This window comes from Nitrospirillum guaranorum (genome assembly GCF_034653275.1).
Classification (GTDB): Bacteria; Pseudomonadota; Alphaproteobacteria; order Azospirillales; family Azospirillaceae; genus Nitrospirillum.
This window is the reverse complement of the sequence record NZ_JAYEES010000001.1, coordinates 890,001-947,671: the sequence shown is the minus strand read 5'-3', so window position 1 is coordinate 947,671 and position 57,671 is coordinate 890,001. Positions and strand designations below refer to the sequence as shown.

44 protein-coding genes, 1 tRNA gene and 1 pseudogene (1 of these 46 only partly in view) are annotated in these 57,671 nt (G+C 69.8%); 18 read left to right on the top strand and 28 right to left on the bottom strand.

The annotated features are described in order from the left end of the window. Positions 1–404 carry the final stretch of a glycosyltransferase gene (locus UAJ10_RS03815; RefSeq protein ID WP_322914032.1) on the top strand. Its footprint begins 871 nt before the window's first position, so the window shows 404 of its 1,275 coding nt (coding positions 872–1,275); the start codon falls outside the window, past its left edge; it ends in the stop codon at positions 402–404. On the opposite strand, the gene UAJ10_RS03810 is transcribed toward UAJ10_RS03815, so the two are convergent. Further along, positions 396–1,814: a B12-binding domain-containing radical SAM protein gene (locus UAJ10_RS03810; RefSeq protein ID WP_322914031.1), complete on the bottom strand. Its 1,419-nt coding sequence runs from the start codon at positions 1,812–1,814 to the stop codon at positions 396–398. The genes UAJ10_RS03815 and UAJ10_RS03810 overlap by 9 nt on opposite strands. Before the next feature lie 125 nt (positions 1,815–1,939). Between UAJ10_RS03810 and UAJ10_RS03805 the strand changes: the two genes are divergently transcribed. Both UAJ10_RS03805 and UAJ10_RS03800 read left to right on the top strand, forming a co-directional pair. Next, entirely contained in the window at positions 1,940–2,839 is a 900-nt protein-coding gene (locus tag UAJ10_RS03805; RefSeq protein WP_322914030.1) for a nucleotidyltransferase family protein, read from the top strand. Between the two features lie 6 nt (positions 2,840–2,845). Beyond that, the gene (locus UAJ10_RS03800) at positions 2,846–4,327 is read left to right on the top strand and encodes a hypothetical protein (RefSeq protein WP_322914029.1); all 1,482 of its coding nucleotides are present in this window, start codon (positions 2,846–2,848) and stop codon (positions 4,325–4,327) included. Here UAJ10_RS03800 and UAJ10_RS03795 read toward each other — a convergent pair. Further along, positions 4,300–6,105, bottom strand: coding sequence for an ABC transporter ATP-binding protein (locus UAJ10_RS03795; protein WP_322914028.1), 1,806 nt, complete (start codon positions 6,103–6,105; stop codon positions 4,300–4,302). The genes UAJ10_RS03800 and UAJ10_RS03795 overlap by 28 nt on opposite strands. A 118-nt stretch (positions 6,106–6,223) precedes the next feature. Here UAJ10_RS03795 and UAJ10_RS03790 point away from each other — a divergent pair, with 118 nt between their 5' ends. Continuing rightward, positions 6,224–6,715 carry a Gfo/Idh/MocA family protein gene (locus UAJ10_RS03790; protein ID WP_322914027.1) on the top strand — a complete coding sequence of 164 codons (492 nt, stop codon included), beginning with the start codon at positions 6,224–6,226 and terminating at the stop codon, positions 6,713–6,715. After that, on the top strand, positions 6,697–8,262 hold the full coding sequence (locus UAJ10_RS03785; RefSeq protein ID WP_322914026.1) for an NAD(P)-dependent oxidoreductase: 1,566 nt from the start codon (positions 6,697–6,699) through the stop codon (positions 8,260–8,262). Before UAJ10_RS03790 ends, UAJ10_RS03785 begins: the two co-directional genes overlap by 19 nt. On the opposite strand, the gene UAJ10_RS03780 is transcribed toward UAJ10_RS03785, so the two are convergent. Further along, positions 8,263–9,810 (bottom strand): DUF1302 domain-containing protein, encoded by a 1,548-nt coding sequence (locus UAJ10_RS03780; RefSeq protein ID WP_322914025.1) that lies wholly within the window; start codon positions 9,808–9,810, stop codon positions 8,263–8,265. A gap of 206 nt (positions 9,811–10,016) precedes the next feature. Between UAJ10_RS03780 and UAJ10_RS03775 the strand changes: the two genes are divergently transcribed. Next, positions 10,017–11,411, top strand: coding sequence for a DUF1329 domain-containing protein (locus UAJ10_RS03775; RefSeq protein ID WP_322914024.1), 1,395 nt, complete (start codon positions 10,017–10,019; stop codon positions 11,409–11,411). 3 nt (positions 11,412–11,414) lie between these two features. Here UAJ10_RS03775 and UAJ10_RS03770 read toward each other — a convergent pair whose 3' ends face one another. The 6 genes from UAJ10_RS03770 to UAJ10_RS03745 form a co-directional block, all read right to left on the bottom strand. Beyond that, positions 11,415–12,182 carry an anti-sigma factor family protein gene (locus tag UAJ10_RS03770; protein WP_322914023.1) on the bottom strand — a complete coding sequence of 256 codons (768 nt, stop codon included), beginning with the start codon at positions 12,180–12,182 and terminating at the stop codon, positions 11,415–11,417. Next, positions 12,179–12,724, bottom strand: coding sequence for an RNA polymerase sigma factor (locus tag UAJ10_RS03765; protein ID WP_246138313.1), 546 nt, complete (start codon positions 12,722–12,724; stop codon positions 12,179–12,181). The genes UAJ10_RS03770 and UAJ10_RS03765 overlap by 4 nt, the downstream gene beginning before the upstream one ends. Before the next feature lie 233 nt (positions 12,725–12,957). Then, positions 12,958–13,629 carry an exopolysaccharide biosynthesis polyprenyl glycosylphosphotransferase gene (locus UAJ10_RS03760; protein WP_322914496.1) on the bottom strand — a complete coding sequence of 224 codons (672 nt, stop codon included), beginning with the start codon at positions 13,627–13,629 and terminating at the stop codon, positions 12,958–12,960. A 2-nt stretch (positions 13,630–13,631) separates the two neighbouring features. Beyond that, positions 13,632–14,255: a TetR/AcrR family transcriptional regulator gene (locus UAJ10_RS03755; protein ID WP_322914022.1), complete on the bottom strand. Its 624-nt coding sequence runs from the start codon at positions 14,253–14,255 to the stop codon at positions 13,632–13,634. Positions 14,256–14,369: 114 nt separating this feature from the next. After that, positions 14,370–15,833 carry a capsule assembly Wzi family protein gene (locus tag UAJ10_RS03750; RefSeq protein ID WP_322914021.1) on the bottom strand — a complete coding sequence of 488 codons (1,464 nt, stop codon included), beginning with the start codon at positions 15,831–15,833 and terminating at the stop codon, positions 14,370–14,372. A 103-nt stretch (positions 15,834–15,936) separates the two neighbouring features. Next, a complete protein-coding gene (locus tag UAJ10_RS03745) occupies positions 15,937–16,599 on the bottom strand; it encodes a TetR/AcrR family transcriptional regulator (RefSeq protein ID WP_416235338.1) in 663 nt (220 codons plus the stop codon). A 63-nt stretch (positions 16,600–16,662) separates the two neighbouring features. Between UAJ10_RS03745 and UAJ10_RS03740 the strand changes: the two genes are divergently transcribed. Then, complete coding sequence (locus UAJ10_RS03740; protein WP_322914020.1) at positions 16,663–17,331, top strand: O-methyltransferase; 669 nt, start codon at positions 16,663–16,665, stop codon at positions 17,329–17,331. 7 nt (positions 17,332–17,338) lie between these two features. On the opposite strand, the gene UAJ10_RS03735 is transcribed toward UAJ10_RS03740, so the two are convergent. From UAJ10_RS03735 to UAJ10_RS03660, 16 genes are all read right to left on the bottom strand, one after another. After that, positions 17,339–18,160: an isocitrate lyase/PEP mutase family protein gene (locus UAJ10_RS03735; RefSeq protein WP_322914019.1), complete on the bottom strand. Its 822-nt coding sequence runs from the start codon at positions 18,158–18,160 to the stop codon at positions 17,339–17,341. 65 nt (positions 18,161–18,225) lie between these two features. Continuing rightward, a complete protein-coding gene (locus UAJ10_RS03730; RefSeq protein ID WP_322914018.1) occupies positions 18,226–20,355 on the bottom strand; it encodes an NHLP bacteriocin export ABC transporter permease/ATPase subunit in 2,130 nt (709 codons plus the stop codon). A 53-nt stretch (positions 20,356–20,408) separates the two neighbouring features. Then, positions 20,409–22,577: an NHLP family bacteriocin export ABC transporter peptidase/permease/ATPase subunit gene (locus UAJ10_RS03725; protein ID WP_322914017.1), complete on the bottom strand. Its 2,169-nt coding sequence runs from the start codon at positions 22,575–22,577 to the stop codon at positions 20,409–20,411. Beyond that, positions 22,577–23,551, bottom strand: a complete 975-nt coding sequence (locus tag UAJ10_RS03720; protein WP_322914016.1) for an NHLP bacteriocin system secretion protein — start codon at positions 23,549–23,551, stop codon at positions 22,577–22,579. Before UAJ10_RS03720 ends, UAJ10_RS03725 begins: the two co-directional genes overlap by 1 nt. Positions 23,552–23,596: 45 nt before the next feature. Beyond that, positions 23,597–24,448, bottom strand: coding sequence for a hypothetical protein (locus tag UAJ10_RS03715; RefSeq protein WP_322914015.1), 852 nt, complete (start codon positions 24,446–24,448; stop codon positions 23,597–23,599). 11 nt (positions 24,449–24,459) lie between these two features. Beyond that, positions 24,460–26,700, bottom strand: a complete 2,241-nt coding sequence (locus UAJ10_RS03710; protein ID WP_322914014.1) for a TOMM precursor leader peptide-binding protein — start codon at positions 26,698–26,700, stop codon at positions 24,460–24,462. A 27-nt stretch (positions 26,701–26,727) separates the two neighbouring features. Then, the gene (locus UAJ10_RS03705) at positions 26,728–27,009 is read right to left on the bottom strand and encodes an NHLP leader peptide family RiPP precursor (RefSeq protein ID WP_322914013.1); all 282 of its coding nucleotides are present in this window, start codon (positions 27,007–27,009) and stop codon (positions 26,728–26,730) included. Between the two features lie 46 nt (positions 27,010–27,055). Beyond that, positions 27,056–27,349 (bottom strand): NHLP leader peptide family RiPP precursor, encoded by a 294-nt coding sequence (locus UAJ10_RS03700; protein ID WP_322914012.1) that lies wholly within the window; start codon positions 27,347–27,349, stop codon positions 27,056–27,058. Between the two features lie 20 nt (positions 27,350–27,369). Next, entirely contained in the window at positions 27,370–27,651 is a 282-nt protein-coding gene (locus tag UAJ10_RS03695; RefSeq protein ID WP_322914011.1) for an NHLP leader peptide family RiPP precursor, read from the bottom strand. A gap of 7 nt (positions 27,652–27,658) precedes the next feature. Continuing rightward, complete coding sequence (locus UAJ10_RS03690; protein WP_322914010.1) at positions 27,659–27,937, bottom strand: NHLP leader peptide family RiPP precursor; 279 nt, start codon at positions 27,935–27,937, stop codon at positions 27,659–27,661. 65 nt (positions 27,938–28,002) lie between these two features. After that, entirely contained in the window at positions 28,003–28,290 is a 288-nt protein-coding gene (locus tag UAJ10_RS03685) for an NHLP leader peptide family RiPP precursor (protein ID WP_322914009.1), read from the bottom strand. 39 nt (positions 28,291–28,329) lie between these two features. Next, positions 28,330–28,584, bottom strand: a complete 255-nt coding sequence (locus UAJ10_RS03680) for an NHLP leader peptide family RiPP precursor (protein WP_322914008.1) — start codon at positions 28,582–28,584, stop codon at positions 28,330–28,332. 45 nt (positions 28,585–28,629) lie between these two features. Continuing rightward, positions 28,630–28,917: an NHLP leader peptide family RiPP precursor gene (locus tag UAJ10_RS03675; protein ID WP_322914007.1), complete on the bottom strand. Its 288-nt coding sequence runs from the start codon at positions 28,915–28,917 to the stop codon at positions 28,630–28,632. 77 nt (positions 28,918–28,994) lie between these two features. Next, entirely contained in the window at positions 28,995–29,276 is a 282-nt protein-coding gene (locus UAJ10_RS03670; protein ID WP_322914006.1) for an NHLP leader peptide family RiPP precursor, read from the bottom strand. 76 nt (positions 29,277–29,352) lie between these two features. Beyond that, positions 29,353–29,631 (bottom strand): NHLP leader peptide family RiPP precursor, encoded by a 279-nt coding sequence (locus tag UAJ10_RS03665; protein ID WP_322914005.1) that lies wholly within the window; start codon positions 29,629–29,631, stop codon positions 29,353–29,355. A 58-nt stretch (positions 29,632–29,689) separates the two neighbouring features. After that, positions 29,690–29,968: an NHLP leader peptide family RiPP precursor gene (locus UAJ10_RS03660; RefSeq protein WP_322914004.1), complete on the bottom strand. Its 279-nt coding sequence runs from the start codon at positions 29,966–29,968 to the stop codon at positions 29,690–29,692. A 172-nt stretch (positions 29,969–30,140) separates the two neighbouring features. Between UAJ10_RS03660 and UAJ10_RS29830 the strand changes: the two are divergent. From UAJ10_RS29830 to UAJ10_RS03625, 8 genes and pseudogenes are all read left to right on the top strand, one after another. Further along, positions 30,141–30,521, top strand: a pseudogene (locus UAJ10_RS29830) (response regulator); the annotation flags it as partial. A 131-nt stretch (positions 30,522–30,652) separates the two neighbouring features. After that, positions 30,653–30,901, top strand: coding sequence for a response regulator transcription factor (locus UAJ10_RS03655; protein WP_322914494.1), 249 nt, complete (start codon positions 30,653–30,655; stop codon positions 30,899–30,901). Positions 30,902–30,926: 25 nt separating this feature from the next. Beyond that, entirely contained in the window at positions 30,927–32,879 is a 1,953-nt protein-coding gene (locus UAJ10_RS03650; RefSeq protein ID WP_322914003.1) for a sensor histidine kinase, read from the top strand. A gap of 256 nt (positions 32,880–33,135) precedes the next feature. Continuing rightward, complete coding sequence (locus UAJ10_RS03645) at positions 33,136–33,591, top strand: (2Fe-2S)-binding protein (RefSeq protein WP_322914002.1); 456 nt, start codon at positions 33,136–33,138, stop codon at positions 33,589–33,591. An 8-nt stretch (positions 33,592–33,599) separates the two neighbouring features. Beyond that, positions 33,600–35,774: a xanthine dehydrogenase family protein molybdopterin-binding subunit gene (locus UAJ10_RS03640; protein ID WP_322914001.1), complete on the top strand. Its 2,175-nt coding sequence runs from the start codon at positions 33,600–33,602 to the stop codon at positions 35,772–35,774. Further along, the gene (locus tag UAJ10_RS03635; RefSeq protein ID WP_322914000.1) at positions 35,774–37,105 is read left to right on the top strand and encodes a cytochrome c; all 1,332 of its coding nucleotides are present in this window, start codon (positions 35,774–35,776) and stop codon (positions 37,103–37,105) included. The genes UAJ10_RS03640 and UAJ10_RS03635 overlap by 1 nt, the downstream gene beginning before the upstream one ends. Positions 37,106–37,553: 448 nt before the next feature. Next, positions 37,554–49,541 (top strand): MBG domain-containing protein, encoded by an 11,988-nt coding sequence (locus UAJ10_RS03630; RefSeq protein WP_322913999.1) that lies wholly within the window; start codon positions 37,554–37,556, stop codon positions 49,539–49,541. Positions 49,542–49,619: 78 nt separating this feature from the next. Further along, positions 49,620–51,389 carry a ShlB/FhaC/HecB family hemolysin secretion/activation protein gene (locus tag UAJ10_RS03625; protein ID WP_322913998.1) on the top strand — a complete coding sequence of 590 codons (1,770 nt, stop codon included), beginning with the start codon at positions 49,620–49,622 and terminating at the stop codon, positions 51,387–51,389. A gap of 78 nt (positions 51,390–51,467) precedes the next feature. On the opposite strand, the gene UAJ10_RS03620 is transcribed toward UAJ10_RS03625, so the two are convergent. Beyond that, positions 51,468–52,418 (bottom strand): amidohydrolase family protein, encoded by a 951-nt coding sequence (locus UAJ10_RS03620; RefSeq protein ID WP_322913997.1) that lies wholly within the window; start codon positions 52,416–52,418, stop codon positions 51,468–51,470. A 96-nt stretch (positions 52,419–52,514) separates the two neighbouring features. Further along, positions 52,515–53,495, bottom strand: coding sequence for an alpha/beta hydrolase family protein (locus tag UAJ10_RS03615; protein WP_322913996.1), 981 nt, complete (start codon positions 53,493–53,495; stop codon positions 52,515–52,517). Positions 53,496–53,899: 404 nt separating this feature from the next. Between UAJ10_RS03615 and UAJ10_RS03610 the strand changes: the two genes are divergently transcribed. The 3 genes from UAJ10_RS03610 to UAJ10_RS03600 all read left to right on the top strand — a co-directional run bounded on the left by UAJ10_RS03610 (position 53,900) and on the right by UAJ10_RS03600 (position 57,434). Then, positions 53,900–54,601, top strand: a complete 702-nt coding sequence (locus UAJ10_RS03610; RefSeq protein ID WP_322913995.1) for a TetR/AcrR family transcriptional regulator — start codon at positions 53,900–53,902, stop codon at positions 54,599–54,601. Between the two features lie 142 nt (positions 54,602–54,743). Continuing rightward, positions 54,744–56,246, top strand: a complete 1,503-nt coding sequence (locus tag UAJ10_RS03605) for an FAD-dependent monooxygenase (protein WP_322913994.1) — start codon at positions 54,744–54,746, stop codon at positions 56,244–56,246. Positions 56,247–56,318: 72 nt separating this feature from the next. Beyond that, entirely contained in the window at positions 56,319–57,434 is a 1,116-nt protein-coding gene (locus UAJ10_RS03600; RefSeq protein WP_322913993.1) for a THUMP domain-containing class I SAM-dependent RNA methyltransferase, read from the top strand. Positions 57,435–57,544: 110 nt separating this feature from the next. Here the strand turns inward: UAJ10_RS03600 and UAJ10_RS03595 are convergent. After that, positions 57,545–57,621 (bottom strand) — tRNA-Met (locus tag UAJ10_RS03595). Positions 57,622–57,671: the final 50 nt, after the last annotated feature.

The following is a 57,671-nucleotide window of genomic DNA, read 5'->3' as shown; positions in this document are numbered from 1 at the left end:
GCGTGCACTGGCACGGCTATGCCGACGACCTGGCCCAGGTCTACCGGCCGGGCAGCATCGCGCTGGTGCCGGCGCTGGTGGCCGGCGGCATCAAGACCAAGGTGGCGGAGGCCTGGGCCTGGGGCTGCCCGGTGCTGGGCAACCGCACGGCCATGGAGGGCCTACGCGCGCCGGGCTATCCCCTGACGCTGCCCGAGGACCAATGGGCCCCCTACCTGACGCAGCCTGAGGCCTATGCCGAGCTTTGGGCCGACGCCGCCCGCAAGGGGGCCGCCTTCGTGCGCCGCGCCCTGTCGCCGGCGGGGTTCGAGCGCGCCTGGGAAATGGCCCTGCGGCCCAAGCCCGCGACGCGGGAGGCGCCGGCCGGCGCCCCCCTGGTCGACGTGGAACAGGCCTCAGGATAGGGAGGGTTCGGGGCGCAGATGCTGGACCAGGAATTTTTCCACCGGTGCCGCGTAGACGTCATGGTCGATGCGCCAGCGCGCCACCCGGCGCAGCAGCCGGCCGGGTCCTTGGCCGATCGCGACCGGTCCGGCGGCGTACTTGTTGTAGAACTTGAAGCGCTCGATACGGCGGTAGAGGTGCGGCGGCACCCAGGTGCCGGCCGGGCCCGCCACATAGTCGAACCGCGCCCAGTCATCCAGGGTGCGTGGCGTATGGTCCGCCACGGCGGCGGCCAGGGCGGAGCCGGGATAGGGCTTGTAGTAGAACAGCGGGGTTTCGAACTTGGGGCTCATGGCCCGCAAGCTCTTGATCAGGCCCAGCGTCGCCTCGACCTGATCCTCCGTCTCTTCCGGGAAGCCGACGATGAAGGAGAAGATGACGGCGATGTCGTGCTGCCGGCATTTGGCCGCCGTCTCCAGGATGGCGTCGATGGTGGTGTCCTTCTTGATGCGCTTCATCATGTCGTGCGACCCGGTCTCCACCCCCACCAGCACGCGGCGCAGGCCGGAACGGACGCACAGGCGCCAGATCTCGTCCGGCAGGCGCACGCCCTGGTCGGCGCGCATGGTGCCGGCCCAGGTGAAATCAAGCCCCCGCCCCAGGAACTCCTCACAGATGTCGGCCACGCGGTGGCGGTGGGTGAAGTAGGTCTCGTCCTGGAAATTCAGGTCGGTGAAGCGATAGCGGCGCCACAGCGCCTCGATCTCCGTCCCCATGCGGCTGGCCGAGGTCGCCTTCCAGTCACGGCCGTAGACGAAAGGGTCGGCACAGAAGGCACAGCGGAAGTTGCAGCCGATGGAGCCGATGTAGTCCAGTTGCCGGCGGCCCTTCAGCTCGAAGTACCGCTCCACCGGGATCAGGTCGAAATTGGGGGCCGCGAAGGCGTCCAGGCTTTCCAGGGCGCGCGCCTTGGTGCGCACCACATGATCACCGTCGCGAAAGGCGACGCCGGGAATGCCCTCGACGCCGGCCCCCGCCACCAGCCGATCCATGATCTCGGCGAAGGTGCGCTCACCCTGCCCCGCCACGGTGATGTCGATGCTGGGTTCGTCCAGCGTCTCCACCGGGAACAGGGAGGGGTGCCAGCCGCCGGCCACGGTGGTGAGGTCGGGCCGCGCCCGCTTCACCGCCCGCAGCATGGCCAGCGCGTCGCCCAGGGGCCGGCCGGTCAGCATGCTGACGCCAAAGCACAGCGCGCCGTCGATGGCCCGCAGCACCGCGCCCAAGGGATCCGGCTCGATCCGCGCGTCGATGATGCGCACGTCGAAGCGCGCGGGATCAAGGTTGGAGCCGATGGCCAACAGGCCCAGCGGCATGGTGTGGAAGACAGCCGTGGGGTTGTAAAGGACGACCTTATGCCGGATGGCCATGATCCACCAAAAATCAAACATCGATGGCGCAGCATATCCAGCACGCTTAAAATAAACAATGCGCCTTTTAAAATAATTTATCTGAACATGTCAACGCCGTTATTTTTCAGGCGACAGGGGAATTCATGACCATCGTCCTTACGATGAATAAACTGGAGACGGCGATTTACTCGACCATCGCCTATCGGGATATTTTCCATTTCCCGGTATCCGTCCCTGAAATCCATCGCTACCTGCATGGCATCCGCTGCACGCCGGGCGACGTGCAGCACGCGCTGGAGGGCCCGGCCCTGGCCCGCCACCTGGAAAGCGACGGCACCTATCACGCCCTGCGCGGCCGGACCGACCTGTTCGCCATCCGCCGGGCCCGGCGGGACCTGTCACGCCGCCAATGGCCAACCGCGCGGCGCTACGCCCGCTTCCTGGCCAGCCTGCCCAATGTGCGCATGGTAGCGATGACGGGCTCGCTGGCCGCCGGCAACTTCCCACCCGACGGCGACGTCGACTTCCTGCTGGTGACGGATGCTGGCACCATGTGGCGCACGCGCGCCTTCTGCCGTTTGCTGGCCCTGGCGGACGCCAAGCTGGCGAAGGGCCTGTTCTGCCCCAACACCTTCCTGTCGCTGGCGGCCTTGCCCCTGGCGCGCCGCAGCCTTTATGACGCGCAGGAGCTGTGCCAGATGATCCCGCTCTATGGCCTGGACGTGTACGAGGCGGTGCGGGAGGCCAACGCCTGGACGGCCGACTGGCTGCCCAACGCCGTGGGGGCGCCATTGGGCAGCCTGGACTGCCCCCCCTACACCATGGCCCTGAAGCGGGCCGGCGAATGGCTGCTGGCCAGCCCCGTGGGCCGCGCGCTGGAGGGGCTGGAGGCGCGCCGCAAGATCCATCGCTTCAACGAGACCGACCGCCTGAAGGGCGCCTGGACCCGCTCCACCCGGGAATCCCACAGCATGTGGGATGAAATGCGCCTGAAGATCGAGGCGGCGTGGCAGGCGCGCATGGATGAGCTGGCGGCCCGGTAGGCGGCCATGGCGACACTCTTCCACGCCCAATACCTGGCCCTGGTGGCGGAGATCGAGACGCGCTTCGCCGTCAGCCGCTGGACCAGCGGCGACGCCCATCTGTGGCCGCTGGCGCGCATGGACTTGTACCTGGACCTCTACCGCCAGCATGTGGGCGACCCCGAGGCCAGGCGGCCATCCCGGATCGCGCGCGGCATGCGCACCCTGGCCCAGCCCCTGGCGATGCTGGCGCGCCGGGACAACGTGATCCTGCGCCCCCACCGGGCCGATGTCCTGTTCCTGGGCGACGGCGTGTCGGTGGAGCGCATCGACGGCGCCTGGGAGGACCGCTATGGCGAACCTCTCCTGGCGGTGCTGGAGGGCGACGGGGCGCGCTGCCTGCACATGCAGCCCGGCCGGCGCGCGCCCTGGGCCCGCCCCACCCTGGCCGTGGACTTCATTGCCAGCGCCGCCCGGGTGCTTGCGCCGCTGGTTCGCGCGCCGCTGGACCTGCCGCACCATGCGGAGGTCGCGGACTTCCTGGCCCGCCAGGGGGTGGCGGCGCCGTCATTGCGGCCGGAACGCCTGGCGCGGCGGGCCCTGGGGCTGCGCGCCCGGGCCCAGGCCTTGGGCCTGGTGCTGGACATCGCCCAGCCGCGCCTGGCCTTCACCACCACCTGGTACGCCGGCCTGGGCTCCGCCCTGGCGCTCGCCTGCCGGCGGCGGGGCATCTTGTCGGTGGACGTGCAGCATTGCCCCCAGGGCGGACGGCACAAGGCCTATGGCTGGGCGGGCGTCGGCGCCCAGGGCTACACCACCCTGCCCGCGTTGTTCTGGACCTGGGATGCGGCCGATGCCGCCGCCATCAACGCTTGGGCGGATGGGTATTGGCATCAGGCCCTGGCCGGCGGCCATCCCCGCCTGGGCCCCTTTCTCGATGATGCCGATCCGCGCACCCAGGCCTGGGATGAGCGGTTCCGCCAGGCCGCCGGCGGCGACGCCCAGCGCGACATCTTGGTGGCCCTGCAAACCACCGGTCCGTCCGCCATCTGGGATGCCTTGGCGGACCGCATCGCCGCCGCGCCACCCGGGTGGCGCTGGTGGATCCGCCGGCACCCCGCCGCTGGCCCGGGGGACGACCGGCGCCACGCCCGGTTGCTGGCCCTACGTGGCCCAACCATCCGCTTGGAGCCCGCCTCCGCCCTGCCGCTGCCGGCCCTGTTGCGCCATATGGACGCCGTGGTGTCATGGGCCTCGGGCGTGGCGGCGGAGGCGGTGCCCTTCGGCGTGCCGGCCCTGTTCCTCAGCGCCGACGCCACCGGCCCCTTCGGCCACTTGGCGCAGGCGGGGCATGCCCGGGTGGTGACGGACCTGGACGCCCTGATCCCCACGCTGGCCGCCCTGCCCCCAGCGTCCCGCCCCCCCTGCCCCACGCCGGATCTGAGGCTGGGCCTGCGGCGGCTTGAGGGGATCGCGGCCCGCTATCGCGCCCTGTGTGCCGACGCCTGAACGGACGGCGTACCCATGCGCCGGTCGGCGATGACGCGGCCCTCGGCGAATTCCAGGACGCGGTCGCACAGCATCAGGCTTTCCCGGCGGTGGGCGATCAGCACGATGGTGGGCCGCCACGGCAGGGTCGCCAGGCCGGCCAGCAGCGCCCGCTCCCCCGCGATGTCGATGCCGCTGGTGCTTTCGTCCAGCACCAGCAAGGGCGGCTCACGCATCAACGCCCGGGCCAGGGCCAGGCGCTGGCGCTCCCCGCCCGAGAGCAGGCCGCCCTGGGCGCCCACGATTGTGTCCAGCCCCTGTTCCAGGCGGTCGACCAGGGCGCTGGCGCCCACCAGGCCGACGGCGGCGCGCATGTCGGCCTCGCTGGCGGAAGGGTTGGCCCAGGCCAGGTTGGCGCGGATGCTGTCGTGGAACAGGAAGGTGTCCTGCGGGGCATAGGCGATGGCCGCCGCCCATTGCCGCCGCGCGGCACCGGCCAGGGCGCGGTCCCCCACGGTGATGGTGCCGGTATCGGGCGCCGTCAGGCCGACCAGCAGGTCGGCGAAGGTGGTCTTGCCGGCCCCGGACGCCCCGGTCACGCCTATGAAGCTGCCGGCCTCAAGGGTCAGGTCCAGGCCGGACACGCCCCGGTCGCCGCCGGGATGGCGGTAGCTGACCTGGTGGAAGCGGACGGGTTGCGGGCCGGTGAAAGCGCCGCCGTCCGCGATCTCGGCCCCCGACGCGGCTCCCGCCGGCGGCGCGCTGCCAGCCAGTTCCGCCTCCAGCGCCCGGATCTTCTCGTACGACGGCAGGAAGTTGGCGAACTGCTGCGCGCCCTGCTGCAACTGGGCGGCCGGCGCGCTCATCCGCGCCAGCAGCAGCACGAAGACGATCAGCACCGCCGGCGGCACGTCCAGCGCCCAAACCCCCACCACAATGGCGGCGGCCCCCGCCAGGGACGCGAGCGTGGTGAAGGCCAGCTGCGCCTTGGTCTGTTCCCGCGTCAGGGCGACCTGGCGGCCCATCAGCCGGCCCAGGGTGCCGTTGAACTCATCGGCGAAGCGCTGCTGCATGTTCTGGCTGAGCGCCAGCTTCAGGCCCCCCAGGAATTGGGCGCCGCTGGTGGCCAGGTGCAGGTTGGCGTCGGCCACCTCGCGCCCCAGGCGGCGCGAACGCGCCAGCTGCGGCAGCAGGGCCAGGGTGGCGACCACCAACAGCACGCCGGTGACGGCCGCCAAGGGGGCGGAGAACAGGCAGGCCAGTCCCCACTGCACCAGCAGCAGGAAGAGGGAGGTGGCGCCCTGAAGCATGAAATGGGCGCAGGCGCCGGTCAGGATGATGTCGCTGCTCAGCAGATGGTTGACCCGGGCGTGCGGCAGCGCCGACAGCCGCGTCCAGGGCGCGGCGATCAGCCGGGCCACCAGCCGGGTGCGCTGTTCCTCGACAAAGCCGATGCGCAGGCGGGCCAGCAACACGTCCCGGTGCCACAGCACAACGGCCCTCAGGCCCACCAGCAGGGCGAAGCAGGCCAGCAGCGGCAGCAGCCGGGCCAGGGGATCGTCGCCGGCGAACCGCCACGGCAGGCGCCCCATCAGCGCCGAGGCCCAGCCCCCACGGTCGCCCCCCATCACCAAATCCAGCAGGGGGACCAGCAGCACCAGGCCCACGCCCTCCAGCCCCGCGCCCAGGATGATCAGGACGGCGGCCGTCAGCCCATCACCGCCGGCGTGGGCCCGGAAATCCCGGAAGAAATCCCAGGCCGACCGGGCCAGTTCCCGCCCTGCGCCACGCTTGTCCATGATGGTGAGGAATCCCTGGTTACACGCTGATTTCTTGGCATAAATCCGGGTTGGACACCGCAACTATATATTTCACCGGCTGGGGAATAAGCGGGCCCCGCCATCCGTCTTCAGGGTGATGTCTTCCGCGATCCCCATTCCGCCCCTGAGGGTCCTGATCATCGGCGCCGGCCCGATGGCGACCCATGTGCACCTGCCCGTGCTGGCGGCCCTGCGCGACCGGGGGCTGGTGGACCTCACCCTGGTCTGCGACCTGGACAGGGGGCGGGCGGACGTGGCGGCGGCGGCCTTCGGCTTCGGCGCCAGCACCGGGGACGCCGGTGCGGCCCTGGCCCGCGACGACATCGACGCCGTCCACATCTACGCCAGCGCCCAACTTCATTACGAATACGGAATGAGGGCGCTGCGCCAAGGCAAGCACCTGTTCGTGGAAAAGCCGGTGGCGCCCGCCGCTGCCCAAGCCCGGGCCATGGCCGACCTGGCCCGCGCCCGGGGCCTGGTGGCGGTGGGGGGCACAACCGCCGCTTCTACCCCTCGCTGCGCGCGGCCCGCGCCCGCGCCGGGCTGGCCGGGTGGCGCCAGGCGGAGGCGGTGTTCCACAAGCCCATGACGGGCCAGCCGCCCGGCTTCGGGGCCGCCAGTTGGCTGGGCGCCAACGGCATCCACGCCCTGGATGCCCTGCTGTGGATGATGGGCGGCCCGCCGGACCACCTTGCGGCCCACGCCTCGGGTGAGACCTTCAGCGCCCTGATGCGCTGGCCGGGCGGCGCCCAGGCCGCCTTCCTCTGCGACAACGCCGCGGGGTGCCGGCGCGAGGACTACGCCTTCCATGCCGCCGGCGAAAGCTGCGCCGTCACCGAGACGGCGCTGACCGTGCAGACGGATGGCCAGTCCCTCACCACCGCCTTCCCCGGCGGGATGGCCAGCTTCGCCCTGGAGCATGACGCCTTCCTGGATGCCATCCGCACGGGTCGGGAGCCGCCGCACAGTCTGGCCACCCTGGTCCCATCCCTGCACCTGTGCGAACTGATCGAACGCGGGCACATCGGCGCCGTCCCTGCATCGCCGGCGGTGGGACCCACGCCGCCCGCGCAAACGGAACGCGCCATCCTGGTGGACGGTCATTGGGGGGCCGCCCTGGCGCCCCTGCTGCCCGGTTTTCGCCTGGCAGCACCAGCCGACGTCACGGGCGCCCGGCCGGACGTGGTGGGCGCCTTGCTGGGCCGGGGGGCGCCGCCATTGGGCGCGGCCCTGCTGGACCGGCTGCCCAACCTGAGGGTGGTGGGTGTGGCCGGCCTGTCGGTGGCGCGTTTCGGCGCCGACGATCTGCTGGCCCGGAGCGTGGCCCTGGTCAACGCCAGCGACGCCCATGCCGACAGCGTGGCGGAGTTCGCGCTGGGCCTGGCCATCCTGGGCCGCCGCCGCGCCTTCCAGGGTGACGCCGTGATGCGCACCGGCGGCTGGGGCGTGGTGCCGCCGCCCCGGGGACTGCGCGGCCTGGCGAAACGATTGAAACCCGCCGTGCGGCGCCTGGGCCTGCTGCCCCTGGCGCGGCGGGTGAAGGCGCGCCTGGACGGCGGTGGGGACGGCCGTCCGCCACAGACACGGGACTTGGCCGGCGCCACGGTGGGCCTGGTCGGCTGGGGCGCCAACGCCCGAGCCTTCGCGCTGCGGCTGGCCGCGTGCGGCGCGCACGTTCTTGTGTGGTCCCGGAACGCGGGGGAAAGCGATATCCGCCAGGCCGGCGCCAGCCCGGCCGCCCTGGACCAGGTGCTGGCGGCCGATATCGTCAGCCTGCACCGAGGCCTGACGCCCGCCACCCGGCATACCCTGGGGGCGGCCGAGTTGGCCCGCCTGCGGCCCGGCTCGGTGCTGATCAATGTGGCCCGCGGCGGGCTGATCGAGCCTGCGGCCCTGCTGGACCGCTTGCGCCGGGGCGACGTCTTCGCCTGCCTGGACACCTATGAGGAAGAGCCGCTGCCACCCCGCCACCCCTTGCGGCGGTTGCCCAACGTCTTCCTGACGCCGCACATCGCCGGCGGCAGCGCCGACATGCAGGCGCGGGCGGCGGATGAGGTGGTGGCCAAGGTGTCCCGCCTGCTGGATGGCGGCACGGCCGAGATCCTGACGCCCGTGCGCCTGCGCTCCATGACCTAGCTAAAACGTCCGTTCCAGCCCCAGGGCCACGAAATCCCGGTCGGCCAGCAACTGCTGGCTGGGGGCGCCGATGTAGTGGGTCAGGGTCAGGTTGGCCTTCCACACGCTGCGGTAGGTCGCCGACACCCCCACCGTCAGGTCGCCGGCGCCGGCGTTCTGGGCGTAATAGCTGAGGCTGTGGCCGGTGATGTTGTAGCCCAGGCCCAGCGGCAGCGTCAGGTCCAGGTTGGGCAGGACCTGGAAGTAGTGCGGCTCGAACAGCACGCGGGCCTTTGTGGCGACCTGGTGCCATTGGTTGCCGTCATCGTCGCGCACGACGCCGACCACGTCGTCCACCACCGCCTCGGCATTCACGTCGGCGCTGTCCCACAGGCTGGACCTCCCCAGGGCCGTGGTCAGCGACACCTGGCCGTGCACCATGTCACCCCGGACGTACGCGGCATAGCGTTGCGTCACCGACCCGTTCACGAAGGGCGGCGGCAGCACCAGCGGCATGTTGTGGCGGGCGGAGACCTCGCCCGTCACCGTGCTGTCGCCCAGGGATGCGCTGAAACTGGCGCCGTAGAGGCGAACGCCACCAGGATAGACCAGGCGGTAATAGCCGGCCGCGCCGGGGGCCGAGGCGTCGCCGTCCGGGCCCACCACGTACTGGGGGTCCGTGGCGTTGTAGCGCAGGGCGTAGAGGCCGTAGTCCACCCCGTCCACGGTGGCGTGCAGCGAGACGCCGAACTGGCCGTCGGCGTCGGGCGTGCGGTCGGCTTGGCGGGCCAGGTAGCGGCCGGGCCCGACGTAGAGGCGGTCGGCGCCGGCGCCCAGATAGTCCAGGTAACTGAAATAACTACCGCTGCCGGCCTGCCGCGTGGGGCGCCATTCGACCTGGTCGTAGAACGACAGAGCCACGTCGGGCCAGGGTTGGAGCGTCAGGGCGGCCTGCCCCACCGGCCGGTAGATGTCGCTGGTATAGGCGCTGGGCCCGCCCACGGCGCGGCTGTAGTCCGCCGGCGCCATGGCGGCGGCGATGGAGTTGGTGTCGTAGAACAGGCTTTCACCCCACACCAGGGCCTGCCGGCCCACGCGCACCGACACCGGCATGCCGGCCAGCGTGAAGGCGCCATGGGCGAAGGCCTCGCGCATTTCGGCGTGCTGGCCCTGCAGGTCGCGCACCGCCGCGGCGAAGTGGCCGGGCGTGGCGCTGGAGGCGTTGATGGCCTGGGGATTCGCGTCGTCCGTCCGGCCCTGGTAGGCGGTGTCGTACCAGGCGGCGGCACTGGCGTGCACGCCCCACTCGCCCCAGCCCAGGTCCAGGGCCGACAGCAGATCCAGCCGGTCGGAGACGACGCCGGGACCGAAATTGCGGTCGCCGTCATCCCAGTTGGTGTTGGTCAGCAAGGCCCCCATGCGGGGCCCAAGGCGATCCGCCACCGTATAGCGCACCGTGTTGTCCCAGCGCAGATCCAGCCCGTCGCCGGAATAGAGGTCCGCCGCCCGGACAGGGGCGGCCAGGCACAGGACGGGGAGGACCATCAGGCCGAGAACGCGGGACGCCATTGCGCTTTGGCTCAATCCATCAAAGGCTTGCCGCACCGACACTATCATACCCCGCGACAGGATGCGCCAGCGCCACATCCCGCTTGTGTCGCCAAGGCCCGCACGCCATGATCCCCGGCACCCATCGCCGGTGCCGGCCGAAACGCGGGAAATCCGGGCCCGCCGGCGCGCCGCCCCATAGACAACCAGGCGCCGTACGCGAGCCCATGCGATCCACTGCCGTCCCGTCCTCCATATCGCTGGCCCCCACCTCGCTGGGCACCGCGCTGCTGGCCCTGGCGCTGGCCTGCCAGCCCACCAGCGCCCGCGCGCAGGTGACCGAGCAGGAGGCCGCACAGCTGAAGTCCCGCCTGACCCCGGTGGGGGCGGAGCGGGCGGGCACCGCCGACGGCGGCATTCCGGCCTGGACGGGCGGATTGAGCACGCCGGGGCCCATACCCGCCGGCCCGCGTCCCGACCCGTTCGCGGCGGAAAAGCCGCTGTTCTCCATCACCGCCAAGAACTTCCGCGACTATGCCGACCGGTTGCCGGAAGGGGCCAAGCGCCTGTTCGAGCGCGACGCCGACTATCGCATGGACATCTACCCCAGCCACCGCACCGCCGCCGCCCCCGACTGGGTCTATGAGAACATCCGGCTGAACGCCACCCGCGCCCGGCCGGCGCCGGACGGCATCGCGTATGGGGTGGAGGGGGCCGTGGGCGGCATCCCCTTCCCCATCCCGAAGGACGGGTTCCAGGCCATGTGGAACCACCTGCTGGCCTATTGGGGCCCGGCGCGCGAGGTGACGGTCAGCACTTATGTCGTGCCGGCGGACGGGGTGGTGGAAAAGGCCAGCGGCTATAGGGAGATCGCCGACTTCCCCTATTACTATCGCGACGCCACGCCCGACAGTTATGGCGGCTATTACTTCAAGACGCTGCACCTGGCCGTGGCCCCGGCCTCGCGCGTGGGGGAAGGCTACCTCAACTGGCAGCCCATCAATATCAAGCGCCACGACTTCGCGGCCTGGCGCCTGCTGCCGGGGGAACACCGGGTGCGCAAGGCGCCGGCCATCTCCTACGACGTACCGGACACCGACGCCGCCGGCTATATGAGCGAGGACGAATACTACATCTTCTTCGGCGGCCTGGACCATTATGACTTCAAGCTGGTGGGCAAGGCCGAAATGTTCGTGCCGTACAACAACAACCGCCTGTACGCCAAGCCGGTGGGCGAGGTGCTGGGCCGCACCCATCCCAATCCCGACGCGCTGCGCTATGAGCTGCACCGCGTCTGGGTGGTGGACGGCACCTTGGCCGCTGGCGCGCATGACGTTGTCCCGCATCGGCGGCTCTACCTCGACGAAGACACCTGGATGGCGGTTTACGGGGATTCCTGGGATGAGCAAGGCACGCTGTGGAAGTTCGGGCAGGCCACCATGTACCTCATGCCGGACGTGCCGGCGGTGGTGATCGGCAGCCAGTTCATCCACGACTTCGAACTGGGCGGCTACGCCTACACCTTCGCCTTCAATGGCGAGGCGGCACCCTACGCCGTCACCGCCCCGCACCCCGCGACACTGTTCAGCCCGGACAGCCTGTCGGCCAGATCCGTTCGCTAGCCCTTACGCCGTCAGCCCGACGTAGGCCATGCTGGCCAGCTTCTGCATCACGGCGGCCGACATCTCCCCGGCCATGACCATGCTCAGCTGGTCGTCCTGCCAGATGCAGACGCGCAGGTTGTCGCGCTTGAACTGGTCGAAGCGCACCGTGCCGTCGGAATGGCGCAGGTAGATGGTGAACAGCCGGTCGTCGGCATCGCGGTAGGCCACGGTGGCGGCCTGCCCCTCCACCTTAACGCCGGCCAGGCGGTAGCCGGCGCGGGTCAGGTCCGGCACCTTGATGTTCAGGGCGACGACGCGGCTGAGGGCCGCGTTGTAGGGGGCCAGGTCGCTGGGCACGGCCGCCGGCACGTCGCGCGCCGCCAGCGCCATCTGCACGACGTCGCCGGCGGGGCCTCCCGCGGGGTCGTTCACCAGGTAGGTGCCGCCGCCCACCAGCAACAGCACGACGGCGGCCGCGGCGCCCAGGCGGCGCCAGTCAGCCCAGGACCGGGCGGCGGCCGGGTGGGCCGCCGATTGGGCCGCCGATTGGGCCGCCGATTGGGCCAAGTCGATCAGGTGTTGCGGCACCGGCCGGTCGATCAGCGGGCTGTACAGCCGCTTCATCATGGCCTTGTCGGCCTCGTACCCGGCCAGGCGCTCCGCCAGGGCGGGGTCCGCCAGCAGGGCGGCCTCGACAACGCGGGCGCGGTCTTCCGGCAGTTCGCCATCCAGGAAGGCGTGCAGGTCGACCTCCGCGATGGAGGGATGGTTGGGGATATGGTCGCTCACTTTCGGTCTTTCGATACTGGGTGCTGTTGGCCCAGGGGCAGCGGGATGATTTCCGCGCCCTCGCCTTGCATCACGCTACGCAACCGCTCACGGGCCCGCGCCAGGCGCGACATCACGGTACCCACCGGAATGTCCAACTCCTCCGCGATCTCGCGATAGTTCAACTCCTCGACGCTGGACAGCAGCAGGATTTCTCGGTGTTCCGGCGTCAGCCGGCTGACGGCCTTCACGAAGTCCCGCGCGGCCCCCACGTCGGTCGGCGGCGCGCTCAGTTCCACATGGTCGGCCAGCTCGGTGATGTCCTGCTCCTCCCCCCGGCTGTTGCCGCGGCGAATCTCGTCGGTGTAAAGGTTCCGCAAGATACGCCGCAGCCAGCCGGAGATGCGGGGCAACTCCCGCAATTGCGCTGATTGGCGTAGCGCGCGTTCCACACAATCCTGGACCAGATCATCCGCCAGCGCGGCATTGCCCACCAGCGCCAAGGCGTACCGCCTCAGCGCCGGCAGCTGCATGACCAGGGCGTTCGCGAATTGCTGGGTCACGGCCTAGGGCTCTCCGACACGGGACCAGACACGGGACATGTCGAACCAACGGAAAACCTCGCGCCCGTGCCTACGCCGCATCAGCTTACGTCCATCTTCGCCGCCATCCCAGGGGCCAATTCCCCGGTGGATCACGGTCCTCTCATGCTTAAGACGGATGGCCTTCCGCGTTTATTCCCCGGGGCAACCGCTATGCGTTCGAAATAGTGTCGGCGACGTGGCGCCAGGCTTCGTCAGCACGCCTTGCGCCGGCTCAGGACCACCAGGGGCGTGCGCGCCAGGATCTTGAGGTCCAGGGCCAAGCTTGCGTTATCGACGTACCAGGCGTCCAGGTCCACCCGCGCCTGCATGTCCGCCACCTGGGGCGTCGCCCCGCGCGCGCCGTTCACCTGGGCCCAGCCGGTGATCCCGGGCCGCACGTTCTGGCGGTACAGGTAATTGGGGATGCGGGCGCGGTAAAAGTCGTCATGGGCGGCGGCATGGGGACGCGGCCCCACCAGCGACATCTCGCCCGACAGCACGTTCAGCAGCTGTGGCAGCTCATCCAGGCTGGTCACCCGCAGGAGGCCACCCACCCGGGTGACGCGGGGGTCGCCCTCGATGGCCTGCACCACGTCGGCGCCGTCCTCCAGCACGTGCATGGTACGAAACTTCACGATGTGGAAGGGCTGGCCAGCCAGACCGATGCGCTGCTGGCGGAACAGGATGGGCCCCCGGCTGTCCAGGCGGATCAGCAGGGCGATCAGGCCCAGCAACGGCAGGCAGGCCAGCAGCAGTGCCAGGCTGAGCGTCATGTCCAGCGCGCGCTTGGGCGTCAGGCGCGGCCGGACGCGGGGCGGCGGCACCTCGACCGCCTCCGACCGTGGCGCCGGCTCCGGCATCCGCAACGGCTGGGGCGCCGTCATGGTCACGCGGCGGTCCCGGTGGTGACGGCGGGGGCGGTCCCGGCGCAGGCGACGGTCAAGGACCGGGCGGCCTGGCATAGCGCGGCGGCCAGGTCCGCCTGAGGCAGCTGGCCGCCCAGATGCAGGACGGCGACGCCGTGCAGGGTGGACCATAGCAGGCGGCCCAGGGTGACCGGATCGGCGCAGGGCAGTCCCGCCGCCGCGAAGCCGGCGGCGTGGGCGGCGAAGGCGTCCTCCACCCGGCGTTCCTGGCGCCGCACCTCCGCCACCCCGGGCACTTGGGCGGGCGCCAGGGCGAACATCAGGCGATAGCGCGCGGGCTCGGCGGTCGCGAAGACGCCATAGGCCGTGGCCAGGCGTGCCACCCGTTCCTCCAGCGAACCATCGTCCAACCCCTGGTCCAGCGCGTCGGCCAGGCAGGCGAAGCCGTGGGCGCGGACGCAGGCCAGGATGGCCTCCTTGTTCTCGAAATAGCGGTAGGGCGTCATGACGCTGACGCCCAGGCGCTGCGCCAAGTCCCGCATCTTGAACCCGTCCAGCCCCCGGTCGGCGAACAGGCCGGCGGCGACGTCGCGGACGCGATCGCGCGGGGTGGTGGTCTTGGCGCAGGCGACGATGGACGGCATGGATCCTCCGGCAGGCAACGTGGGGATGTCTCCCTTCATTCCCATGACGGATATGGACGGCGGGTTTATTCCCATGAGCCGGCGCTATTTTGCGCCACGCCCTTGCGCGCCCCCTTACAGGGCGATACGCAGCGCCGCCTCCACCGCCGGCAGGAAGCCATGGTCCGGCCGGGCCTGGTCGTCCTGGACGCTGCCGCGCAAATCCAGGGTGAAATGGCGGAACGGCAGGCTGAGGCGCCCTTCCAGGATGTTCACCTTGATGGGCACGGGGCTGACGATGTTGGCGCCGGCCGATTGCGCCGTGCCGATGACAGCGTGGTGCAGCGTCATCTCATAGGTCCAGCCGTCGGCATCGGTCCAACTGCCCTGCAAGGACAGAAGGCGGGAGTCGTCGTCCAGGCTGAAGCCGATGGTGCGGCCGCGATAGCGCATGCCATCGGGATAGCCGCCGTTGGTGTAGGAGAAGCCGTAGATGCGGCTGGCGAAGCTGAAGATGTCGGTGGTGGAGATGCTGTCGGCGTATTCCGCCGTCAGCCGCAGGGGCCGCCCCGCCACGGGCACGAAGGCGGTGGCGCCGAACAGGTGGCTGGTGCCGGAATGGGTGATGGGCGACGAGTCCTCGTTCATCAGCTGCATGTAGGCCTGGACCGGCACGCCCCACAGGTCATGGCTGTACTTGATGTCCACCACGCCTTCGTCATTGGTCTTGTTGACGTCGGTGGGAGAGTTGTTCAGCTGGAAATACTCCGCCGGGTCGCAGGGGTGCCCCTGGCCGCAGATCTCGCCCGTGCGCGCCAGGCCGATCTCCAGGCCCGGGGCGGGATTGACGGTGACGCGCAGGGCGTCGAACACCGTGTTCCTCTGCAGGCGCGGTCCGTCCAAAAGGCCCAGGAAGAATTCAGCCTGCCAGGGCCCCAGCCATTCCAGTACCGGCCAGGTGGAGGGGGAGGTGTCCAGGCGCTGGATGCCAACCTGCGGCATGGGCCGGGCGTTGTTGGACAGGGTCAGGGCCGAGATCCAGCCCGGTCCCCACCAGTGGGTCAGCCAACCGCCGTAGACCAGGGCGTCGCCCGCCTTCACCGCCAGATAGCTGTCATCCAGTGCCAGCTTGGTGGCTCCGGTCTTGAAATCCTGGGTGTAGCTGCCCACGGCCAGCCGGGCGGCTACGGTGCCGGAACTGTAGGACAGCGCCACCTGGGTCTGCCCCTCCCCCCGGCCCAGACTGTCGAAGCCGTGGACCACGGCCGGCGCGTTGGTCAGGTCCAGGCTGGCGCTGGTGCTGAAGCCCGGCCGGTTCTCGCGCGTGGCGCGGCCCAGCACGCGCAGCGCCGCCGCTTGCACCGCGTCCGGCTGGGCATCCAGATCGGCCGCCTTCAGGGCCGGCACGATGGCCGTCCAGGGCAAGGGCCATTGGGTGGTGACGCCGTCGATCAGGCCGGCCGCGGCTAGCATCTCGATATCGCCCCGCAACTGGTTGTCGCCCACCTCGCCCCAGGGCGAGGCGCCGGCCAAACCCGTCGTGCCCATCAGGAAAATCAGCGCGCCGGCCAACCGCCGGCCCATCGCCCCGGTCCGCATCCTCAGGGTCCCCTATGGCCGAACCCGACCCCGCCACCGGGGCCGCGCGCCACCATAAAACCAAGCGAAAACGGCGGGATAGGACGTAACTTCGTATACGGTCTCAGGCGTGATCCAGGCTGCGCAGATAGGCGCAGAACATGTCGGCCATGGCATCAGCGTAGGCCGATATCTCCGCATCCGTGCGCTGGGTTTCGGAATAGTGCTTGCCCACCTGGCTCATGGTCGTCTTGAGCAAGTCCCCGGCCATGGCGCGCACGGCATCGGTGGCGTTCGGTACCGCCTCGCGCATGAAGGCCGCGACGACGCCATCGGCGGAGGCCCGCGCCGTCTTGGCCTCCGGCGCGTCGCGATAGAGCGGGGCGGCATCGTCCAGCGCCACCCGCATCGCCGCCTCATCGCATTCCGACTTCAAGAAGGCGTGGACCAGGGTACGCACGCGGTCCAGCGGCGGCCGGGCACGATCCTCCAGGATGGCGCGCAGCATGTCGGCGGTCTGCCGCCATTCATCGCTTTGCAGGCGGAACAGGATGGCCGCCTTGTTGGGAAAATACTGGTAGAGGGAGCCGACGCTGACGCCCGCCTTCTCCGCCACCCGGGCGGTGGTGAAGCGGGCCGCCCCCTCCTTCGCCAAAACCTGAACAGCCGCCTCCAGGATGGTGGCGACCAACCCAGCGGAGCGGGCCTGCTGCGGCTGCTTTCGTGAGGAAATGCTGGGGCTGGCGCGGTCGGGCATGGGCGGGCCGGCAATGCGAATAGGGAACATGACGAATTAGTCGTATTTTGAGGCCGGCGCAAGACCGCGCCGCTTCAAACCGGATTTTCCCCAATGAACACCCTGACCACCGCCCCCGTGGCCCCCTTGCTGGACCGCCTGTTCGCGGAGGCCGCCCAGATCACCCCGTCCTCCATCCCCGCCCTGGCCGACCTCATGGCGCGTGGCGACCATACCCACCTGATGCGCAGCAAGACCGAATATCGGATGTTCTACAGCGCCCTGAAGGACCTGCCCCTGGCGGTCTCGCGTGAGGCGGGCACCCTGCTGTACATGCTGGCGCGCGGCTCGAACGCGCGCACGATCGTGGAGTTCGGCACCTCCTTCGGCCTGTCCACCCTGCATCTGGCAGCGGCGCTGCGCGACAATGGCGGCGGCCGGCTGATCACCACGGAATTCGAGCCGTCCAAGGTCGCCCGCGCGCGGGAAAACCTGGCGGCCGGCGGCCTGATCGACCTGGTGGAGATCCGCGAGGGCGACGCCCTGCAGACCCTGGCCACCGACCTGCCGCAGACGATAGACCTGCTGCTGCTGGACGGGGCCAAGGCGCTCTACCCCGAGATCCTGGACCTGGTGGAAACCCGGCTGCGGCCGGGCGCCTACATCGTCGCCGACAACGCCGACCACAGCCCCGACTATCTGGCCCGGGTGCGCGACCCCGCCTACGGCTATCTCTCCCTGCCCTTCGGTGAGGATGTGGAACTGTCGCTCAAGCTCCGCTGAAGCCCCTTCACGTGAAATTGGCGAAGATCTCGTTGAGCTGCTTGCCGGAGGCGGTGGCGGCCAAGCCGTCGAAGGAGCCGGCGCGCAAGCCCTCCGCCGCGCGCAGGAAACCGCCCCAGGCGGCGCGCGCCAGCCCGCCGCCGACACTGACCCGGCGCACGCCCCAGTCGGCGATCTCCGCCAGGCTGGGGCCAGGGCGCATGACCAGCAGGTTCACCGGCTTGGGCGCCACGGCGCGGACCAGGGCCACGACATCGGCCCGGTCCACCAGGCCGGGGGCGTAGAGGCAATCGGCGCCGGCGTCGGCCAGGGCCACCATCTTGTCGATGGCCTCGCTGACGCGAGACGGGTCGCTCAACAGGATCTCGGTGCGGGCGACCAGCACGGCCTGCGCGTCGACCTGGTCGATGGCCGCCCGCGCCGCGCGGATACGCTCCACCGCCGTGGCGGTGTCGTAATGGCCAGGCTGGCCGTCGGCCCGGATGTCCTCGACCGACAGGCCGGCGACACCAGCCTCAACCGCCATGCGAACGTTGGCTGCCAGATCACTGATCTCATGGGCGAAACCGGACTCATAGTCCGCGTTCACCGGCAGGTCCGTGGCCGGCACCAGGGCGCGCAGGTGCTCCAGCACATCATCCCGCGTCACGCCATAGTCCGGCCGCCCCCGCGTCCAGGCGTAGCCGGAGCTGGTGGTTGCCACGGCCTTGAAGCCCATGTGCTGCAGCAGGCGGGCGCTGCCCACGTCCCAGGGGTTGGGCAGCAGGAAGCAGCCGTCCTGATGCAGGGCGCGGAAAGCCGCGCGCTTTTCCGTGATGGTGCGTGTCATGGTCCGTTTCCCTCCCGTTGGTGTCGGACGGTCCGTCCGTTCCGCCTTTCCGGCAAGGATAACGATCACACCATCTGCCGCCGCGCCAAATCGGCAAAAACGCCACCCTGGGCAATAAGGTCAGCATAGCTGCCATTTTCCGCCAGCCGCCCCTGGTCCATAACGAAGATGCGATCGGCCTCCATGATGGTGGACAGGCGGTGGGCGATGACCACGCGCGTGGCCCGCAGGCCGCGCACGCTGTCCGTCACGATGGCCTGGGTGGCGTTGTCCAGGGCGCTGGTGGCCTCGTCGAACAGCAGGATGCGCGGCCGGCCGGCGATGGCGCGGGCGATCATCAGCCGCTGCTTCTGCCCGCCGGAGATGACCCCCGCCCCTTCCGCGATCACGGTGTGCATGCCCATGGGCATGGCGCGGATGTCCTGGTCCAGGCCGGCCAGGCGCGCCGCCTCCCACGCGTCGTCCACCGTCAGGCGGGCGGAGGCACCGATGATGTTGGACGAGAGCGGCCCGGGGATCAGCTTGCCGTTCTGCAGCACCACGCCCAGCTGCCGGCGCACGGCCCCCAGATCCAGGCCCGCCAGGTCCTGGCCGTCGTAGTAGATGGCCCCACCCAGCGGCCGCTCGAACCCCAGCAGCAGGCGGAACAGGGTGGACTTGCCGGACCCGGACGCGCCGACGATGGCCACGAACTCCCCCGCGCGGATGCTGATGGACACGTCGTCCAGGATCAGCGGGCCGTCGGCGCTATAGCGGAAGCTGACATGGCTGATGTCGATGGCGCCCGTGAAGGGCCGCGGGGCGGCCTGCACCCGGTTGGGTTCGGGCATGGCCTGTAGCAGGGGGCGCAGGCGCTCATAGAGGGGGGCGGCGCTCAACGCGTTGGTCAGCGCCATGGTCATGGCCAGGGTGGCGGCGAAGAACTGGCTGAAGGCGGCGTTGAAGGCGGCGAAGGCGCCGGTGCTGAGTGGCGTGGCGCCCTCCACCGCCGCGAACAGGCAGAGGGAGGCCAGCACGACATAGCCGGCGTTGAACACCTCCAACCGGTTGGCCAGGCGCTGCACGCCGAAGCTCAGGGTCTTCTGCTGGGCGAAGCGGGTGGCCCACAGGGCGAAGGCGCGCGTCTCCGCGCCGTTGGCGCGCAGCTTGGCCATGCCGGTCAGCAGCTGGAAGACACGGGATGCCAGGTCGCCCTGCACGGCGATCATGCGCCGCTCCAGCCGCAGGCGCAGCAGGTTGATGCCCACGGCCGCCGCCATGGCGATGCCGGCCAGGACGGCCACCAGCAGGCCCAGGCGCCAGTCTATGGTGAACAGGAAGGCGAAACTGGCCAGGCTGAAGATCCAGCTGATCAGGGCCGACTGGGCGCTTTCGCTGATGCTGTGCAGGATCTGCGTGGCGCCGAAGATGCGCTGGGTCAGGTCGCCCGCGGCATAGGCGCGGAAGAAGGGTGCCGGCAGGCGCAGCACGCGCTGCATCACCGCCGCCTGGACGCCGATGGCGGCCCGCGCGTCCACCCGCAGCAGGGCGATGGCGCGCGTCAGCTCAAAGGCGCTGACACCCAGGGTGGCGGTCAGCAGCAACAGGATGAACTGACCCAGTCGCCCCGGCTCCCCCGCCGGGATGACGGTGTTGATCAGGGCGCCGGTGGCCATGGGCACGCCCAGGCCCAGCACACCGCCCACGGCGCCCAGCAGCAGCAGGCGGGCGATGTCGCGACCGCTGCCCCGCAGGGCGAAACGCGCCAGACCCAGCAGGGTGACGCGCTCATCCGGCAGGGGGCGGTAGAAGACGAAGGCCTGCGTGTCGAGGCCGGCGGCCAGTTCGGCATCCAGCCGCACCCGCGTGCCGGCGGCAGGGTCCCAAAGCCACAGCCCGTCGCGTGCGGCCGGCAGCAGGGCCACGGGCGCCCCGTCCTTGCGGAAGGCCAGCAGGGGCATGGCCCCGTCCGTCCACCAGTCGCGGCCGGTCAGGGCCACGACGCGCCAGGCGGCCCCGGCTTGGCGGGCCAGGCTTTCCAGGCGCTGGATGGGGTCGGCGGCGGCGGGTGCCGCCACGCCGGGCGTGATGCCGGCGGCGCGGAAGACCTGGCGGCAGGCGTCGACCAGGGCGTCGCCCGTGCCGAGCAGGACGGCCGCCTCCGCCTCCCGCCCCGCCAGGACCTGGGCCAGGTCGCCGATGGACGAGGCGAACATGCGGCGGTCTGCGCGTGCCTTGTCTTCTAAACGCTGATGGGGAAGAACGTCGGTCATTGGTCGGTCGCGATCAGGGTGCTGTATCGGCCGCCCAGGGCCATGAGCGTGTCATGGCTGCCCCGTTCGGCGATGCGCCCGCGGTCCATAACGATGATCTCGTCACAGTCGCGGATGGTGGACAGGCGGTGGGCCACGATCAGGCAGGCGCAGCCGCGCCGGCGCAAGTTGCCGTCGATGGCCTTCTCGGTCAGTGGATCCAGGGCGGATGTCGCCTCATCCAGCACCAGCACGCGCGGCCGGCCAGCCAGGGCGCGGGCGATCTCCAGCCGCTGGCGCTCGCCGCCGCTGAAGTTGGCCCCCGCCTCCTCCACCGGCGCGTCATAGCCGCCGGGCCGGGCCGCGATGACATCATGGATGGCGGCGTCGCGGGCGGCGCTGACCATCTCCTCCGGCGGCAGGGTGCCATCCCACAGGCTCAAATTGTCGCGGATGGTGCCGGCGAACAGGTAGACATCCTGATCGACGCTACCCAAGGTGGCGTGCAGCCGGTCGCGGGCGATCCCGTCGCGCGGGACGCCGTCCAGCAGCACCTGCCCCTCCCATGGCGTCAGCACGCCGGTGACCAGGCGCGCGACGGTGGACTTGCCGCTGCCCGAGCCGCCCACCAGCGCGACGCGGCGGCCGGGTTCCAGCGTCAGGTTGAAATCCTCGATCAAGGGCGCCTCCAGCCGGCTGTAGCCGAAACGCAGGTTGCGCAGCTCCAGCCGACCGGCCAGCTCCTCCGTCCGTGCCGTCCCTTCCGGCGCTACGCCCCCGGACGGGTCAACGGCGGCGGGGAAGTTGAGGACGTCGTCCAGGCGGGCCATGTCGCCCTGCGCCTCCTGCAGCTTGCCGGTCAAACCCATCAGGTTGGTCACCGGCTGGGTGAAGCTGGCCATCAGGCCCTGGAAGGCCACCAGCATGCCGATGGACATGCGCCCGTCGATCACCCGCAGGCCGCCCAGGCCCAGGATGGCGACGGATACCAGCGCGTTCAGCAGGTTGGGCAGCACGGCCAGCAGGCGGCTGTTCAGTTCCAGCCGCTGCTCGCCGTTGATGACCTTGGCCAGGTGGCCGGACCAGCGGGCGAAGAAATCCCCCTCGCCGCCCGTGGCCTTCAGGGTCTCGATGGTCTCGACACCCCCCATGGTGACGGCCATCAGCTTGCCCCGGTCCTGCAGCAGCCGCAGATTGTCATCCCGACGCTTGCGCGCGATGGCCCTGAGCACCAGCAGGTTCAGCGCCGTGATGGCGATGCCGGCCAGGGTCAGGCCCACGTCGTAGGTGGCCATGATGGCGGCATAGAACAGGACGGACAGGACGTTGACGGCGTTGGTGGCGAGGTCGCCCGCCAGCAGATGGGCCACGCGGTCGTTGGCGGCCACGCGCACGCTGATGTCGCCGACATAGCGCTGGTTGAAGAATTCGATGGGCAGGCGCAGCACATGCCAGAAGAAGCTGGCGGAGGATTGCAGCGACAGCCGCATCTCCAGGCGCAGCAGCTGCGACTGCTGCAGGGCGGTCAGCCCCATGCGCAGCAGCGCCGTGACCAGCATGCCCAGCAACAGCGGCTGCAACCAGCCGTCCAGGCGCTTGATCAGGATCTCGTCGATGAACACCTGGGTGAACACCGGCAGCGCCAGGCCCGGCAGCACCAAGGCCAGCGTGGCGATGACGACGAAGGCGAAGGCGGCGCGCACGCCGCGCAGGCGGCTGGCCAGCGCCCGGGCCAGGCTGGGCTCGTTGCCACCCTTCTGGAAATCGGGCCCCGGCGCCATGGCCAGGGTGACGCCGGTGTAGCCGTCGCTGAACTCCGCGTCCGTCACCGTGCGGGGGCCGGTGGCCGGGTCGTTGATGTGGACCACGCCCTTGCCGAAGCCCTCCACCACCAGGAAGTGGTTGAAGTTCCAGAAGACGATGGCGGGCATGGGCGCCTGGCGCAACTGCCCGATGTCATAGCGCTTGCCGCCGGCGGTCAGGCCGTAGGCACGGGCGGCCTTGACCACGTTGCTGGCCTTGCTGCCGTCGCGGGAGACGCCGCAGGCGGCCCGCAGTTCCTCCAGCGAGACATGGCGGCCGTGGTGGGCGAGCAGGATCGCCAGGCTGGCGGCGCCGCACTCCACCGCCTCCATCTGCAGGATGGTGGGCGTGCGCAGCCGGCGCTTGAAGGGATGCCCGGCCATCAGTCGCGCGCCCGGCTGGAGGGGGACTTGTCCAGGAAGGGGAACAGCAGGGCGATGGGCCGGCGGCTTTCCAGCACGAAGCTGCCGCTGCACAGGGTGCCGCTGCTGATCTCCAGCGCGTCGCCGGCGGGGGATGACCAGCGGTAGCCGCTCTGCGACCGCGGATCCGGCACCAGCTCCACCTCCACGGCGATGGGCGGCCCCTCCGGCGCCAGTTCGTCCACCAAGGCGGGGTTGGGCAGCAGGGCCAGCATGCCGGCCTGCGTCGCCGGGTATTTCGACACCGACCGCACCCGGCCGATGAGATAGCCGTCACGCTCCCGCAGGCTGGTGACGGGCGAGATTTCCGTGGTCATGCCCGGCCGCAGCAGCTTGGCGTTGCTGGAGGGTGGCAGGTACAACACGGCGCGCAGCGGGGACTCCCCGTATTCCATGCTGACGATGGGGTCGCCGGGCTTCACGGCGTGGCCGTTGGTGGCCATGACCTCCACCACCTCGCCGTCGTGGTCGCTGATCACCCGGTGGTCCAGCGCCGCCTCGAAGCGCAGGCGGTCCAGTTCCTGCTGCGCCTGGGCGCGGGTTTCCGGGGCACCCGGCCCCGTGGCGGCGGCCAGGGTGCGCACATAGGCCTCGGCGGAGGCGATCTGCTGCCCCAGCGCGGGGTCGATGATGCGGCCCAGCACCTGGCCCTTGGCGATGTGCTGGCCGGGGCTGAGGTGTTCCATGTCGGCCACGACGCCGTCGACCACCGCCACCACGTTGAAGGTGCCGCCGTCATGGATCAGCACCCCGCGCCCCGCCATGCGCGACGGCAGGGTGCCGAAAACGGCCCAGGCCACCACGGCCGCCAGCAGGACGGCCGTGGCCCACAGGGCGATCCAGGCGCGGGCCGGGGTCACCTGGACCAACTGGTTCAGTTGTTCCGGCGAGGACAGGCCGTCCAAGGCCGCCTTGCGGAATATCGGATTAGTCATTCCCCCGGATGCCCCTTCATACCCGCCCCTTTACCTCCACATCCGTCAGGCACAGGCCAACGCCGGTGTCGGCTGCATAAGCTCGGCCAGCAGCGCGCGCATGGCGTCATCGCCGGGGTAGTCGTCGCCCCCGCCCATGATGCGGGCGGTGTTGAACGCCTCCCGCGCGATGACGGCGCGGTCCGGCGCCGGCAACCCGGCGATGAACTCCAGGCTTTCATCGACGTGGCCGATGTCGCTGCCCACGGCGCTGTGCACCCGCAGGCAGCGGGTGGCGAAGACGCCGGCCGGCAAGGCGGCCTCCACCTCGGCGATGACCTCGGCGGTCACGTTCAGGCTGGTGCGTTCCAGGACATAGGCGTAGCCCAGCACGGCGATGGGCTCCTCCGCCTCCGCCAGCGCCCGGTGCCGTTCCGCCAGAGCCACCGCCGTGCGGGGGCGAAGACGTTCCACGAAGGTCGCGGCCGGCAGGCCCAGGGCCTCCATGTCCAGCCAGGCCAGGGTGTCGTGTCCCGTCTCCTCCTCCGCCACATGGCGGCAGTGCGCGGCGACGGCGTGCTGGCCTCGCTCCTCCAGTCGGTCGGCGGCGCGGCGCATGGCGCCCGGCGTGACACCGGTGGTGCGCCAGCCGGCGGCCAGGCCGTGGACGTAGCGCAGGAACACGTCGCGCTGGGCGGAGGACGGCCGAGGCCCGGTTGCGGCCGCCACGGCGGCGGAGAAGCCGGCATACATGGCGCCGGACATCAGTTGCCGTGTCGCCCGCGCCGAGCCCCGCGCCGACAGGCTGTCGGCCGGGCCCGGTTGCCAGGGCGGCAGGCGATGCAGGCGGAACCGCCCTTCGGAGGCTTCAAGATACAGGCCGCCCGGCAGGGAAAGGCTTTCGGAAAACTCACTCATGGCGGGTCCCCTCACACGAAGATGGGAATGGGGTTGAGTTCGGCCTCGGCCAGCGGCCGGTCCAGCCAGCCCAGGCGCACCGGCACGTCGTACAGCCGGCCCGGAGCGAAACGCGCCCAGAAGTGGCGTAGGCCGGGGACGACCACCTTGACCACCGGCAGGCCCAGTTCCGCCCGCGTCTGGTCCAGAACCAGCATCTCCAGCCCGGCGCGGTCCAGGATGGACAGGCAGTGGTCGATGTCGGCCAGGAAGTCGCCGCTGTGCTGCACGGGGAAGTCCCCGTGCCGCGCCGGCGCCTGGGCCGGATCCGGCGCCAGGTAGGGTTGGTTCGCCAGCGTGGCCGTCTGCAGCCAGTGCAGCGTCTCCGGATCCTCGATCTTGCCTTCCACCTCGGCGGTGGCCAGGCCCAGCATCTGGTTCATCTCGGCATAGGCGCGCTGCAGGGCGATGCGGGCGTCCAGGTGGCAGCCCAGGCCGAACAGGATGCGTTCCTGCGGGGCGCCGACCTCACGGGACAGGGCCACGAACACGGGGATCCCCAAGTCCGAGGTCAGGTCCAGCGCCCAGGTCTCCCGGCCATGCTTTTCCCGGTAGTGTCGGGCGATGCGCGGCAGATAGGGATCGTTGAAGGTGTCGGTCGCGACACCCCGGCGACGCAGGCGGTTGTACCACCACAGCGCCGTGGCATCGCGCTCCACCAGTTCGAAGAAGCCCTGCAGGATGGCCTCTTCCCGGGTGTTGCCGGCGGCGTTGCCGTTGGAGCACCCCATGGCGTAGAAGTCCGGACCCGTGCGCCCGCCATCGACGCCGTAATAGACCAGCTGCGTCGGCAGGTGCTTGAACCGCTTCTCGGTCAGCGACCACAGCGGCGTCCAATCCACGGCGTGGTCATCGGGCAGCGGGCGCGGCGTGATGTTGAAGACCGACTGCTTGGCGTTCTGCGCTTCGCGGTCGGCGAATTGGGCTTCGCTATAGCCCATGACCGCGTTGGGATGGATGGCTTCCCCCGCCGGCCAGTCGCGCCAGGCCCGGCGCACCCGCACCTCGTCGCCCACGATTTCGCCGCTGCTGCGCTCCAGCGCCTCGCACAGGGCGCTGACCTTGGCCTGCGTCTCCGATACGCCCTTGCCGGCGCTGCTGCTGCGCAGGCTGCGCTTCAGGTCGCGCAGGCTGCCGATGGGCCGGGCGGCATTGGACCCCGCGACATAGACATGGGCCAGCGTCTCGTCCGGCGCCGTCGCCGGTTGCAGCAGGGTGACGACGCCGGTGATGGGGCTGACCAGGTGCCGGTAGGCCGCCAGCGTCGCTTCCGGCGACACGCTGCGGTGGCCGCCATCGGACTGGAAGGCGGCCCGACCGGCGCCCAGCGCCACGGGCCGGGCCGCCGGCTCCGCCGGTACGCCGCAGGCGGGACAGTGCGGGTTGCGCGACAGGACATGGGTCTGCTGGGCATGGGTCAACCAGTCGCGGCTGATCACCTGGCCTTTCAGCGCGCTGGGCAGGCCCGCCAGGATCAACGCCGCCTCCAGCGCCACGGCATGGCAGGTCGCGGCCAGGGTGACGGCCAGCCCGACCGGCGGCACCAGCGGGCCCTGGACATCCATCTTGGCCGCCGCGAAGCGGTGGGTGGCGCGGTTGCGCGCCAGGCGCCGCCGCAGGCACTCCCAACATCCGGTGGCGCCGGGTTCGAAATGGGGGCCCAGCCACCGCTCCCGCCCGCCGGCGCGCGCCAGCAGCCAGGGGCGGCCCGCCGCCAGCGCCCGGGCATTGATGTCCTCAAGGTCCGGCCGCAGGTAGTCGTCGGCAAGGACAAGCCACAGGTCGGCCGTCTCCGGCCGTTCTTCGGTCAAACCCGCTGTCGCCAGCGCCGCCCGCAGGGGGGCCGCGTCCACCTCGCCAACGGTCATCAGCGCCACGCGCCGGGTGGCATGCGCGTCCTGGACCGCCCGGGCATCCGCGCCCGCCGCCTGCCAGAAGCCGGCCACGGACGGGGCGAGGCCTGGCACCGGTGCCGCCAGATGCCCCTGTTCCTCCATCCGGCCCAGGGCGAAGTAGACGCGGGCGGCGTCCACCTGCCCCGCCAGCGCGTCGGCGATGTCGTCGGCCGTGCGCCGGCCGTCGATTAGCGGCACGACCTTCTCATACGCGGCGCCGTGCAGCACCTTGGCGCCGTCCTCGGTCAGCAGCAGGACGCCTTCCCCGGGGATGACGGCGGCGCGCAGGTGCGCCTTGAGGGCGGGAATTCTCAACATGGGATGGATCGCGTCTGATTGGCTGGATCAGAACATCGGCGCGCAGGCCGAATGGGCGGCCAGGTCGAAGCCGCCGGAGACCACGTCCAGTTCCTCATCGCTGAGGTCGGCGGGCCGCGCCGGCAGGACCAGCGTGCAGGCGGTAGCGGTGTTTTCGGCCACCGTCACGGCCATGCCCGCCGGGATCTCCACCCCCTCGCCCCTGAGGACGGTCACGGGGTCGGCCATCAGGCGGCTCTTGAAGGCGTCGTCCGCCCAGGCCTTGGCCACGACGCGGCCATAGGCTTTGGCTTTTTCCTCATGGGTCATGGCGCAATTCCTCTCTTGATCGACAATGGAAAGGCCGCAAGGCCGGTCAGATGGCGCAGTTGGCGCAACACAGGCACCAGTTGGCGCAGTAGGACGGATCGGCACCGCCCACGACACGGCCCAATTCCTCTTCGGTCAGGTCCGCGGGCTTGGCCGGCAGCACCAGGGTCCGCGCCGTGCCCGTGTCCTCCACCACCCGGATGGCGACGCCGGCGGGCAGATCCATGCCCTCACGCCGCAGGACGGTCGCCGGGTCGGCCAGCAGACGGGCCTTGAAGGCCTCATCGGTCCAGGCCTTGGCGACGATCCGGCCGGCAAGGGCGGCGTTCCCCTGGCTCATCCATCCCCCCTCCGGCCATCTCATGGCCATTGCATGAAGCTGTCGTAGCAGACGGTCGACAGGACCCCGGCCACGCCCTCAAGCGCGTCCTCCGCCAGATCGAGGGGCCGCATCGGCAGCACCAGGGTCTGACTGGTGGCGGTGTCCTCCAGCACCTGGACCAGGGCGCCGACGGGCAGGTCGATGCCCTCATCCCTCAGGATCGCCGCCGGGTCCGCGAGCAGACGGGCCCGGAAGGCCTCGTCCCCCCACGCCTTGGCGATGATGTCATCGATCACCGCGTCGCTTTCCGCCTCCGTCATGGCGGTGTCAAAAAGTCGAGCCGCAGGGGATGACGCACAGGATGGCGCCGGCGGCGGTGGTGTCCAAATCCTCGTCCGACAGGTCGGTGGGCCGGGCCGGCAGCACCAGGGTGTAGGCGGCGGCGGTGTTCTCCACCACGTTGAGCGCGATGCCGGCCGGCACCTCCACCCCCTCGGCTTTCAACACCGCCGCCGGGTCGGCCAGCAAGCGGGCCTTGAAGCCCGCATCGGTCCAGGCCTTGGCGATGATGCGGCCGCTGACCTTGGCGTTTTCTTCGTTCAGCATTTGCATATCCTTTCCATGTCGATACCGGCCGGCGGCGGCATGTGCCGCCGCCTGGCACCTTGGGTTTAGAAGCAGAAGCCACCGCTGCGGGGATCGCAGAGAACGCTAGTAAATCCCCCCGCGGCACGATCCAGGTCGTCATCGGACAGGTCCGCCGGCCGGGCCGGCAGCACCAGGGTCTGGACCGTGGCGGTATCCTCCACCACCCGGAAGGTGGTTCCCGCCGGAAGATCAAGGCCCTCGGCCGTCAGCACGGCGGCGGGATCGGCCAGCAGCCGGGCCTTGTAGCCCTCGTCAGCCCAGGCCTTGGCGATGATACGGCCGGTGATCTTCAGGTTTTCTTCGTTCGTCATCTCAATCGTTCCTTTGAATGGTCCGGCATCGCGCCGGCTCTAGAGGGTGAAACACCACCCGAAGCCGCCGCCGATGCCGTCCAGTTGATCGTCGGACAGGTCCGTGGGCGGCACCGGCAGGATCAGGTTGAGGTGCGTGGCGGTGTTCTCCACCACGCTCACGGTCACGCCCGCCGGGAAGTCGATGCCTTCCGCCGCCAGGACGGTGGCGGGATCGGCCAGCAGCCGGCCCCTGAAGCGATCGTCGGCCCACGCCTTGGCGATGACCTGATTGAGAATGTTCGCGCTCAGCATCGCGCCTTTTCCCCAAGGTTCCTGGGCCGCCATTCCTTCGAGAAATCAGAACGTGTAGCCCTTGGGCGGAGGCGGTGGGCCGGGGACTGGGCGCCCGCCGGCCACACCGCCCAGATCCGCGTCGGACAGTTCCGTGGGCTTGGCCGGCAGCACCAGGGTCTGAACCCCAGCCACATCCTCCACCACTTTGAAGGTGACGCCCGCCGGAAGGGCGATGCCCTCCGCCGTCAACACGGCGGCCGGGTCGGCCAGCAGGCGCGCTTTGAAAGCGTCGTCCACCCAAGCCTTGGCGATGATCTTGCCGGCGATTTTCGCCGTCTCTTCGTTCGTCATTTTTCCGACTTTCGAAGTTGATGGGCGGATTCCTCGCCGATCCCGGCGTTCCTCACCGCCTATCGTCTGCGATTTGATCAGAGGCTCAGGCAAACGCCGCAGAGCCAGCATCCGCCACCGCCACCGGAAACGGCCCCCAGATCCTCATCGGACAGGTCCGCCGGCCGGGGCGGCAGCACCAGGGTCTGAACAGCGGCACTGTCCTCGATCACCTTGAAGGTCACGCCGGCGGGCAGTTCCAGCCCCTCGGCCTTGAGCACGGTGGCCGGGTCGGCCAGCAACTTGGCCTTGAAGCCCTCGTCAGCCCAGGCCTTGGCAATCACCTTGCCGGTGATCTTCGCGGTCTCTTCGTTCGTCATGTCGTCAGTCCTTATGATTGTTGTGAACCTCGCGTGCCGTCACAACGGCACGAGTCAACATCTCGTGTCGCTGGTATTAGAGGCAGAAGTCGCTTGACATGACGCAGCTGCACCAGCCGCCCGCGACCTCATCCAGATCCTCGTCCGCCAGGTCCGTCGGCCGGGCCGGCAGCACCAGCGTGTATCGGGTCGGCGTGTTCTCCAGCACCGTCACCGTCAGGCCCGGCGGGATGGCCAGACCCTCGGCCTGCAGGACCGCCACCGGGTCGGCCACCAGCCGCGCCTTAAACCCATCGTCTGACCAAGCCTTGGCCACCACCCGGCCATAGGCCCGGGCGCTGTCTTCACCCACCATCTCGTCTCTCCTTGATCTTAAAGGATGTGCCGGCTCCCGTCGGACGGGACCGCAAAACTCACAGGCTGAGTTCGCAGAAAACGCACCAGCTGCAGGCACCACCCGCGGCCCGGTCCAGGTCTTCGTCGGACAGGTCCGTCGGCCGGGCGGGCAGGACCAGGGTCTGCACGGCGGCGCTGTCCTCAACCACCTTGAAGGTGACGCCGGCCGGCAGTTCCAGGCCCTCGGCCGTCAGCACAGCGGCGGGGTCGGCCAGCAACTTGGCCTTGAAGCCATCATCGGCCCAGGCTTTCGCGATGACGCGGCTGGTGATCTTCAGGTTTTCCTGCGCGCTCATGCTCATACTCCCCGATCTTGAGTGGCGCAGCCGAGTGCTTGCAAATACCGGCCGTCTCCGTACCGTTATTGGCATCCCCATGTACTGGCTGCCGATCTCGTGTGAGAGTATTTACGGGGCCGGATCTTGTCTGTAGAACAAACGCGCGACACTGGCTGTCGCACACCCCTGTATGGCAGTGCCCCCTATGCAGCCCACGCCCACCGATCCGGCGCCGTCCCGTGTCGCCGTCGCCATCGTCGAGGACGACGCCGGCTTCCTGGACGCCTTGCGCCAGGCGGTCCGGACCGCGGCCGACCTGCGGCTGACGGGCGTCGCCGTCACGCGCGCCGACGGGCTGGCCCTGCTGGACGGGCCGCCGGCCAATGTGCTGCTGGTCGACTTGGGCCTGCCGGACGGCAGCGGCATCGACATCATCCGCGCCGCCGCCCAGCGCTGGCCGGAATGCAGCATCATGGTCAGCTCCAGCTTTGGGGATGAGGCGCACGTCATGCGATCGATCGAGGCCGGGGCGGCGGGCTACCTGCTGAAGGACAGCGCGCCGGTCCGCATCGTCGATGAAATCCGCAGCCTGGCCGCCGGCGGCAGCCCCATCAGCCCCATCATCGCCCGGCAGATCCTGCTGCGCTTCCGCGACCGCGGGAGCGATGTGGCGGCCCCCCCCCTGGGCCGGCCCAGGGCCCAATCCAGGGCGACACCGGCCCCGCCGAGACCGGCGCCCATGAGGAAGCCCCCTCGCTGCTGTCCCCGCGCGAGAAGGAGGTGCTGGCCCTCATCACCAAGGGCTTCACCACGGTGGAGGTGGCGCGGATGCTGGACCTGTCGCACTTCACCGTGCGCACCTTCGTGCGACGCATCTACAGCAAGCTGGAAGTCACGTCCAAGGCCGAGGCGATTTACGAGGCCAGGACCCTGGGCCTGTTGAACAGTTGACCCCCAGGGCCCGTGACGACCGCTGATGACTTTCCGTCCCGCCTCCCTGTTGGCCGCCGCCGTCCTGCTGTTCTCCGTGATGTCGCTGTTGATCGCCGGCATCCACGAGGTGGCGGGGGGACCGGGGAAGGCCGTTCGCCTGATCCAGGCGGAGGTTCTGACCGGCGGCGGCGACACGCCGGCCCGACCGCCGGCGACGCTGGATGGCCGGGCGCCGGCCGGCGCCTGGCGGCCGATCACCCTGCCCTATGCCGAACCCATGGTGCCGGTGGATAAGACGGTGCCGGCCATGGCGCCCGGCCATCCGGCCACCACCTGGATCCGGGTGTCCGCGCGTGATCTGCCGGCGGGTACCGGGCCCCTGGCACTGTACGGCGCCCGCGTCGACACCGACGGGCCCTATGCCATCTACGTGAACGGCAAGCTGGTCGATTGGCGGCAACGCCAGGGACGGCCATGGAACGGCCTGTTCACGCCCCTGTGGCTGGTGTTGGACCCGGATGCCGGCGCCGCGCGGCCGGACGACATTCTGATCCGCCTGGACCATGCCCCGACCACGCCGGTGGCCCTGTCCTCGCTCTGGCTGGGGCCGGAGGCCGCCTTGAGCGTCCGGCACCGCACGCGCCAGCTGCTGCAGCGTGAACTGCCCATGGCGCTGAACTCGGCCTTCCTGGCGGTGGGCGTGTTTTCCCTGTTCGTCTGGCTTCGCCGCCGTCACGACACCGGCTACCTGCTGTTCTTCGGCCTGGCCGCCATCTCGTTCGCGGCCCATCTGCACTTCTACCTGGATGTGCCGATCACCAGCGACTGGTTCGCCTGGCTGACCATCAACGCGCTGTTCTGGCTGATCGTCATCCTCCACCTGTTCCTGCGCTCGATTTACGGCCGGCCGCTGGTCCTGCTGACGGCCGTCGTGGTAGGGGTGACCGGCGTCCTCACCATCCTGACCCTGCCCGTGGTCGGCATGCTGCCCGTCCTGCCCAGCACACCGGTCGTCGTGCCCCGCATCTACGCGGTCGCCGTGGTGATGGCGGCCACGGTCAGCGTGGTGGGCGTCGCCTGCGCCTGGCGGCGCTTTCCCGAGGCGCGGCTGCTGGCCGGGGGCCTGGCCCTCTGCACCGTGCTGGGCCAGACCGACTGGATGATGCACAACCACGTGCTGGGCCCCGAGGGCTGGTTCCTGGGCGCGTACACCAACGCCGTCACCTTCGCCATGTGCGGCACGGTAATGTACCGGCGCTACGTCGCCGCCATCGCGGAGGTGGAGCGGGTGAACGCCAGCCTGGCGGAGCGGCTGCGCGCCCGCGAGGCGGAACTGGAGATCAGCCACCAGCGCCTGCGTGAGGCGGAGCGGCGCCAGACCATCAGTGAGGAGCGTCAGCGCCTGATGCAGGACATGCACGACGGCGTGGGCGCCTCGCTGATCAGCGCCATCCGCTCGGTCGAGCAGGGCGCCGTGGACGATGCCAAGGTCTCGCAAATCCTGAAGGGTTGCCTGGACGATTTGAAACTGGCCATCGATTCCATGGAACCGGTGGACGCCGACCTGCTGCTGCTGCTGGCCTCACTGCGTTATCGGCTGGAGCCGCGGCTGGAAGGATCGGGCATCACCCTGGTGTGGGACGTGCGGGACCTGCCGACCCTGGCTTGGCTGGACCCGTCCAGCGCCCTGCACATCCTGCGCATCCTGCAGGAAGGCATCGCCAACATCCTGCACCACGCCCAGGCCAGCCATATCCGCCTGGGCACCGCCCCCGATGCCCGGCACGGGCGGGCCGGCGTGCGCGTCACCATCGAGGACGACGGCCGGGGCTTCGACACCGAAGCGGCCCTGACGGCCGCCGGTGGCCGGGGCCTGCGCAACCAACAGCGCCGCGCCCAGGCGGTAGGCGGCTCGGTCGCCTGGGCGTCCGGCCCCATGGGGACGCGCTTCACGCTGTGGCTGCCCCTGAGCCAGAACGCCGCCGCGGCCGACTGAGCCGGCAAATGTCGTTGCGCAGTCGGCAACGCCCCGCAGGCAAAAATGGCGCGGAAATACAAATTTATTTTATAATACAACAGCTTGTGAAATACCGCCTGCACGGCAGGCGCCCCGTCGATGCCCCCGCCCCCACCCGCGGTATAATTCCGCAACCACACCGTTCTGCGCGAAACTCCGGAACGTACGCCTTCAGGGCGCCGCTTTCGCTGGCGGCGTCCCGGATGGGCAAGGGCCGCCAGAACGGGGAAAATCCATGGTCAAGCTTTCGATCAACGGCACCATCCATGATGTGGATGTGGAGCAGGACACGCCATTGCTCTGGGTGCTGCGGGACGTCCTGGGGATGACCGGCACCAAGTTCGGGTGCGGCGTCGCCCAATGCGGCGCCTGCACAGTCCACCTGGACGGGACCCCCGTGCGCTCCTGCCAGCTCGCCATCGGGGACGTGGGCGACATGCCCGTCGTCACCATCGAAGGCATCGGCGCCACCCCCGCCGGCGCCAAGGTGCAAAAGGCGTGGATGGACCTGCAGGTGGCGCAGTGCGGCTATTGCCAGTCCGGCCAGATCATGTCGGCCGCGGCGCTGCTGGCGCAGACGCCGGCGCCCAATGACGTCGATATCGAGGCCGCCATGGCGGGCAACATCTGCCGCTGCGGCACCTACGTCCGCATCCGCGAGGGCGTGAAGCACGCCGCCGCCCTGACGTGAGGCGCATGATGGACAAGCATCCTTCCATATCCGGCACCTCCCGCCGCGACGTGCTGCGCGGCCTGGCCTACGGCGGCCTGTTGTTGGCCGTCGACCTGCCGCTGGGCCGCCTGGCGGTGGCGGGCGAGAACACCCCGGCCGTGTTCGCGCCCGACGCCTTCATCCGCATCGCCGGTGATGGGACCGTCACCCTGATCATGCCGCAGGTGGAAATGGGCCAGGGCATCTACACGGCCCTGACCATGCTGATCGCGGAGGAGCTGGATTTGCCGCTGGCCGCCGTCCGGCTGGAGGCGGCACCCGCCAGCGACGCGCTTTACGGCAACCCCATCTTCAAGATCCAGGCGACCGGCGGGTCCACCTCCGTCCGCGCCTACTGGACGCCCATGCGCAAGGCCGGAGCCGCCGCGCGCGCCATGCTGGTGGAGGCGGCGGCCAAGCGCTGGCAGGTGGCGCCGGCCAGTTGCGAGACCCGCGATGGCAGCGTCCTCCACGCCGCCAGCGGCCGGTCCCTGTCCTATGGCGACCTGGCGGCGGCAGCCTCGCGCCTAACCCCGCCGGCCGATCCACCGCTGAAGGATCCCAAGACCTTCCGCCTGTTGGGCAAGGCCCAGACCCGTCTGGACATCGAGGCCAAGGGCAACGGTTCCGCCCAGTATGGCATCGACGCCATGCCGCCGGGGGTGAAATTCGCCACGCTGACCAGCTGCCCGGTGCCGGGCGGCAAGGTCAAAAGCGTCGACGACACCCAGGCCCGCGCCGTGCCGGGCGTGCGGCAGGTGGTCGTGCTGGACGATCTGGTGGCCGTGGTCGGCGACCACATGTGGGCGGCCAAGAAGGGCCTGGACAAGGTGGCCATCACCTGGGACGAGGGGGCCAACGCCACGCTGTCCACCGACAGCCTGCGCGCGGCCCTGCATGAGGCCGCCAAGCAGCCGGGCGTGGCCGTGAAGAACGAAGGGGCGGATGCGCAGCCGGGTGCCCCCGGCGTGATCAGCGCCAGCTACGAGCTGCCCTTTCTGGCGCACGCGCCCATGGAACCGATGAACTGCACGGTGCACCTGCGGCCGGGCGCCTGCGCCGTCTGGACAGGCACCCAGGTGATGACGAAGGCCCAGGCCATGGCGGCGCAAGCCGCCGGCCTGAAGCCCGAGCAGGTGACCGTCCACAACCATTTGCTGGGCGGCGGCTTCGGCCGGCGGCTGGAGGTGGACATGATCGACAAGGCGGTGCGTATCGCCGCCCATGTCGACGGCCCGGTGAAGGTGGTGTGGACGCGGGAGGAGGACATCCAGAAGGCGATGTACCGCTCCACCTACGGCAGCTGGCTGTCCGCCAAGCTGGAGAACGGCAAGCCGGTGGCCTGGCGCCACAAGGTCGTGGGGCCTGCCGTCATCGCCCGCTGGCTGCCCCCGGCGTTCAGCGACGGCATCGACATCGACGCCATCGATGGCGCCGCCGACCAGCCCTATGCCGTCGGCGGCTTCCACGTCGACTACGTCCGCCATGAGCCGCAAGGGGTTCCCACCTGCTTCTGGCGGGGCGTGGGGCCCAACAACAATATCTTCAGCATCGAAAGCTTCATCGACCGGCTGGCACGCGAGGCCAAGAGCGACCCGCTGGACTTCCGCCGCGCCTTGCTGACCGCCAACCCCCGCGCCCTGCAGGTGCTGAACACGGCGGCGGAGCGTGCCGGCTGGGGCACTCCCCTGGCCACCAAGGCGGGCGAGCGGGTGGGGCGGGGCATTTGCCTGCAGACGGTCTTCGGCAGCTTCCTCTCCACCATTGCCGAGGTGGCGGTGGGTGACGATGGCGCGGTGCGGGTGCGCCGCCTGGTGACGGCCGTGGATTGCGGCATGGTGGTCAACCCGGACGGCGTGATCTCGCAAATCCAGGGCGGGCTGGTCTTCGGCCTGTCCGCCGCCCTGCATGGCCAGATCACCTTTGAGAAGGGGCGCGTGCAGCAGAGCAATTTCCACGATTACCGCGTCGTCCGCATCGATGAGATGCCGGCGGTGGAGGTGCACCTCGTGCCCTCGACCGAGGCGCCCGGCGGCATTGGCGAGCCCGGCACCACCACGGTGCAGCCCGCCGTGGCCAACGCCATCTATGCCGCCACCGGCGTGCAGCTGACGCGCATGCCCATAGACCGGACACTGCTGGCCAAGGGAGGGCGGACCTGATGCGCGGTAGCTCGAAGAAGGCGGCCTTGCTGGTCGCCGGGGTCATTGTCGTGGCGGGCGCCGCCGTGCTGGCCCGGATGGTGTTTCTGCCCGGCGCATTGGATTTCGCCGGCGGCCATCAGGTTGGCCTGGCGGATTTCAAGGGCCCCTCGCCCACCGGCGTGCCCAAGGAACTGGCCAACGCCGCCCTGCTGGAACGGGGCGCCTATCTGACCGCGGCCGCCGACTGCCAAGCCTGCCACACGGCGGAGGGCGGCACGCCCTACGCCGGCGGCCGGCCGTTCAAGCTGCCCTTCGGCACCCTGTACACCCCCAACATCACCCCCGACGCGGAAACGGGCATCGGCCGCTGGAGCGACGCGGACTTCCTGAAGGCGGTGCACAAGGGTGTGGCGCCGGGCGGGCGGCGCCTCTACCCCGCCTTCCCCTATGCGTCGTACACCCTGATGACGGATGAGGACGTGCTGGCCATCAAGGCCTATCTGTTCTCCCTGGCCCCGGTGCGGCAAGCGAACCTGCCCGACACCTTCGCCTTCCCGTACAACCAGCGCTGGCTGATGTTCTTCTGGGGCATGCTGTTCAACCCCGACCACCGCTTCATGCCGGTGGCCGAGCGCGGTCCGGAATGGAACCGGGGCGCCTATCTGGTCGAGGGCGCGGCGCATTGCGGCGAATGCCATACGCCGCGCACGCCGCTCCAGGCCATGGACACCCGGCACAAGTTCGCCGGCGGCCAGGCGGAGGGGTGGAACGCCTACAACATCACTCCCGACGTCCCATCGGGCATCGGCGGCTGGTCCGCGGAGCAGATCGAGGCCTACCTGGCCCATGGCCACGCCAAGGGCAAGAGCGTCGCCTCCGGCCCGATGCGCGAGGCGGTGGAGTTGAGCTTCTCCAAACTTAGCCCGTCGGACATCGCGGCGATGCGCAGCTATCTGCAAAGCGTGCCGGCGGTGCGCACCAGCCTGCCCGCCCCGGCCGGCTCCGCCCCGCGTGAGCATGGCGCCACCGTGGCCGACAACCTGGACGGCAAGCGCATGTTCGAAGGCGCCTGCGCCAGTTGCCATGCCTGGAGCGGCGCCGGCGTCAATTCGGCGGAGGCCCAGCTGACGGCGAAGCGGGCGGTGAACGACCCCAGCGCGGCCAACGTCGCCCTGATGATCCTGAAGGGTTCGGGTCCCCAGGTCGCCGGCCGGCCTTATATGCCAGGCTTCTCCGGCGCCTATTCGGATGAGGAGATCGCGGCGGTGGCCAACTATGTGACCGCCCGCTTCGGCGCGGCCCCGTCGAGAATCACGCCCGGCGATGTCGCCAAGCTGCGCCTGGAATAGCGCCGCCCCGGATCCTCGCCGGCCTGCGCGGCGGGGACCGGGAATACCACTGCCCCGGGCGTCCATATGGGATGCCCCTTTGGAAGTCGCCATCCAGCGACCAGCGGGGCGTGGTCGCGTCAAGCAATGTATGCCTTACGGGTGTATGCCACTAATCGCGTCAATGACTTGAGGATCATTGGCAGCATAACTGCCGTACACTTCTGACAATTTCTATGAGATGCGCGCCATGGTTGCGTTATGGTCCCCGTGCTAGCCGCCTGCCGACGGGGTAGGCGACTACGGGCGTATTCGCGAACCGGGGCGGGCCGGTGACGCAGTGTCGACGGCAGAGGCAGAACCGTCACCAGCGTCATCCCCGAATGGTCTCCCTTGTTACCGGAACGCCAGAGGTTTCAGGCCACAGGTTCCAGGGGCGGGCAGCATGGGTTCTCGGGTTGGGATGGGGATGCGGGGGAATGCCCCGCAAGGCGGTACGGCGCGCGCTGAAGGCCATGTCATCTTCTCACCAAGGACTTCGCGACAGGGAAGGCGCAAGGCCCTGCTGGCCGGCACCGCCATGGCCCTGCTGGCGGCCGCCGGAACGGCGCGGGCCGGCAGCGGCCCCACCCTGCCCACGGGCGGCGCCTTCCAGGCGGGCTCGGGCAGCATCACCAGCGGCCCGGGCAGCCTGACCGTCAACCAGGGCAGCCAGCGCGCCGTCATCGACTGGAAAAGCTTTTCCATCGGCCAGGGCGGCACCGTCAGCTTCAACAATGGCAGCGGCGCCACGCTGAACCGCGTGACCGGCGGCAACCTGTCCACCATCCTGGGCACGCTGAAAGCCACGGGCACGCTGTACGTCATCAACCCGGCGGGCGTGGTGGTGGGGGCCAGCGGCGTGGTGGTCACGGGCGGCAGCTTCACCGCCAGCACGCTGGACATCGCCAACGACGCCTTCATGGCCGGCGGCACCCTGCTGTTCAAGGGCGACACCGACGCCGAGGTCAAGAACCTGGGCAAGATCTCCGCCACCGGCGGCGACGTCTTCCTGATCGCGCGCAGCGTCACCAACGACGGCACCATTACCGCCCCCAACGGCACCGTGGGACTGGCCGCCGGCCAGCAGGTGCTGCTGAAGGACGGGGACGCCGGCGAACGGGTCTATGTTCAAGTCGGGGGTCCGGGGGGAAGCGGTGACGTCACCAACACCGGCGCCATCGCGGCGGCCCAGGCGGAGCTGAAGGCCGCTGGCGGCAACATCTACGCCCTGGCCGGCAACGGCGGCGGCGTCATCCGCGCCACCGGCACCATGGTGAAGGACGGGCACATCTGGCTGTCGGCCAGCGGATCGACCGGGGCGGCCACGGACCAGGGCGGCACCGTCACCCTTGCCGGCACGGTGGCAACGACCAACGCCGACGGCACGGGCGGCACCGTCATCGCCACGGCCAAGTCGGTGGCCGTGCAGGCCGGCGCCGTCGTGGACGCCAGCGGCACCTCCGGGGCCGGTGGCACCATCCTGCTGGGCGGCGACCGCCAGGGCGGCGCCGATGCCGCCACCAAGCTGGTCAAGCAGACCGTGGCCACGGCGGCGAAGACGACCGTCGCGGCTGGCGCCACCCTGAAGGCCGATGCCGGCGCCGGGGGCGACGGCGGCAGCGTCATCGTCTGGTCGGATCAGGAAACGCGTTTCGCCGGCGCGCTCAGCGCCAAGGGCGGGCCCCGCACCGGCAAGGGCGGCTTCGCCGAAGTGTCCAGCCACAAGCTGCTGGACTTCACCGGCACGGTGGACCTGACCGCGCCGCTGGGCCGGGTCGGCCAGCTGCTGCTGGACCCGGAAAACGTCACCATCAGCACCGGCAGCAACCTCAACAGCAGCCAGTCCGGCGGCACCTTCACCCCCACGGGCGCCAGCTCCGTCATCAACACCACGACGCTGCAGAACGCCCTGTCCACGGCCGATGTCACCATCACCACCGGCACCATCGGCAGCCAGGCGGGTGACATCACCATCGCCAACAACGTCACCTGGTCCGCCAGCCACAGCCTGACGCTGTCGGCCTATCGCAACATCGTCTTCAACGGCGGCACGCTGAGCCACACCGCCGGATCCGGCGACGTCACCCTGCGGGCCGACAATACCGGCACGGGCAGTGGCACCGTCACCTTCACCAGCGGCGCCGTCGCCATGAGCGGCAGCAGCGGGTCGGTGAAGCTGTACTACAACCCCAGCGGCTACGCCTCGCCCACCAGCTATACCGGCAACGTCACGCTGGGCTCCGGCAGCCTGACCGCCTACATGCTGGTGAACAGCGCCAGCAATCTGCAGAATCTGTCGTCGAACCTTTCGGGCACCTATGCCCTGGGCCGGGACATCGACGCCAGTATCACCAGGACGTGGAACAGCGGCGCCGGATTCATCCCCATCAACAGCTTCGCCGGCACGCTCGACGGCCTGGGCCATACCGTCACCGGGCTCACCATCAATCGCCCCACCACTGTCGCGGTCGGGCTGTTCGGCGACACACCCACGGGCAACGGCCCCAGGGTCAGCAACCTGGGGCTGGTGAATGTGAACATCACCGGTTCCAACCGTGTGGGCGGCATCGTTGGGCGCGCCAACGGCGGCGGTTCCCTCGACAACGTCTATGTCACCGGCACCATCACCGGCTATGGCGACTTCATCGGCGGCCTGATCGGCCAGGACGACCAGCAGTCGATCAGCAACAGCTGGACCGACGTCGCCATCACTGTTCCCAAAGGCTACAGCGGCACCGGTGTCGGCGGCCTGGTCGGTTGGCAGCGCCTGGGCGCCCTGACCAACGTCTATGCCCTGGGCGACGTCTACGCCCCGGATTCCAGCCGGGTTGGCGGCCTGGTGGGAACCAACGGCTTCATTGGCGCCGGCCAGGGCGCCGGTATCAGCAACGCCTACGCCACCGGCAAGGTTACGGGCAACGATTCCGTCGGCGGCCTGATCGGCATCTCCGAGGGCGGCAGCATCGCCACCAGCTACGCCACGGGCGCCGTCAGCGGTGTGACTAACGTGGGCGGCCTGGTGGGCGTCAACGCCAACCCCATCACCACCAGTTGGGCCAGCGGCGCCGTCAGCCTCAGCAGCGGCAGCGCCACCAGCGTGGGCGGCTTGGTGGGCACCAACGGCGACAGCGTCAGCGCCGGCAGCATCGCCACCAGCTACTGGGACAGCTTCAGCACGGGACAGTCGACGGCCGTGGGCGCCGTGGTGGGCGGCAGCACGGCCAGCGCCACGGCCGTGACCAGCGACCCCGCGCAAGCGGCCGCCGCCAATTACGCCTTCAAGGCCGGCGCCTATGGCTCCCTGAACTTCTCCACCGGCTGGACCACCGTCGGCGACGTCACCCGCCCCATGGGCCAGTGGGAATATTCCACCAGCATCAGCAGCCCGCACCAGCTGCAACTGATGGCCATGGACACCACGGCGGCTTATACGCTGGCGCGGGACATCACGATGCCCACCAACAGCGTGTCCAGCGTCTGGGGCACCGCCGGCTTCGCCCCCATCGCCAGTGGCGGCAGCGGGTTCACGGGCAGCCTGGACGGCCAGCAGCACACCGTCGCCAACCTGACGATCAGCCGGCCGAACGACGGCCGTGTGGGCCTGTTTGGCTATCTTGGAACGGGCGGCAGCGTCAGCAACCTGGGCTTGGTGAACGCCAGCATCACCGGTCAAAACGACGTCGGCATTCTGGCCGGCGTCAGCGATGGCACCATCAGCGGCAGCTACACCACCGGCAGCGTCACCAGCGTCGGGTTGGCAGGCGGCCTGGTGGGCGTCCTGGGCAGCAGCAGCACGCCCAGTATCACCACCTCCTACAGCGCCGCCACCGTATCCACCGGCGCAGGCCTCGCCGCCGGCGGCCTGGTCGGGTCGCTGCTGCACGGTTCCATCAGCGACAGTTACGCCACCGGCGCCGTCAGCGGCAACGGTGAGGTCGGCGGCCTGGTCGGCGTGACGGCGGGCAGCGTCACCATCTCCCGCGCCTATGCCTCCGGCGCTGTGAGCAGCGCGGACACAACCATGGTCGGCGGCCTGATCGGGCTGAATGCCGGCGGTACCTTCACCGACCTGTATTGGGACGTCGGTACGACGGGCCAAGCCGCCTCCGTCGGCAGCGCAGGTAGCGCGGCCACCGGCGTCACCGGGCTGGCCACCTCCGCCGCCCGCACCCAGGGCAGCTACACCGGCTTCGACTTCACCAACACCTGGTACATCGTGGCGGGCAGCACCCGCCCCTTCCTGCGCAGCGAATATTCCACCACCATCCACACCGCGCACCAGCTGCAGCTGATCGGCACGGCGCTGACCGCCAACTATACGCTGGCCAACGACATCGACCTGGCATCGCTGACCACCACCCCCAGCGATATATGGGCCGGCGGCACCTTCAGCCCCATCGGAAGCTTCAGCGGCAGCTTCAGCGGTGGAAACCACACCATCAGCGGCCTGACCCTGACGGGCTCGGCAAACAACCGGGGCCTGTTCAGCCAGACCAGCGGTGGCAGCCTGTCCGACCTGACGCTCACCAACGTCTCCGTCTCTGGCGGCAACAATGTGGGCGCCCTGGTGGGGGCCGCCAGCGGCACCGCCATCAGCAACATCACGGTTTCCGGCACGGTCAGCGGTGCCAGCCAGGTGGGCGGTGTCGTGGGCAGCGCCACCGCGGGGTCCATCCGCTTCGCCGGCATGTCGGGCACGATCAGCGCCACCGCCGACAGCATCGGCGGTGTGGTCGGTTTCACCAACGGCGCCATATCGGACAGTTGGTCCACCGCCACGGTCAGCAGTTCGGGCACCAGCAGCCACGGCTTGTACGTGGGGGGCCTGGTGGGGCAAAGCGCCGGCACCATCGACCGGTCCTGGGCATCGGGCGCCGTCAGCGGCTGGACCGACGTCGGCGGCCTGGCGGGCCTTGCCGCCGGCAACATCACCACCTCCGGCGCCAGCGGCAGCGTCACCGGCGGGGGCAGCGTCATCGGCGGGCTGGTGGGAAACCTGTTCGGCGCCAGCCTGACCAACACCTACGCCACCGGCGCCGTCACCGGCTTTCAGGAAGAAGGCGGGCTGGTCGGCATCATCCAGGCGGTGGGCACCACCATCACCAACAGCTACGCCAGCGGCCGGGTCAGCAGCAGCAGCGGCAGCGTCTACAACGGCGGCCTGGTGGGCCTGAGCGCCGTGACGTTCACCGCCAGCAATTCGTTCTGGGACGTCACCACCACGGGGCAGAGCTTCGGCTCGGTCTCCGGCGGCGCTGGCCAGACGGTGGCTGGTTTCACTGGCATGACCGGCACCCAAGGGTTCACCAGCACCACGTTCAGCAACGCCGGCTGGGACCTGACCAACACGTGGTACATGGTGGACGGCGCCACACGGCCGATGCTGCAGGCGGAGGCGTCGGCCACCCTGCGGTCGGCCCATCAGCTGCAGTTGGTGAACCTCAATCCAAGTATCGGCTACACCCTGGCCAACGACATCGACCTGGGCGGCGCCCTGTCCGCCACCGGCGGGGCGTGGGGCAGCGGCGGCTTCTCCCCCATCGACAGCTTCGCCGGCACCTTCAATGGCGGCGGCCATACCATCAGCGGCCTGACCATCAACACACCCGGTAGCACCGAGGTCGGGCTGTTCGGCGCCCTGAGCGGCACGTCCCATGTGCATGACCTGACGCTCAGCACCGTCTCCATCACCGGCGGCAGCGATGTCGGCGCCCTGGCGGGCAACGTCGGTGGCGGCGCCATCAGCCATGTCACGGTGACCGGCAGCATCACGGGCGGCAGCACCGTGGGCGGCCTGATCGGCAGCGTCACCAGCGGCGCCCTGCTGCAGGACACCAAGGCGGACATCCTGATCACCGCCAGCGGCACCGATGTCGGCGGGCTGGTCGGCAACAGCAACGGCACCATCCAGGACAGCTACACCCTGGGCGGCATCCGCATGACCGCCGCCGGCAGCGCCCAGTCCGTGGGCGGCCTGGTGGGCACGAGTAGCGGCACCATTGCCGACGACTATGCGCAGGTGGCCCTGCTGGGCGCGGTGAGGAGCGGATCCGCCGCCGGCGGCCTGGTGGGCACCAACAGCGGCACAGTGGCCCGGACCTACAGCATCGGCGCCTTGGCCCTGACCGGCACCACCGCCCGGGGCGGCCTGATCGGCAACAATATCGGCACCGCCAGCAACAGCTTCTATGACACCGAAACCTCCGGCCTGTCGGTCGGCGTGGGGGGCGGCACCACCTCCGGCGTCACGGGGAAGACGACCGCCCAGATGCAGACGCGCGGCACCTTCACCGGTGCCGGCTGGGACTACACCACGCCCGTCTGGGGCATGATCGACGGCACCACCCTGCCCTACTTCACCTGGGAACACGCGGGCGGCGTCCAGATCGTCACCGGCACGGCCTACAGCGACGCCGCCGGCAGCACCTTCGCCACCGCCAACCGTGTCAGCGCGTTGACCAACGGCACCAGCCTGGGCAGCGGCTTCGCCGGGGCCAACGGCTATTACTACATCCTGGCCGACGGCAGCCCCATCACCGGCGGCAACCTGGTGGCCTATCTGAACCCGGCGCTGGGCAACACGACGCTGGGCAACGCCGTCCACCTGACCACCAGCGGCGGCACCACCACCGGCCTGTCGGTGCTGGGCAATACCGTGCAGATGACCAGCGACGGCCCGGCCGCCAGCACCAGCGCGCTGGCCAGCGCCCGGCCGTCCGGCATCGATTCCAGCCTGCTCTACACCGTGTCGGGCGGCACCATCACGCTGGCCGCCAATGCCAATCTGGATATCGAGGCCGGCAGCGCCGCGATCACCATCGACAATGCCGTGACGCTGAGCGGCACGGGCACCCTGACGCTGGCCAGCACCGGCACCAGCACGCAGTCGGCCGCCATCACCACGCCCAGCCTGCTGCTGACGGGCAGCGGTGGCGTCTGGCAATTGGGCAGCCTGTCCGGCGGCAACAGCATCAACAACATCGGCACGCTGGCGGCCAACACCGGTTCGATCCTGGTCGGATCCGGCGGCGCCCTGGCGGTGGGCACCGTGGGCTCCACCAACGGCATCACCCTGACCGGCGGCCTGGGCTTCACCGGCGCCAACACCAGCGTCACCCAGACCCAGGCGATCAGCGCCGGCGGCCTGGCGCTGGAGGGTGGCAGCTACACCCTGACCAACGCGGGCAACGCCGTCACGCATTTCACCGCCAACGGCGCCACGTTCAGCGTGGTCACCTCCGGCGCCGTCACCGTGGACAGCGTGACCGCCGGTGGCACCAGCTACGACGGCCTGACCCTAAGCGGCACGGGCAGCAACAGCCTGACCGCCGGCGGCAACCTGACGGTGGCGACCCCGACCAATACCGCCACCCTGGCGGCGGGCGGCGCCCTGACCCTGACGGCTGGTGGCGACCTGACCATCACCGACACCAGCCTGGCCGTCGGCAGCGGCAGCGGCGCCAGCACCCTGACGCTGGTGGCCGGCAACAACGTCACCCTGCAGGGCACGTCCAGTGCCATCACCGTCAACGGTATCGTCGGCGCCGGGCTGGACCTGTCCCTGTACGCCGACAGCGACAGCAGCGGCGCCGGTGGCATCACCCTCAGCCGCGTCAATATCCTGACCAAGGGTGGCACCTTGGCCCTGGTGGGGGGCGCCGTCGTCAGCGACCCCACGACCGCCGGCAACGCCCACAGTACAGGGAACAGCGCCACCGACGACGCCGCCATCAGCATCACCAACAGCGCCATCAGCCTGGAGGGGGGCAACGCCGTCCTGAAGGGCGATGGACAGGCCAGCGTCACCGGCACCTCGTCCGGCATCGTGCTGACCAACAGCAGCCTCACCACGACCGGCACCGGCACCCTGGCGCTGACCGGCAGCGCCACGACCAGCACCGCCGCCGGTGCGCATGTCGGCATCCAACTGGTGGACGGCACGCTGCAAACGGCGGCGGGGGACATCACCCTGACCGGCACGGCGGCGGCCGGCCCTGGCGGCAATACCGGCCTGCTGGTCAACGGCGGCGGCGTGACCGCCACCACCGGCGGCATCACCCTGACCGGGACGGGCACGGGCGGCACCGGCCTGCGGCTCTACGGCGAAACGCTCAGCACCACCAGCGGCGCCATCGCCCTGGCGGGCAGCGGCACCACCGGTGCTGGCCTGGTGCTGGGCGACGGCACCAGCACGGCCGCCAGCATCGGCAGTGGCACGCAGACCGGCGCCATCACGCTGACCAGCGACGATTTCGCCCTGTCCAGCGGGGCGGCGCCCACCATCACCACCACCGGCACCGTGATCCTGCGCCAGCAGTCCGCCGACCGCGCCCTGGCCCTGAGCGGCAGCGTGACGGGCGCGGACGTGCTGAGCGCCGCCGGCATCAACGGCGTCACCGCGGGCACCTTGGTTATCGGCCGCACGGACATCAGCGAGACGGCCGGCTACACCATTGCCGGGGCCATCGCGCCCACTAACGTCACCACACTCTCCCTCGCGACGGGGGGCGCCATCACCCAATCCAGCGGCGCCACCATCACCGCCACCAGCCTGGCCGTGCGCGCCGCCGGCGACATCGGCCTGGCCACCGCCACCAACAGCGTCGGCACCTTGGCGGCCAGCACCAGCGCCGGCAGCGTCAGCTTCAAGGACAGTGGCGCCCTGACTGTGGGCACGGTCGACGGCCTGAACGGCGTCACCGCCACCACCGCGGTGCAACTGACGGCTGGGGCCGGTAGCCTGCTGACGGTAAGCCAGGCCGTCAGCGGCGGCACCGGTGTCACGCTGACGGCCGACCGCATGGCCCTGGCCAGCACGGTCAGCGCCACCAGCGGCGGCACCGTCCAGTTGGGCACCGCCACCACCAGTGGCTGGAACGTCGACCTGGGCAGCACCGGCGATGCCACGGCCAGCACCCTGGAACTGTCCTCCGCCGAACTGAACCGCATCACCGCCAGCAGCCTGACGATTTCCGGCGCCGGCATCACCATAAGCGGGGCCATCGCGCCCAGCACGGTCAGCACGCTGAACCTGACGGCCACCGGCGCCATCGCGCAGACCAGCGGCAGCACCCTGACCGTCGGCACCCTGGGGCTCACCGCCGGCGGCGCCATAACCCTGGACCAGGCCAACAGCGTCGGCACCCTGGCCGCCAGCGCCACCGGCGCCGTGACCGTCGTCACCACCGGCGCCCTGACCATCGGCACGGTGGGCGGCACCAGCGGCGTCAGCGGCACCACCATCGCCCTGACGTCAGGCGCCGGCAGCCTGATGACCATCTCCAGCGGGATTACCGGCACCGGCGTCACCCTGACCGCCGATCGCGTAAACCTGACCGGCAGCGTGACCGCGACCGGCACCGTCACCCTGGCCCCCGTCACCAGCGGCTGGACCGTCGACCTGGGTAGCACCAGCGATGCCACCAGCGGCACGCTGGAGCTGTCGGCGGCGGAGTTGGACCGCGTCACCGCCGGCACGCTGGTGGTGGATCCGCCCGTGTCCGGCGACATCGTCATCAGCGCCGCCATCGCCCCGGCCCATGCCAGCACCCTGGTGCTGGAGGCCGGCGGCACCATCACCCAGGCCAGCGGCGCCACCATCACCGTGGGCAGCCTGGGCCTGAACGCCGGCGGTGCCATCACCCTGACCCAGGCCAACAGCGTCGGCACCCTGGCGGCCATCGCCGGGGGCGCCATGGCCCTCACCAACGCCGGCGCCCTGACCATCGGCACCGCCGGCGGCGTCAGCGGCATCACCGCCACCGGTGGCGTGACCATCACCACCAGCGGAACGCTGACCTTGGCCAACGCGGTCACCAGCCAGGCCACCGGCGACGCCGTCACCCTGTCGACCACCGGCGCCTTCATCAACGCCGCCGGCGCCAGCGCCATCACCGCCGTCAGCGGCCGCTGGCTGGTCTATTCCGCCACCTCGGCCGGCGACACCTTCGGTAATCTGGACAGCGGCAACACCGCCCTGTGGAACCGCACCCTGGCCTCCGGCGCCGTCACCGCCAGCGGCAACCGCTATGTCTTCGCGGAACAGCCCACCCTGGTCATCACGGCCAGCGACGCGAGCAAGACCTACGGCCAGGACGTCAGCGGCGCGCTGAGCTACACCCTGTCCGGTGGCGCGGCCGGCGTGGCGCACGCCTATCTGGGCGGCGCCAGCCTCGGCACCGCCCCCACGCTCACCTCCACCGGGGCCGGCGGTGGCGCCACCGTCGGTGGCTACACCATCATGGCCAGCGGCGCCACCACCACCGACGGTTCGGCCATCAGCTATGTCGCCGGCACCCTGACGGTGAACAAGGCGGCCCTCACCGTCACCGCCAACAACGCCACCGTCACCTATGGCCAGACGCCCAGCCTGGGCGCCAGCTACAGCGGCTTCGTCAACGGCGACACCGCCGCCGTCCTGGGCGGCAGCCTGGCCATCGGCGGCGCGGGCACCAACGCCGGCAGCTACACCCTCACCCCCGGCGGCCTCACCGCCGCCAACTACGACATCAGCTATGTCGCCGGTACCCTGACGGTGAACAAGGCGGCCCTCACCGTCACCGCCAACAACGCCACCGTCACCTATGGCCAAACGCCCAGCCTGGGCGCCAGCTACAGCGGCTTCGTCAACGGCGACACCGCCGCCGTCCTGGGCGGCAGCCTGGCCATCGGCGGCGCGGGCACCAATGCCGGCAGCTACACCCTCACCCCCGGCGGCCTCACCGCCGCCAACTACGACATCAGCTACGTCGCCGGCACCCTGACGGTGAACAAGGCGGCCCTCACCGTCACCGCCAACAACACCACCGTCACCTATGGCCAGACGCCCAGCCTGGGCGCCAGCTACAGTGGCTTCGTCAACGGCGACACCGCCGCCGTCCTGGGCGGCAGCCTGGCCATCGGCGGCGCGGGCACCAATGCCGGCAGCTACACCCTCACCCCCGGCGGGCTCACCGCCGCCAACTACGACATCAGCTACATCGCCGGTACCCTGACGGTGAACAAGGCGGCCCTCACCGTCACCGCCAACAACGCCACCGTCACCTATGGCCAGACGCCCAGCCTGGGCGCCAGCTACAGCGGCTTCGTCAACGGCGACACCACCGCCGTCCTGGGCGGCAGCCTGGCCATCGGCGGCGCCGGAACCAACGCCGGCAGCTACACCCTCACCCCCGGCGGCCTCACCGCCGCCAACTACGACATCAGCTACGTCGCCGGTACCTTGACGGTGAACAAGGCGGCCCTCACCGTCACCGCCAACAACGCCACCGTCACCTATGGCCAGACGCCCAGCCTGGGCGCCAGCTACAGCGGCTTCGTCAATGGCGAAACCGCCGCCGTCCTGGGCGGCAGCCTGGCCATCGGCGGGGCGGGCACCAACGCCGGCAGCTACACCCTCACCCCCGGCGGCCTCACCGCCGCCAACTACGACATCAGCTACGTCGCCGGCACCCTGACGGTGAACAAGGCGGCCCTCACCGTCACCGCCAACAACGCCACCGTCACCTATGGCCAGACGCCCAGCCTGGGCGCCAGCTACAGCGGCTTCGTCAACGGCGACACCACCGCCGTCCTGGGCGGCAGCCTGGCCATCGGCGGCGCGGGCACCAATGCCGGCAGCTACACCCTCACCCCCGGCGGCCTCACCGCCGCCAACTACGACATCAGCTACGTCGCCGGCACCCTGACGGTGAACAAGGCGGCCCTCACCGTCACCGCCAACAACGCCACCGTCACCTATGGCCAGACGCCCAGCCTGGGCGCCAGCTACAGTGGCTTCGTCAACGGCGACACCACCGCCGTCCTGGGCGGCAGCCTGGCCATCGGCGGCGCGGGCACCAACGCCGGCAGCTATACCCTCACCCCCGGCGGCCTCACCGCCGCCAACTACGACATCAGCTACGTCGCCGGCACCCTGACGGTGAACCGCGCGCCGCTGACCGTCACCGCCAACGACGTCACCATCGCCTTCGGCGGCACGCCGGCCTACAGCGCCCGGTACAGCGGCTTCGTCAATGGCGAAACGGCCGCCGTCCTGGGCGGCAGCCTGGTCTACAACGGGGGCGGGACGGCGGCCGGCACCTACACGATCACGCCCGGCGGCCTCACGTCCGGCAATTACCTCATCACCTACGTCGCCGGCACCCTGACGGTGCAGGCGGACACGTCAACACCTGTGGTGGTGCCCGAGGTGCCGTCCTCCACCCATTTCGTGGATCAGCCCTCCGGCAAGGTGCCCTTCACCCCCACCCAGCCGCTGGTGGGGTCGGACTACTCGCAGGGCAATTACCGTGTCATCTACCTGGCGCCCCCCGCCACGGCCAGCGGCACGATCACCAACACCTCCACCTTCTCCGCCGCCCACCAGGACGGGACGGATGAGACGGAGTTCGAAATCGCCAAGCGGTGGCGCTGACGCCGCGCCATGACCGTCCCCACCGCCCCCTCGCCCGCCCTCCATACTTCCACGACCGCCCCCATGCCCAGGAATTCCATGCCCGTCCCCCCGGCACGCGTTCTTACCGCCCTGCTCCTGGCCGGCCTGTCGCTGACGTCCGTGCGGGCGCAGGCGCAAAGCTATGAGCGCATCGCGCCCAAGGAGCCTCCCGCCAAGGCGCCGGCGGACCAGGCGCCGCAGCCGCCCATGCCGGCCGCCCCCGCGCCCGAGTCAGACCGGGTGATCCTGCCCCAGCTCAAGGGTTTGGCCTTCGTGCCCACGCCGGCCGCGGTGAAGCCTCAGGGCAGCACCGTCACCGGTGTGGATACCGGCGGCATCGACATCCTGGACCGCCCCGGCTTCCGCCCCCTCGCGGAGGCTTACATCGGCAAGCCCCTGCGCCTGGCGGATCTGAATGAGCTGGCCCGCCGCATCGTCGCCTTCTACCGCGACAACGACCACCCGCTGGTCGACGTGCTGGTACCGGAGCAGGACATCGACAACGGCACCGTGCAGGTGGTGGTGCGCGAATTCACGGTGGGCCAAGTGGCGGCCGAGGGCAACGAGTGGTTCGACAGCGCCCTGCTGACCCGCCACATCAGTGCCGGCCCGGGCGACCGGGTGGAGGGGGAACGCCTGCTGCGCGAGGTCAATGGCCTGAACGAGAACCCCTTCCGCCAAGTTGACTTGGTCTATCGGCCCGGTACCGCGCCGGGCACCACCGACCTGGTGCTGTCCACCCGTGACCGCTTGCCCCTGCGCGTCTACGCCGGCTATGACAACAGCGGCGCGCCCAGCACAGGCCGCGACCGCTGGAACTTGGGTTTCAACTGGGGCAACGCCTTCTGGCAGGATGAGCAGCTGTCCTACCAGCTGACCACCAGCAACGACTTCTGGCACGACCGACCGGGCGGGCGAAACGCGTCCTTCGTCGGTCATTCCCTCAGCTGGCTGGCACCCTTGCCCTGGCAGGACCGCCTGATGATCTTCGGCAGTTATGAGGAAAGCGTGCCCAACGTGGGCAACGATTTCGGCCTGGTGGGCAAGAGCGGCCAAGCCAGCCTGCGCTATCAAATCCCCTTGGCGCGGACGCCGGATTTCGCCCACCAGCTGGAATTCGGCTACGACTTCAAGACCACCAACAACAACCTGGCCTTCGGCGGCGTCCAAATCTCGCGCACGGCGACGGAGATCAACCAGTTCTCCGCCAATTACAACGCCACCCTGGGGGACGCCTGGGGCAGCACGGGGTGGAGCAATACCCTGGTGTGGAGCCCGGGCGGCCTGACCGGCGACAACACCAACGCCGCCTTCCAGCCAGGCGACAACCAGTCCGGCCGCCTGGGCGCCAAGGCCGACTATCTCTATGTCCGCAGTGAGCTGAACCGACTGATCAAACTGCCGGATGACGCGGTGTGGGCCACCCGCGTGGTGGGGCAGCTGAGCAACCGCGCCTTGCTGGATACCGAACAGTTGGGCGCCGGCGGCGCCGACATCCTGCGCGGCTATGACGAGCGGGCGGTGAACGGCGACCAGGGCGTGCTGATCAGCACCGAGCTACGCAGCCGCGCCTTCAAGCTGGTGCAGCGCGGCCCCGACGACGCGCTGCAACTGCTTGCCTTCTTCGATTATGGCAGCCTGTGGAACCGCAACATCCCGGCCGGCGAGAGCGACAACGTCACCCTGGCCAGCACCGGCGTAGGCCTGGGCTACACCTACGGCACCTACCTGACCGTGAAGTTCGCCTACGGCTGGCAGCTGCGCAAGCTGCCGGGCGCCACGGACAAAGGCGAACTCAGCCACGTCTCCGTGACGCTGAGTTACTGATACGATACAGCCGCCGGCAAGCTATCGACGCGGCAAAGCCGCCGGACGGGCGGTCCGGCGGCTGTCGACGCGAACCCCTCAGCCCAGTTTGTAGAAGCGGACGGCATTGTTGTAGAAGATGTCCCGCCTCTGCTCCTCCGTCAGGAAGGGGGCCGACTTGATGCGGTCGACGGCCAGGCCGATGGCGTCCGGCCAATACATCTGGTCCGTGCCGAACATGATGCGCTTGCCGAAGCCGGCATCGACCAGGGCCTTCAGATAATCATTGAAGGCCGGGCGCGGCAGCAGCCAGTCGATGGCCCCCGTATCCGCATAGACATTGGGATACAGCATCAGCATGGCCATGGTGTCTTCCAGGTAGGGCCAACCACAATGCATGAGGTTCAGGCGCAGCTTGGGATGTTTGTTCAGCGCCTCCTCGACGTATTCGGGATTGCCGAAACGGGCCCGGGCGGTACGGCAACAGGGGTCGAAGGTGGTGCCCTCGGGCATGGTGCCGGTGTGCAGGGCCACCGGAATGTCCAGCTCTTCCGCCAGGGACAGGTAGGGGTCGTACTGCGGGTCGCTCAACGGCAGGCCGGCATATTGGGAGGTCAGTTCCCCCAGCACCTGAAGCTTGCCCTGGGCATGCAGCTTGCGTAGGTCCTTCAGCGGCGGCAGGGGCGTGTCCGCTGATCCGCGGATGCCAGCGCCCACCAGGATGCGGCCGGCATCCCGGTCGCGCCAGTCCACGGCCGCCTGCAGTCGGTCGCCGTCGCCGCCACTGACCACGCCCCGGACCACGTTCAGGCGCGTCATCTCCGCCAGACAGGCTGTCAGGTGGTCGGCCCCGGTCTTGATGGGGCTCTTGGCCCCGGTGATGGGATTGACGATGGGATTCTCGAAGCGCATCGACGCCGGATAGGCATGCAGGTGGACATCGATGATGGGCGGGTTGGCCGCCGTCGCGGCCACCAGGGGGTGCGGCAAGGCCAGCAGGGCCAAGGTGCCGCCGCCGAGCTTCAGGAAGTCTCTGCGACCGCTCTGCATATAATTCCTCCCGGGATTTATTGTCGTTAAGAATTGGCGAGGTAGGCCAACCGCCACCACAGGATGTGATGGGTGCCATCCAGGCGAAAGGGCCAGTTAGGGCCGCCCATCCGGTGAAAGCGTGCCTTGGAACAGGCGAAGCGCCTCCGCCAAGGCGATCGCATGGGCACGCTCCGCCTCTGGCGCCCGCTCACAAAGGTTGAGCACCGTCCGGCCACGGGGGGTGCACACGCCCACGAAGCTGTAGTGGGCCGCCCCCGGCACCATCACCAATCGCGCGTCCTTGACCAAGCGCGCCGCCACCCCCGCCTCTGTGGCGGCGGGCACCAGCGGATCACTGTCCCCAACCACCAGGGTGGTGCGGGCGGTGACGCGGCCCAGGCTTTCCGGCGACAGCATCTGTACGGGCGGCGCGATGGCCAGGATGGCGCGCAGACCTGGAAAGGCGGCCCCTTCCGATGCCCGGGCGGCCGCCTGGTCCAAGCCCAGCCGGTGGATGCCGTCGCGCTGGGTGACATGCGGGGCGTCCGGTGTTTCCGGGGCGGTGTCGCAGACCTGGTCCGCCGGCTTGGCCGCACAGAAATCATCGAAATGTCCGGGATCGATGACGGCGCCACCCAGGGCCAGCGCCGTCATGCCCCCCATGGAAAAGCCGGCCGCGCCGACATGCCCCATGTCGAGGTGCGGGCCCAGCGCCGGATCGGTGGCCATGGCGCGCGCGGCGGCGATCAGGTCGCGCGGCCGCTCCCACCAGGCGGTCCCGCCCACTGGGGTGCGGTCCAGCGCGTTGTTGCCGGGATGGCTGACGCCAATGACGATGAAGCCGCGCTCCGCCAATCCTCCCCCCAGCCAGGACAGATCCTCGGCGCTGCCGCCAAACCCAGGGGACAACAGGACGACCGGGTGCGCCCCGGGCGCCGGCACGGCGTTGATGGCCGCCGGCCCGCCGACCAGCAACGCCTGGCCCGGCGGCCCGACGTCCACTTCTTCCTGCGCCGTTCCCGCCGCCGCCGGATACCAGACCGTGACCGGCAGCACAGGGCGGTGGTCGCTTCGCCGCGCTGCGGCGCTGGCCAAGGAAACCTCGCGATAAGTCAGCCCCACAGGGGCCGCCACAGGGGCGGTCACAGGGGCGGCGTGCGCAGCGGGCACACCAGCCCATAGGAGGCCGGCCAGGACCATGCGTTTCAGAATCACCTTCGTCACACCGTCGCAGATTAACTAATTGAGTGAATCACTGATACACTCATGATGGTGCGCTGGCAAGCTCCGTGGCGCGGTGCCCGGCCGTCGCTTGCTTTTCGCTGGTGCTATAAGGGCTTGGCACGTTCATGAAGGACGCGCGGGGAACCATCAGCTATTCTCCGCAGCCGCCGGCTTGATATGCCCGTTCCCGCCAGGGTCGACACGGCGCCGTCCATGGGGGGGCCGGCCATGGGAACGGAGCCCCGGGACGAAGACGTGGAACGGAGACGTGGGACATGCGTAGATCGAGCCGGCTGGGATTACGCCCGCTCAGTGAGATCGCCGAGGCCGGGTTGCATTGTTTCACCCAACGCGGCTTCCGCCTGACCCAGATGTCGGATATCGGGGCGGAATTGGGCATGTCGCCCTCCGCCGCCTATCGCTATGTCGAGAGCAAGGAAGCCCTGTTCCATATCGCGGCGCTGCACGCCGCCGGCACACCGCTGGGGGGCTTGCCCCTGCCGGTGGCGGTGAGCGATCTCGCGGAAACCGTCCTGTCGATCGAGGCCATCGTCCACTCCTGGCCGCGCTGGCCGGCGCTGCGGGCGGCCCTGGACCATCCCTCACCGGTGTATTCGCTTGAGCACGAGGCGGAGGGGATCGCGACCGAACTGTATGACTTCCTGGCCGCCACCTGGCGCCTGATCGTCCTCTTCGACCGTACCGCCAACGACATCCCCAGCCTGAAAACGGCCTTCACCCAGCAGTACCGAGCACCTTACCTGGCCGACATCGTGACCTGGTTCGGCCGGCGCTATGACGGCGATGGACCGGCGGAAGCCTTGGCTCGTTCCGGTATCGAAGCGATCAGCTGGCTGGCGATGCGGCGGCGAACGGACCCGGCGGCAGCCTCGATCACCGAGGAAGAGGCGCGGCGCGCGGCGGCGCGTTGCCTGATCGCGCTGCTCCAGGCTCCCCAGCGGCGGCCGGCGATGTGACGGAAGGGCGGGTGGCGGCCAATGGCCCCGCTCAACTTATAGATGGCGTTGAAAGAGTTGAGTTCAAGAATTGCCTGATCGCCTCGCCAATTCATAAAGTCCGGCCCTCTGAAACAAGGAGGCCGGGCGGATGGATAAGGGCATGCGACAGGATCATGCGGTGGTCATCGCCGGCGGCGGCCCCACGGGGCTGATGCTGGCCGCCGAACTGGCCTTGGCGGGCGTCGGCGCGATCGTGGTCGAGCGCCGCCCCAACCAGGATCTGGCGGGAATGCGGGCCGGCGGCCTGCACATCCGCACCATCGAGGTGCTGGACCAGCGCGGCATCGCCAACCGCTTCCTGGCACGGGGGCAAACCCATCCGGTGGGTCATTTCCACGGCCCCACCCTGGATCTCAGCGACTTCCCCACCCGCCACCGGTACTTCCTGGCCCTGTCCCAGAACCATATCGAGGGCTTGCTGGCCGACTGGGCCGGCGAACTCGGCGTCACCATCCTGCGGGGGCGTTCGGTCATGGACTTCACCCAGGACGAGGATGGCGTCGATATAGCGCTGTCCGATGGTGGGCCGGTGCGGGCCGGGTATCTTGTCGGCTGCGACGGTGGGCGCAGCCTCATCCGCAAAAGGGCTGGCATCGAATTCCCCGGCTGGGACGCGACCAAGAGCTGGCTGATCGCCGAGGCCCAGTGGGCGGAGGAGCCGGCATGGGGCTTTCGCGCCGACGCCACCGGAACCCACGGGCTGGGCAAGATGGAGGATGCCGGCCGTGTCCGCATCGTCCTGACCGAGCGGAACTTTCAATCCGGCGGACAACCCACGCTGGACGATGTCCGGAAGGCGCTGATCGCCATTTACGGCACCGATTACGGCATCCACAGCCCGACATGGATTTCCCGGTTCACCGACATGGCGCGGCAGGCCGCCGCCTACCGCGACCGGCGGGTGCTGCTGGCCGGCGACGCGGCGCATGTCCACCCGCCCATGGGCGGGCAAGGCCTGAACATCGGGGTGCAGGACGCGGTGAACCTGGGCTGGAAGCTGGCCCAGGTGGTCAAAGGGATGGCACCTGCCACCCTGCTTGACACCTATCATCGCGAACGGCACCCGGTGGCGGCACGGGTGCTGCTCACCACCATGGCCACCGTGGCGCTGCAGCGCCAGGATGACCGCTCCAAGGCCCTGGGCCAGCTCATCTCGGAATTCATGGCCATGGAGGCGCCGCGCAAGCATATCGCCGCGCACATGTCCGGCTTGGCCGTCCATTATGACCTGGGTGAGGGCCATCCGCTGCTGGGGCGCCGCATGCCCGACCTCGACCTCGTCACGGCCGATGGCCCGCGCCGGCTCTATACCTATCTGCACCAGGCGCGACCAGTGCTCCTCACCCTTGAACCGGGCGACGGCGTCGACCTCGCCTCCCGGGACGGCTCTCGGGTCGGCCCCGGGGACGGCCCATGGAACGGCTGGCTCCAGAGGATAAACGCCACCTATGACGGACCGTGGGAATTGCCCGTGCTTGGCCAGGTCCCCGCTCCAGCCCGCGTGCTGATCCGCCCCGATGGCTATGTGGCCTGGACGGGGAGCAGGGATGATCCGGGCCCTGACGCGGCGCGGGTCCCCTGGGTCGGGCCGTCCCGGCCATGAACCTCCCCGCCCGCACGCAAGCCATGGCGAGAAAGCCCTCGCCGCTTCAGGCGCGGCGCGATATCAAGGCGCATGGACGAGCGCGACGACTTTGACATCTACGTGGTGACCACCCCGGGCCTGGAATCCGCGCTGTGCGCGGAGATGACGGCGGCCGGCTTCACCGACCCGCAGGCCGGCAAGGGCGGCGTCAGCACCCGCGGCGGCTGGACGGAGGTGTGGCGCGCCAACCTGGAACTGCGCGGCGCCACCCGCGTGCTGGTGCGCATCGGCTCCTTCCGCGCCCTGCACCTGGCGCAGTTGGACAAGCGCGCCCGCCGCTTCCCTTGGGCGGACTTCCTGCGGGTCGACGTGCCGGTGAAGGTGGAGGCCAGTTGCACCAAGTCCCGCATCTATCACGCCGGTGCGGCGGCGGAGCGCATCACCCGCGCCATAGCGGAGGAATTGGGCGCCCCCGTCGCGGACGATGCCGAGATCGTCATCAAGACCCGCATCGACGACGACCTCTGCACCTTCAGCATCGACACGTCGGGCGAGTCATTGCACAAGCGCGGTCATAAAGAGGCGGTGAACAAGGCCCCGATGCGGGAGACCATGGCCGCCTTGTTCCTGCGCCAGTGCGGCTATGACGGCAAGGAAACGGTGGTCGACCCCATGTGTGGCTCAGGCACCTTCGTGATCGAAGCGGCGGAAATCGCGGCCGGCCTCAAGCCCGGCCGCTCCCGGTCCTTCGCCTTCGAGAAGCTGGCGGGGTTCGATGCCGCCGCCTGGGAAGCGTTGAAGGCCGCAGGGGATGTCACGCCGCCGCCCATGCGCTTCCACGGCAGCGACCGCGACGCCGGCGCCGTCAAGATGAGCCAGGACAACGCGGCACGGGCCGGTGTGGCGGAATGGACGGACTTCCAGCGCCAAGCCATCAGCGATCTGGTGCCACCCGACGGGCCCCCGGGGCTGGTCATTGTCAACCCGCCCTACGGCGGGCGCATCGGCGACACCAAGCAGCTCTATGCCCTGTACGGCAGCCTGGGCAAGGTGCTGCGCGAGCGTTTCCACGGCTGGCGGGCCGGCATCATCACCAATGAACCGGCCCTGGCCAAGGTGACGGACCTGCCCTTCCTGCCCACCGGCGCGCCGGTGCTGCACGGTGGTATCAAGGTGCTTCTGTACCGGACGGCGCCTCTGGGGTGAGGCCGCGGTCCCGGCCGCCGAGCGGAGCGCTGAGCGGCACCCGGCCTGCTGCTGTCCCGGCCGCCAACAGCAAAACCCCCGCCGGCATACGCGGGCGGGGGCATTATATTTGGTTGCGGGGGCAGGATTTGAACCTGCGGCCTTCAGGTTATGAGCCTGACGAGCTACCGGGCTGCTCCACCCCGCGGGAACTGTGTGCTGGGGGAGGCGGGCATTGTGCTGAGGGTCTGGCTGCGG

Coding starts and splice junctions, on each gene's coding strand:
- UAJ10_RS03645 (WP_322914002.1), top strand. CDS start 33,136: ATGGTCAAGCTTTCGATCAACGGCACCATCCATGATGTGGATGTGGAG.
- UAJ10_RS03700 (WP_322914012.1), bottom strand. CDS start 27,349: ATGAGCCAGGGGAACGCCGCCCTTGCCGGCCGGATCGTCGCCAAGGCC.
- UAJ10_RS03775 (WP_322914024.1), top strand. CDS start 10,017: ATGCGATCCACTGCCGTCCCGTCCTCCATATCGCTGGCCCCCACCTCG.
- UAJ10_RS03620 (WP_322913997.1), bottom strand. CDS start 52,418: ATGCAGAGCGGTCGCAGAGACTTCCTGAAGCTCGGCGGCGGCACCTTG.
- UAJ10_RS03640 (WP_322914001.1), top strand. CDS start 33,600: ATGGACAAGCATCCTTCCATATCCGGCACCTCCCGCCGCGACGTGCTG.
- UAJ10_RS03810 (WP_322914031.1), bottom strand. CDS start 1,814: ATGGCCATCCGGCATAAGGTCGTCCTTTACAACCCCACGGCTGTCTTC.
- UAJ10_RS03805 (WP_322914030.1), top strand. CDS start 1,940: ATGACCATCGTCCTTACGATGAATAAACTGGAGACGGCGATTTACTCG.
- UAJ10_RS03660 (WP_322914004.1), bottom strand. CDS start 29,968: ATGAGCGCGCAGGAAAACCTGAAGATCACCAGCCGCGTCATCGCGAAA.
- UAJ10_RS03790 (WP_322914027.1), top strand. CDS start 6,224: ATGTCTTCCGCGATCCCCATTCCGCCCCTGAGGGTCCTGATCATCGGC.
- UAJ10_RS03610 (WP_322913995.1), top strand. CDS start 53,900: ATGCGTAGATCGAGCCGGCTGGGATTACGCCCGCTCAGTGAGATCGCC.
- UAJ10_RS03605 (WP_322913994.1), top strand. CDS start 54,744: ATGCGACAGGATCATGCGGTGGTCATCGCCGGCGGCGGCCCCACGGGG.
- UAJ10_RS03705 (WP_322914013.1), bottom strand. CDS start 27,009: ATGACCCATGAGGAAAAAGCCAAAGCCTATGGCCGCGTCGTGGCCAAG.
- UAJ10_RS03690 (WP_322914010.1), bottom strand. CDS start 27,937: ATGCTGAACGAAGAAAACGCCAAGGTCAGCGGCCGCATCATCGCCAAG.
- UAJ10_RS03715 (WP_322914015.1), bottom strand. CDS start 24,448: ATGAGTGAGTTTTCCGAAAGCCTTTCCCTGCCGGGCGGCCTGTATCTT.
- UAJ10_RS03760 (WP_322914496.1), bottom strand. CDS start 13,629: ATGACGGCGCCCCAGCCGTTGCGGATGCCGGAGCCGGCGCCACGGTCG.
- UAJ10_RS03670 (WP_322914006.1), bottom strand. CDS start 29,276: ATGACGAACGAAGAGACCGCGAAGATCACCGGCAAGGTGATTGCCAAG.
- UAJ10_RS03680 (WP_322914008.1), bottom strand. CDS start 28,584: ATGCTGAGCGCGAACATTCTCAATCAGGTCATCGCCAAGGCGTGGGCC.
- UAJ10_RS03730 (WP_322914018.1), bottom strand. CDS start 20,355: ATGTTCGCCTCGTCCATCGGCGACCTGGCCCAGGTCCTGGCGGGGCGG.
- UAJ10_RS03795 (WP_322914028.1), bottom strand. CDS start 6,105: ATGGACAAGCGTGGCGCAGGGCGGGAACTGGCCCGGTCGGCCTGGGAT.
- UAJ10_RS03650 (WP_322914003.1), top strand. CDS start 30,927: ATGACTTTCCGTCCCGCCTCCCTGTTGGCCGCCGCCGTCCTGCTGTTC.
- UAJ10_RS03625 (WP_322913998.1), top strand. CDS start 49,620: ATGCCCGTCCCCCCGGCACGCGTTCTTACCGCCCTGCTCCTGGCCGGC.
- UAJ10_RS03780 (WP_322914025.1), bottom strand. CDS start 9,810: ATGGCGTCCCGCGTTCTCGGCCTGATGGTCCTCCCCGTCCTGTGCCTG.
- UAJ10_RS03685 (WP_322914009.1), bottom strand. CDS start 28,290: ATGACGAACGAAGAAAACCTGAAGATCACCGGCCGTATCATCGCCAAG.
- UAJ10_RS03745 (WP_416235338.1), bottom strand. CDS start 16,599: ATGTTCCCTATTCGCATTGCCGGCCCGCCCATGCCCGACCGCGCCAGC.
- UAJ10_RS03630 (WP_322913999.1), top strand. CDS start 37,554: ATGCGGGGGAATGCCCCGCAAGGCGGTACGGCGCGCGCTGAAGGCCAT.
- UAJ10_RS03725 (WP_322914017.1), bottom strand. CDS start 22,577: ATGGCCGGGCATCCCTTCAAGCGCCGGCTGCGCACGCCCACCATCCTG.
- UAJ10_RS03735 (WP_322914019.1), bottom strand. CDS start 18,160: ATGACACGCACCATCACGGAAAAGCGCGCGGCTTTCCGCGCCCTGCAT.
- UAJ10_RS03665 (WP_322914005.1), bottom strand. CDS start 29,631: ATGGTGGGTGAAGACAGCGCCCGGGCCTATGGCCGGGTGGTGGCCAAG.
- UAJ10_RS03750 (WP_322914021.1), bottom strand. CDS start 15,833: ATGCGGACCGGGGCGATGGGCCGGCGGTTGGCCGGCGCGCTGATTTTC.
- UAJ10_RS03600 (WP_322913993.1), top strand. CDS start 56,319: ATGGACGAGCGCGACGACTTTGACATCTACGTGGTGACCACCCCGGGC.
- UAJ10_RS03710 (WP_322914014.1), bottom strand. CDS start 26,700: ATGTTGAGAATTCCCGCCCTCAAGGCGCACCTGCGCGCCGCCGTCATC.
- UAJ10_RS03755 (WP_322914022.1), bottom strand. CDS start 14,255: ATGCCGTCCATCGTCGCCTGCGCCAAGACCACCACCCCGCGCGATCGC.
- UAJ10_RS03740 (WP_322914020.1), top strand. CDS start 16,663: ATGAACACCCTGACCACCGCCCCCGTGGCCCCCTTGCTGGACCGCCTG.
- UAJ10_RS03635 (WP_322914000.1), top strand. CDS start 35,774: ATGCGCGGTAGCTCGAAGAAGGCGGCCTTGCTGGTCGCCGGGGTCATT.
- UAJ10_RS03720 (WP_322914016.1), bottom strand. CDS start 23,551: ATGACTAATCCGATATTCCGCAAGGCGGCCTTGGACGGCCTGTCCTCG.
- UAJ10_RS03800 (WP_322914029.1), top strand. CDS start 2,846: ATGGCGACACTCTTCCACGCCCAATACCTGGCCCTGGTGGCGGAGATC.
- UAJ10_RS03695 (WP_322914011.1), bottom strand. CDS start 27,651: ATGACGGAGGCGGAAAGCGACGCGGTGATCGATGACATCATCGCCAAG.
- UAJ10_RS03675 (WP_322914007.1), bottom strand. CDS start 28,917: ATGACGAACGAAGAGACGGCGAAAATCGCCGGCAAGATCATCGCCAAG.